The organism is Bacillus sp. EB106-07-01-XG149 (genome assembly GCF_058791555.1).
The window spans coordinates 1-48,430 of record NZ_JBYTDP010000015.1 but is presented as its reverse complement, the minus strand read 5'-3'; the positions used below and the strand labels follow the sequence as shown (position 1 = coordinate 48,430).

General features: G+C 36.2%; 51 protein-coding genes and 2 tRNA genes. 1 reads left to right on the top strand and 52 read right to left on the bottom strand.

The window, feature by feature from the left end:
- Positions 1–377: 377 nt before the first annotated feature.
- The 42 genes from lysS to metG all read right to left on the bottom strand — a co-directional run bounded on the left by lysS (position 378) and on the right by metG (position 40,832).
- Positions 378–1,877, bottom strand: a complete 1,500-nt coding sequence (gene lysS, locus AC3WTA_RS28195; protein WP_000369674.1) for a lysine--tRNA ligase — start codon at positions 1,875–1,877, stop codon at positions 378–380.
- 159 nt (positions 1,878–2,036) lie between these two features.
- On the bottom strand, positions 2,037–3,035 hold the full coding sequence (gene dusB, locus AC3WTA_RS28190) for a tRNA dihydrouridine synthase DusB (protein WP_000912237.1): 999 nt from the start codon (positions 3,033–3,035) through the stop codon (positions 2,037–2,039).
- Between the two features lie 23 nt (positions 3,036–3,058).
- Positions 3,059–3,262 carry a helix-turn-helix domain-containing protein gene (locus AC3WTA_RS28185; RefSeq protein WP_000387029.1) on the bottom strand — a complete coding sequence of 68 codons (204 nt, stop codon included), beginning with the start codon at positions 3,260–3,262 and terminating at the stop codon, positions 3,059–3,061.
- Positions 3,214–3,729: a 2-amino-4-hydroxy-6-hydroxymethyldihydropteridine diphosphokinase gene (gene folK, locus AC3WTA_RS28180; RefSeq protein WP_001059453.1), complete on the bottom strand. Its 516-nt coding sequence runs from the start codon at positions 3,727–3,729 to the stop codon at positions 3,214–3,216. Before folK ends, AC3WTA_RS28185 begins: the two co-directional genes overlap by 49 nt.
- Positions 3,726–4,088 (bottom strand): dihydroneopterin aldolase, encoded by a 363-nt coding sequence (gene folB, locus AC3WTA_RS28175; RefSeq protein WP_000358076.1) that lies wholly within the window; start codon positions 4,086–4,088, stop codon positions 3,726–3,728. The genes folK and folB overlap by 4 nt, the downstream gene beginning before the upstream one ends.
- A complete protein-coding gene (gene folP / locus AC3WTA_RS28170; RefSeq protein WP_002096157.1) occupies positions 4,089–4,949 on the bottom strand; it encodes a dihydropteroate synthase in 861 nt (286 codons plus the stop codon).
- Positions 4,939–5,796, bottom strand: coding sequence for an aminodeoxychorismate lyase (gene pabC / locus AC3WTA_RS28165; RefSeq protein WP_000909866.1), 858 nt, complete (start codon positions 5,794–5,796; stop codon positions 4,939–4,941). Before pabC ends, folP begins: the two co-directional genes overlap by 11 nt.
- A complete protein-coding gene (gene pabA, locus AC3WTA_RS28160) occupies positions 5,790–6,377 on the bottom strand; it encodes an aminodeoxychorismate/anthranilate synthase component II (protein ID WP_000602298.1) in 588 nt (195 codons plus the stop codon). Before pabA ends, pabC begins: the two co-directional genes overlap by 7 nt.
- Positions 6,378–6,382: 5 nt before the next feature.
- The gene (gene pabB / locus AC3WTA_RS28155; RefSeq protein WP_001189683.1) at positions 6,383–7,780 is read right to left on the bottom strand and encodes an aminodeoxychorismate synthase component I; all 1,398 of its coding nucleotides are present in this window, start codon (positions 7,778–7,780) and stop codon (positions 6,383–6,385) included.
- Positions 7,781–8,000: 220 nt separating this feature from the next.
- Positions 8,001–8,924, bottom strand: a complete 924-nt coding sequence (gene cysK / locus AC3WTA_RS28150; protein WP_001261726.1) for a cysteine synthase A — start codon at positions 8,922–8,924, stop codon at positions 8,001–8,003.
- A gap of 113 nt (positions 8,925–9,037) precedes the next feature.
- On the bottom strand, positions 9,038–9,913 hold the full coding sequence (hslO, locus tag AC3WTA_RS28145) for a redox-regulated molecular chaperone HslO (protein ID WP_033657699.1): 876 nt from the start codon (positions 9,911–9,913) through the stop codon (positions 9,038–9,040).
- Between the two features lie 6 nt (positions 9,914–9,919).
- Entirely contained in the window at positions 9,920–10,708 is a 789-nt protein-coding gene (locus tag AC3WTA_RS28140) for a type III pantothenate kinase (protein WP_000578367.1), read from the bottom strand.
- A gap of 224 nt (positions 10,709–10,932) precedes the next feature.
- A complete protein-coding gene (ftsH, locus tag AC3WTA_RS28135; protein WP_001079657.1) occupies positions 10,933–12,834 on the bottom strand; it encodes an ATP-dependent zinc metalloprotease FtsH in 1,902 nt (633 codons plus the stop codon).
- Between the two features lie 85 nt (positions 12,835–12,919).
- Positions 12,920–13,462 (bottom strand): hypoxanthine phosphoribosyltransferase, encoded by a 543-nt coding sequence (gene hpt / locus AC3WTA_RS28130; RefSeq protein ID WP_000981845.1) that lies wholly within the window; start codon positions 13,460–13,462, stop codon positions 12,920–12,922.
- Entirely contained in the window at positions 13,459–14,889 is a 1,431-nt protein-coding gene (tilS, locus tag AC3WTA_RS28125; protein ID WP_000655444.1) for a tRNA lysidine(34) synthetase TilS, read from the bottom strand. Before tilS ends, hpt begins: the two co-directional genes overlap by 4 nt.
- Positions 14,890–15,122: 233 nt before the next feature.
- Positions 15,123–17,594 (bottom strand): stage II sporulation protein E, encoded by a 2,472-nt coding sequence (gene spoIIE / locus AC3WTA_RS28120; protein WP_001123525.1) that lies wholly within the window; start codon positions 17,592–17,594, stop codon positions 15,123–15,125.
- Between the two features lie 260 nt (positions 17,595–17,854).
- Positions 17,855–17,926, bottom strand: a tRNA-Glu gene (locus AC3WTA_RS28115).
- 13 nt (positions 17,927–17,939) lie between these two features.
- Positions 17,940–18,013: transfer RNA gene (locus AC3WTA_RS28110), tRNA-Met, on the bottom strand.
- Positions 18,014–18,173: 160 nt separating this feature from the next.
- On the bottom strand, positions 18,174–18,662 hold the full coding sequence (locus AC3WTA_RS28105) for a S1 domain-containing RNA-binding protein (protein ID WP_000021454.1): 489 nt from the start codon (positions 18,660–18,662) through the stop codon (positions 18,174–18,176).
- Positions 18,663–18,749: 87 nt separating this feature from the next.
- The gene (divIC, locus tag AC3WTA_RS28100; RefSeq protein ID WP_001208737.1) at positions 18,750–19,109 is read right to left on the bottom strand and encodes a cell division protein DivIC; all 360 of its coding nucleotides are present in this window, start codon (positions 19,107–19,109) and stop codon (positions 18,750–18,752) included.
- Entirely contained in the window at positions 19,106–19,759 is a 654-nt protein-coding gene (yabQ, locus tag AC3WTA_RS28095) for a spore cortex biosynthesis protein YabQ (RefSeq protein ID WP_000059766.1), read from the bottom strand. Before yabQ ends, divIC begins: the two co-directional genes overlap by 4 nt.
- Positions 19,756–20,064 (bottom strand): sporulation protein YabP, encoded by a 309-nt coding sequence (yabP, locus tag AC3WTA_RS28090; RefSeq protein WP_001059106.1) that lies wholly within the window; start codon positions 20,062–20,064, stop codon positions 19,756–19,758. Before yabP ends, yabQ begins: the two co-directional genes overlap by 4 nt.
- 58 nt (positions 20,065–20,122) lie before the next feature.
- Positions 20,123–20,398, bottom strand: a complete 276-nt coding sequence (locus AC3WTA_RS28085; protein ID WP_001234878.1) for an RNA-binding S4 domain-containing protein — start codon at positions 20,396–20,398, stop codon at positions 20,123–20,125.
- Between the two features lie 14 nt (positions 20,399–20,412).
- Complete coding sequence (yabN, locus tag AC3WTA_RS28080; protein WP_000014250.1) at positions 20,413–21,873, bottom strand: bifunctional methyltransferase/pyrophosphohydrolase YabN; 1,461 nt, start codon at positions 21,871–21,873, stop codon at positions 20,413–20,415.
- Between the two features lie 12 nt (positions 21,874–21,885).
- Complete coding sequence (locus AC3WTA_RS28075) at positions 21,886–23,487, bottom strand: putative polysaccharide biosynthesis protein (protein ID WP_000444149.1); 1,602 nt, start codon at positions 23,485–23,487, stop codon at positions 21,886–21,888.
- A gap of 232 nt (positions 23,488–23,719) precedes the next feature.
- Positions 23,720–24,256, bottom strand: coding sequence for a stage V sporulation protein T (spoVT, locus tag AC3WTA_RS28070; protein ID WP_000648312.1), 537 nt, complete (start codon positions 24,254–24,256; stop codon positions 23,720–23,722).
- Between the two features lie 136 nt (positions 24,257–24,392).
- Positions 24,393–27,923: a transcription-repair coupling factor gene (gene mfd, locus AC3WTA_RS28065; RefSeq protein WP_064475156.1), complete on the bottom strand. Its 3,531-nt coding sequence runs from the start codon at positions 27,921–27,923 to the stop codon at positions 24,393–24,395.
- Between the two features lie 105 nt (positions 27,924–28,028).
- Positions 28,029–28,253 carry an anti-sigma-F factor Fin family protein gene (locus tag AC3WTA_RS28060; RefSeq protein WP_000399441.1) on the bottom strand — a complete coding sequence of 75 codons (225 nt, stop codon included), beginning with the start codon at positions 28,251–28,253 and terminating at the stop codon, positions 28,029–28,031.
- Between the two features lie 70 nt (positions 28,254–28,323).
- Positions 28,324–28,884, bottom strand: a complete 561-nt coding sequence (gene pth / locus AC3WTA_RS28055) for an aminoacyl-tRNA hydrolase (RefSeq protein ID WP_078183735.1) — start codon at positions 28,882–28,884, stop codon at positions 28,324–28,326.
- A 72-nt stretch (positions 28,885–28,956) separates the two neighbouring features.
- On the bottom strand, positions 28,957–29,910 hold the full coding sequence (locus AC3WTA_RS28050; protein WP_000107420.1) for a ribose-phosphate diphosphokinase: 954 nt from the start codon (positions 29,908–29,910) through the stop codon (positions 28,957–28,959).
- An 18-nt stretch (positions 29,911–29,928) separates the two neighbouring features.
- Positions 29,929–31,308 carry a bifunctional UDP-N-acetylglucosamine diphosphorylase/glucosamine-1-phosphate N-acetyltransferase GlmU gene (gene glmU / locus AC3WTA_RS28045; RefSeq protein WP_000071047.1) on the bottom strand — a complete coding sequence of 460 codons (1,380 nt, stop codon included), beginning with the start codon at positions 31,306–31,308 and terminating at the stop codon, positions 29,929–29,931.
- Positions 31,309–31,630: 322 nt separating this feature from the next.
- Positions 31,631–31,924, bottom strand: coding sequence for a septation regulator SpoVG (spoVG, locus tag AC3WTA_RS28040; RefSeq protein ID WP_000454042.1), 294 nt, complete (start codon positions 31,922–31,924; stop codon positions 31,631–31,633).
- A 152-nt stretch (positions 31,925–32,076) separates the two neighbouring features.
- Positions 32,077–32,451, bottom strand: a complete 375-nt coding sequence (locus AC3WTA_RS28035) for a RidA family protein (protein ID WP_000869826.1) — start codon at positions 32,449–32,451, stop codon at positions 32,077–32,079.
- A 124-nt stretch (positions 32,452–32,575) separates the two neighbouring features.
- Positions 32,576–33,424, bottom strand: coding sequence for a pur operon repressor (purR, locus tag AC3WTA_RS28030; RefSeq protein ID WP_000702481.1), 849 nt, complete (start codon positions 33,422–33,424; stop codon positions 32,576–32,578).
- A gap of 54 nt (positions 33,425–33,478) precedes the next feature.
- Positions 33,479–34,348 (bottom strand): 4-(cytidine 5'-diphospho)-2-C-methyl-D-erythritol kinase, encoded by an 870-nt coding sequence (gene ispE, locus AC3WTA_RS28025; protein WP_000772096.1) that lies wholly within the window; start codon positions 34,346–34,348, stop codon positions 33,479–33,481.
- A 196-nt stretch (positions 34,349–34,544) separates the two neighbouring features.
- Positions 34,545–34,724, bottom strand: coding sequence for an acid-soluble spore protein SspF (gene sspF / locus AC3WTA_RS28020; RefSeq protein WP_001985066.1), 180 nt, complete (start codon positions 34,722–34,724; stop codon positions 34,545–34,547).
- A gap of 91 nt (positions 34,725–34,815) precedes the next feature.
- On the bottom strand, positions 34,816–35,076 hold the full coding sequence (veg, locus tag AC3WTA_RS28015) for a biofilm formation stimulator Veg (RefSeq protein WP_000044349.1): 261 nt from the start codon (positions 35,074–35,076) through the stop codon (positions 34,816–34,818).
- A 238-nt stretch (positions 35,077–35,314) separates the two neighbouring features.
- The gene (yabG, locus tag AC3WTA_RS28010; RefSeq protein WP_001173738.1) at positions 35,315–36,178 is read right to left on the bottom strand and encodes a sporulation peptidase YabG; all 864 of its coding nucleotides are present in this window, start codon (positions 36,176–36,178) and stop codon (positions 35,315–35,317) included.
- A gap of 110 nt (positions 36,179–36,288) precedes the next feature.
- Positions 36,289–37,167 carry a 16S rRNA (adenine(1518)-N(6)/adenine(1519)-N(6))-dimethyltransferase RsmA gene (gene rsmA / locus AC3WTA_RS28005; protein ID WP_000651555.1) on the bottom strand — a complete coding sequence of 293 codons (879 nt, stop codon included), beginning with the start codon at positions 37,165–37,167 and terminating at the stop codon, positions 36,289–36,291.
- On the bottom strand, positions 37,164–37,721 hold the full coding sequence (rnmV, locus tag AC3WTA_RS28000; RefSeq protein ID WP_000692830.1) for a ribonuclease M5: 558 nt from the start codon (positions 37,719–37,721) through the stop codon (positions 37,164–37,166). Before rnmV ends, rsmA begins: the two co-directional genes overlap by 4 nt.
- Before the next feature lie 195 nt (positions 37,722–37,916).
- On the bottom strand, positions 37,917–38,684 hold the full coding sequence (locus AC3WTA_RS27995) for a TatD family hydrolase (RefSeq protein WP_000895824.1): 768 nt from the start codon (positions 38,682–38,684) through the stop codon (positions 37,917–37,919).
- A gap of 165 nt (positions 38,685–38,849) precedes the next feature.
- Complete coding sequence (metG, locus tag AC3WTA_RS27990; RefSeq protein WP_000134146.1) at positions 38,850–40,832, bottom strand: methionine--tRNA ligase; 1,983 nt, start codon at positions 40,830–40,832, stop codon at positions 38,850–38,852.
- Between the two features lie 519 nt (positions 40,833–41,351).
- Between metG and abrB the strand changes: the two genes are divergently transcribed.
- Complete coding sequence (gene abrB / locus AC3WTA_RS27985; RefSeq protein WP_000843036.1) at positions 41,352–41,636, top strand: transition state genes transcriptional regulator AbrB; 285 nt, start codon at positions 41,352–41,354, stop codon at positions 41,634–41,636.
- Positions 41,637–41,656: 20 nt separating this feature from the next.
- On the opposite strand, the gene rsmI is transcribed toward abrB, so the two are convergent.
- From rsmI to AC3WTA_RS27935, 10 genes are all read right to left on the bottom strand, one after another.
- Positions 41,657–42,532, bottom strand: coding sequence for a 16S rRNA (cytidine(1402)-2'-O)-methyltransferase (gene rsmI, locus AC3WTA_RS27980; protein ID WP_000267811.1), 876 nt, complete (start codon positions 42,530–42,532; stop codon positions 41,657–41,659).
- Positions 42,501–42,791, bottom strand: a complete 291-nt coding sequence (locus AC3WTA_RS27975) for a GIY-YIG nuclease family protein (RefSeq protein WP_000414338.1) — start codon at positions 42,789–42,791, stop codon at positions 42,501–42,503. The genes rsmI and AC3WTA_RS27975 overlap by 32 nt, the downstream gene beginning before the upstream one ends.
- A complete protein-coding gene (locus AC3WTA_RS27970) occupies positions 42,778–43,518 on the bottom strand; it encodes a tRNA1(Val) (adenine(37)-N6)-methyltransferase (RefSeq protein WP_001055375.1) in 741 nt (246 codons plus the stop codon). Before AC3WTA_RS27970 ends, AC3WTA_RS27975 begins: the two co-directional genes overlap by 14 nt.
- A 121-nt stretch (positions 43,519–43,639) precedes the next feature.
- On the bottom strand, positions 43,640–43,993 hold the full coding sequence (gene yabA, locus AC3WTA_RS27965; protein ID WP_000412057.1) for a DNA replication initiation control protein YabA: 354 nt from the start codon (positions 43,991–43,993) through the stop codon (positions 43,640–43,642).
- A gap of 14 nt (positions 43,994–44,007) precedes the next feature.
- Positions 44,008–44,835: a PSP1 domain-containing protein gene (locus AC3WTA_RS27960; RefSeq protein WP_000272429.1), complete on the bottom strand. Its 828-nt coding sequence runs from the start codon at positions 44,833–44,835 to the stop codon at positions 44,008–44,010.
- Positions 44,836–44,840: 5 nt separating this feature from the next.
- Positions 44,841–45,824: a DNA polymerase III subunit delta' gene (gene holB / locus AC3WTA_RS27955; protein WP_000169570.1), complete on the bottom strand. Its 984-nt coding sequence runs from the start codon at positions 45,822–45,824 to the stop codon at positions 44,841–44,843.
- A 35-nt stretch (positions 45,825–45,859) separates the two neighbouring features.
- Positions 45,860–46,486 (bottom strand): dTMP kinase, encoded by a 627-nt coding sequence (gene tmk / locus AC3WTA_RS27950; RefSeq protein ID WP_000677224.1) that lies wholly within the window; start codon positions 46,484–46,486, stop codon positions 45,860–45,862.
- A gap of 1 nt (position 46,487) precedes the next feature.
- Positions 46,488–47,909 carry an aminotransferase class I/II-fold pyridoxal phosphate-dependent enzyme gene (locus AC3WTA_RS27945; RefSeq protein WP_000812663.1) on the bottom strand — a complete coding sequence of 474 codons (1,422 nt, stop codon included), beginning with the start codon at positions 47,907–47,909 and terminating at the stop codon, positions 46,488–46,490.
- Positions 47,910–47,981: 72 nt separating this feature from the next.
- Complete coding sequence (locus AC3WTA_RS27940) at positions 47,982–48,161, bottom strand: sigma factor G inhibitor Gin (RefSeq protein WP_000647291.1); 180 nt, start codon at positions 48,159–48,161, stop codon at positions 47,982–47,984.
- A 79-nt stretch (positions 48,162–48,240) separates the two neighbouring features.
- A partial coding sequence (locus tag AC3WTA_RS27935) for a hypothetical protein (protein WP_492333149.1) occupies positions 48,241–48,430 on the bottom strand: 190 nt, incomplete at its 5' end.

Here is a 48,430-nt window from a genome sequence, read left to right as displayed (position 1 = left end):
TAAAGTTAGTTTGTCTAGCATCTAAAAATAAAAATTGACGTTTCACGTTGTTTGTTTCGTTCAGTTTTCAAAGAACTCGTCCGTCGCTCAGAAGCGACTTTATTAATATAACATTTCGTTATATTTTCGTCAACAACTTTTTTTCAATAAGTTGTTTTTCGTTTGTTTTACTTATTACCTTTCGTGGCAACGAATATAAATATACCAGTTTGATTATTAAAACGCAATAGTTTTTCTAATAAAATTTTTAACTTAGTAAAAAAGTATAAAAACAGCACATTTCTTCTATATAAATATAATTTCTCGCACCATCAAGAACTACTATCCCCACGTAGCTCATACTCAAATAAAAAAAGCTTTGGAGAAATCTCCAAAGCTTAGTCTTGTTTATGACGCATAGCAGGGAATAATAATACATCACGAATAGATGGTGCATTCGTTAACAACATAACAAGACGATCAATACCAATTCCTAGTCCACCTGTAGGAGGCATACCGTACTCAAGAGCTTCAATATAATCATCATCCATCATGTGAGCTTCATCATTACCTTGTTCGCGCTCTTTTAATTGCGCTTCAAAACGTTCTTTTTGATCAATCGGATCATTTAGCTCAGTAAATGCATTTGCATGTTCACGTGCAACGATAAATAATTCGAAACGATCTGTGAATCGTGGATCTTCGTCATTCTTTTTCGCAAGTGGCGAAATTTCTACCGGATGACCGTAAATAAATGTTGGTTGGATTAATTTATCTTCTACTTTTTGTTCGAAGAATTCGTTTATAATATGACCAACTTCCATCGTATCCTTAATACCTACATTATGTTCTTTTGCAAGTTCACGCGCTTCTTCTACACTCATTGGATTCCAGAAATCTGCTCCTGAATGTTCCTTGATTGCATCTACCATATGAAGACGTGTCCATTCTGGTTCTAGATTAATTTCATAATCACCATATTGGATTGTTGTTGTACCTAGTACTCGCTTCGCAATATGAGCAACCATATTTTCTGTTAGTTTCATAATATCTTTATAATCAGCATACGCTTCATATAATTCAATCATTGTAAATTCTGGATTATGACGAGTTGATACACCCTCATTACGGAATACACGACCGATTTCATAAACTTTTTCTAATCCACCCACAATAAGGCGTTTTAAATGAAGTTCAATTGCGATACGCATGTATAATTCCATATCTAACGCATTATGGTGCGTAATGAAAGGACGCGCAGAAGCTCCACCTGCAATTGCATGCATCATAGGTGTTTCCACTTCAAGATAACCATTGTCATCTAAGTATCTTCTCATTTCACGAATGATTTTACTGCGAGTAACGAATGTTTCACGGCTTTCCATACTTGTGATTAAGTCTAAGTAACGTTGACGGTAGCGTTGTTCAACATCTTTTAATCCATGATATTTATCCGGTAATGGACGAAGAGATTTCGTTAATAGTGTAAAGCCCGTTGCTTTCACTGAAAGTTCTCCAACGTTCGTTTTGAACACTTTACCTTCAATACCTACTAAATCACCTAAATCTGCTGTTTTAAATAATTCGTACTCTTCATCTCCAACAGCATCTTTACGAACATAAATTTGAACTTGTCCATGTAAATCTTGAATATGTGCAAATCCAGCTTTTCCTTTACCGCGTTTTGTCATAATACGACCAGCGATAGAAACAGAGATTTCTTTCTCTTCTAATTCTTCTTTAGAGAACTCTCCATATAAGCTTAATAAGTCATTTGTTGCATTTGTACGTTCAAATCGTTTACCGAACGGATCGATTCCTTGCTCACGTAAGTTATGTAACTTTTCACGACGAACAAGCAATTGGTCGTTTAATTCTTCGTGGTTCATGTTATCCATGGTATTGATATCACTCCAGCTCTATTAATTTTTACAATATATACAGTATAGCATTTTCTACTCAACTAGAAAAACTGCCAGCAACTAGCTGGCAGTTCTTCTTTCTTTCACGTAATTATAGGAAGTGTATAGAAGAATGTCAATCTTCCCTATCTATTATTAACCAACGTGAATTGTTTGTTGTTTCGCTTCTACTTCTTCTACAAATGCACCTAATACATTCGCAAGGTCCTCACGCGTATTACAAGCATTGATACCATTACGTACAGTTGCATTACCACGAACACCCTTTAAATACCAAGCTGCATGCTTTCTCATCTCTCTTACAGCGACATTTTCGTTCTTTAAATCGATAAGACGATCCAGATGCAACATACATACGTCAATTTTCTCACGCACTGTCGGTTCCGGCATTAATTCACCTGTTTCCAAATACTTTACCGTACGATAAATCATCCACGGGTCCCCAAGGGCAGCGCGACCAATCATAACACCGTCTACACCAATTTCATCAAGCATACGCTTTGCATCTTGTGGCGTTTCGACATCACCATTTCCGATAACCGGGATATTTACAGCTTGCTTTACTTGTTTAATAATATCCCAATCCGCTTTCCCTTCATACATTTGTACTCGTGTACGTCCATGAACTGCTACTGCTTGTCCGCCAGCACGCTCAACAGCTTTTGCATTCTCAATTGCAAAAATATGATCTGCATCCCAACCAATACGCATCTTAACTGTAACCGGCTTTTCAACAGCATCTACAACTGCCGCTACCATTTCATATATTTTATTTGGGTCTAAAAGCCACTTTGCTCCCGCGTCACACTTAATGATTTTCGGTACTGGGCAACCCATATTAATATCAATAATGTCTGCTGTCGTATATTTATCTACGTATTTCGCAGCATCTACAAGAGTTTCTTTCTCTCCACCAAAAATTTGTAAACTTAATGGCTTTTCTCTTTCGTCAATATATAACATATCTAATGTTCTTTTGTTATTAAGTAATATCGCTTTATCACTTACCATTTCAGCACAAACTAAACCTGCACCAAATTCTTTTACTGTCAAACGGAATGCAGAGTTACACACTCCCGCCATCGGTGCTAATACAACCGGGTTTTTCATCTCAATATTTGCAATCTTTAACACTCGACTTACTCCTTCCTTCATAGTCACTTCGGCATTAATTCCTCCACTGAAACCTTTAATGCCTTAGCAACTTCCACTACAAAATCTTGGGAAGGCGATCGATTCCCTCTCTCAACTTCACCTAAAACAGATACAGATACCCCTAACTCTTTCGCAAAACCTTCTTGTGTATAACCTTTTAGCTTTCGAAAAGCACGAATGCGTCTTCCCCATTTTTCTGCTTCCATACCGTTACTCCCTCTCGCCTTTTCATTTCTTCTACTTGTGAACGTGAAATGTTTTGTTTTATATCTTGATTAATCTCTAACAACGGAACGATAACAAAAGCTCTTTCGAACATCCGCGGATGCGGAACAATAAGATTCTCTGCTTCAATATTTTCTTGATTATATAGTAAAATGTCAAGGTCGATGGTCCTCGGACCCCATCTGATTTCCCTTTTTCTTCCTAAATCATTCTCTACTCTTTGTGTAATTTTCAATAGTTCTTGCGGTGATAAATTGGTAGAAATTTTTATAACTAAATTTAAAAAGCAACTTTGGTCAGTATAGCCAACTGGCTCTGTTTCATATACAGATGAAATATCGTTAACTTGGATATACGGGTTTTTGTTTAAAAACTGAATCGCTTCAGTTAAATACGTATAACGTTCTCCGATATTTGAACCTAATGCAATGTAAGCTATATTATTCATGGACGTTCTCTCGTAATTTCCACTGCTACAGCACGATAATGCCCAGGTATCGGCGGATCTGGTTTAATTACTTTAATTGTACAACGGAAAATACTCTCATATTGTTTCAATATATCTGCAGCAATATTTTCAGCGATACTCTCTACAAGCTTATACGTTCTATCTTCAACAACTTTTCTACATAACTCGAAAAGCTCTCCATAATTGACAGAATGCTCTAAGTCATCACTTTCTCCTGCCTGTTTCAAATCCAACTCCACCGTTAAGTCCACTTTAAATCTCTGACCCAATTTATTTTCCTCTGGGAATACACCATGATAACCGTAAAACTCCATATCATGAACATAAATTTTATCCAATTACTTTACCCCCTTACCAATCATCGCATCCATCATCTTAGCCATACGTGCCATTTCCTTCACATCATGAACACGAACAAACTCACAGCCCTTTTCAATGCCAAGACAAACGGTAGCTCCCGTTCCCTCAAGACGTTCCTCTACCGGTAAATCTAACACATGTCCAATAAAGGACTTTCTTGAAGTACCTAAGAGAACTGGATAACCCAATACGTTTAACTGTTCTAAATTACGCATCGCTTCTAAATTTTGTTCAGGTGTTTTAGCAAAACCGATGCCTGGGTCTAAAATGATATTCTCATCTCGCACACCAGCATCTTTAGCAATTTTAATACTGTCATATAAATCAGCAATCATATCAGCCATTAAATTGCGGTAATTCATGTTATCTCGATTATGCATCAAGATAATAGGTACATCGTAATGAGCTGCAACTTCAGCGATTTTCGGTTCCGCCTTCGCTCCCCAAACGTCATTAATAATATGAGCGCCCGCTTCGATTGCTTGTTTTGCAACTTCAGCTTTATACGTGTCGATAGAAATAGGCAATTTCACTTCTTTTGCAACCGCCTGAATCATCGGAACAACTCGCTTGATTTCTTCTTCCACTGATACTTTAGCAAAACCCGGGCGAGTAGATTCACCGCCGATATCAATAATATGAGCACCTTCATCTCGCATTTCTTTCGCATGGCGCACCGCAGCCTCTATCTCGTTGTAACTCCCACCATCGGAAAACGAATCTGGTGTTACATTTAAAATCCCCATAATTAAAGTTTTTTCATTTAAGTTCAATGTATATTCGCCGCAGCGCAAATCATAATCCCACTTCAAACTACACATCTCCTCTTCACAATTCATTTCTGCTCCACAATTTCTCTCTCTGCATTTCGTAAAGATTCATAAACCTTTTTGTAACCATACCTACTTTACCCGGGAAATCTCGTCCCTCTATATGATAAAGTGGAACAATTTCTTGAATCGAGTTCGTTACGAAAACTTCATCAGCTGAAAGTAATTCATCTTTTGTAAAGAAACCTTCCTTTACTTCGATGCCCAGCTCTTCAGCAACCTTTATAATAAACGCACGAGTGATACCATTTAAAATCCCTGTTTTTAACGAAGGTGTATACAAAATATCACCTTTCACGAAAAAGAGATTCGAAACAATACCCTCTGCAACATAACCTGTTTCAGTAAGGAAAATACCTTCCTTATTCACAACATTTCCAATTTCACGTTTTCCTAAAATGTTATTTAAATAATGATGAGACTTTAAGCGAGACGCACCCTCTGGTGTATTTCGCACTTGCTTTAAAACAACCCCTTCTTTTTCAACTACATCTCCCGGGGCTGCCAAAGGTTTTATAAAAACAATAACAGACGGCTCTTCATACATTTCCGTTTGCAATCCAATTTCATCTATACCCGCTGATACATTAAAACGTACATATGCATGCTCTAATTCATTCTTAACGAGTAAATTCTTCAAAATAAGCAGTACTTCATCTTTCGTCATTGTCCATTTAATTTGCAATGTATGCAGTGCATCTATTAAACGATCATAATGATCATCCAATAAGAAAGGATGACCATTATAAATACGAAACGTCTCAAAAACCCCAAGACCATATACATAACCATGGTCATAAGGAGAAATTCTCGCTTCACTTGCTTCTACATACTCACCATTTACGTAAATTAACATGATGTCACACTTGGACTGTATTTACGGATGAAATTCTGCAACAACTCTTTCCCGTGGGAAGTCATAATTGATTCCGGATGGAACTGTACACCTTCAATCGGTAATGTTGTATGACGGAGCGCCATAATTTCCCCTTCTTCTGTCCAAGATGTTACCTCTAAGCAATCAGGTAACGTCTCTTTCTTAACGATAAGGGAATGATAACGTGTCGCAGTAAACGGATTAGGGATATCCGAAAAAATCGTCTTTCCGTCATGATGCATAAGCGACGTTTTCCCATGCATTAAGCGCTCCGCACGTATAACCTCTCCACCAAACACTTGTGCAATGGATTGATGTCCAAGACAAACCCCAAAAATCGGAATCTTTCCAGCAAAGTATTGAATAACCTCCATACTAATACCTGCTTCATTAGGACTACACGGACCTGGCGAAATCATTAAAAAGTCTGGCTTCATATTCTCAATATCTGAAATAGTCACTTCATCGTTACGTTTAACAACAAGCTCTTGTCCAAGTTCTCCAAGAAACTGCACTAAATTAAATGTAAAAGAATCATAATTATCAATCATTAATATCATTTCTCTCACCTAACCGTTTCTTCGCTACGTTCTTTTGCACGCCATAAAGCAATCGCCTTTTTTAACGACTCTTTATATTCATTTTCCGGATTCGAATCAATTACAATCCCCGCTCCTGCTTGTACATGCGCTTTTCCATCTTTAGCAAGCAGTGTTCTAATTACAATATTCAATTCTGTATCTCCAGAATAACCGATCCACCCGATTGAACCTGTATAAATCCCTCGGCGAACAGGTTCTAATTCTTCAATAATTTCCATCGTACGTATTTTCGGGGCACCAGTAATTGTTCCCCCAGGGAATACAGCCTTCACTAAATCAAAAGCATCTTTATCTTCTTCCACCTCACCACGCACATTAGAAACAATATGCATAACATGTGAGTATTTCTCAATTACCATAAATTCATCTACTTCTACAGTGCCATATTTACAAACACGCCCTAAATCATTTCGTTCTAAATCCACAAGCATGACGTGCTCTGCTCTTTCTTTTTCGTTCTCAATTAATTCTTTTGCTAATTCTTCATCCTCTTGCTCATTCGCCCCTCTAGATCTCGTTCCAGCAATCGGTCTTGTACTTACTTCGGTTCCCTCTTTCTTAATTAGTAACTCTGGCGATCCACTAACAATTTGAAAATCCCCGAGCTCCAAGTAACCCATATATGGAGATGGATTAATCTCACGAAGACTTGTATAGATTTCTAGTGGGTGTGTTTGTAACGTTCTTTCTTGCCTTGTCGACAAGTTTACTTGGAACACATCACCAGCCCCAATATATTCTTGAATACATTCAACCGCCTTCATAAAGCTTTCTTCTGTAAAAGCAACTGTTTCACTTTTCTCTTCAGGGCATGCAAAAGGTATATTCACTTCTGGCGCTTCTGTCGCCCAAAGAATCTTCCATTCATTTAATCGCTCTTTTGCCTCTTCATGCTTATCTACATAATGTGTAATAATCCATAATACTTTTTCTTTTTGATCATACACAAACACATCATCAAATAATAAAAAGAATATATCAGGTATATTAATGTCATCCTCCGCATGGGAAGGGAGTTTTTCAATATAACGGATGCAATCATAACTAAAGTAACCAATTGCACCACCTTGAAATGGAGGGTATTCCGGATTATAGTCCGTTTTCCATCGCTCCATATATTCCTGCATTAAATCTAATGGGTTTCCTTGTTTTATTGTTTCCTTACCACTTTCGCTTATATGTAACGTTTCACCCTTCCCTCGGATTACCGCTACTGGGTTCAACCCCACAATGTTATAACGACCGCCACGTCCACTCTCTAACAAAATATGTTGCGGTTTATCCTTAGAAAGAAATTTATACTGCTTAAAGAAATCTAACTGATATGGAATAGAAAGCGCTAAAGATTTTCTTCGTTGCATATCAACACCCCGTCTTCTTTTATCCCACCCTCTTAGATTAACCACCTCAAACTACATTCGTTATATATATAAAGTGGTTATACTCGAAGGCTAGTGAAAATAAATTAATTATACTACCTCTTATTTTACATGAAGTTTTCTAGTCATTCACTCTTTTCCTATTTCCAATCCAAAAAGAAAAAGCATCCTTTTTCAAGGATGCTTTTTCAATCACATATAATTAAGACTCAAATTGATACAGCGGTGTACTTAAATAACGTTCACCGTTACTTGGGATAATAACAAGTACCTTTTTCCCTTTACCTAACTTTTTCGCAATTTCTGTTGCTGCATAAATAACTGCTCCAGAAGAGATACCCACTAAAATACCTTCCTCTTTAGCCACTCTTCTTGCATATTCAAATGCTTGCTCTGCTTTTACTTGAACAATTTCATCATATACCTCTACATCCAATGTCTCTGGGATGAATCCCGCCCCAATTCCTTGGATTTTATGTGGACCCGGTTTCCCACCAGATAGTACTGGTGAATCCGCAGGTTCTACTGCATAAATTTTAATATCTTTATACGCTTCCTTCAGTACTTCACCAGCACCAGTAATCGTTCCACCTGTACCAATACCTGCAATAAACGCATCTAATTGGTCACCCATTTGTTCAACAATTTCTGGCCCTGTTGTTAAACGATGAATTTCTGGATTCGATTGGTTTTTGAACTGTTGTGGTATAAAGTATCCATGCTCTTTTGCTAATTCAGTCGCTTGACGAATCGCTCCACCCATTCCTTCAGGCCCTGGAGTCAATACTAATTCTGCACCGTAAGCACGTAACAAATTACGACGCTCAATACTCATTGTTTCTGGCATTACTAAAATTGCCTTATATCCTTTAGCGGCCGCTACCATCGCTAAACCAATTCCTGTGTTACCACTTGTCGGCTCAATGATTGTATCGCCTTCTTTTAATAATCCTTTTTTTTCAGCATCTTCAATCATAGCTAATGCAATACGATCTTTAACACTGCTCCCTGGATTCATAAATTCTAATTTTAAGTATATATCTGCGCTGTTTGATTCTACGATGCGGTTCAACTTAACGATCGGCGTTTTCCCGATTAATTCTGAAACTGATTGTGCCACTCGCATTCCTGTCACTCCTAACACCGAGTATTTTTATTGGTTTTATCTATATTTAGATTTTGTCAGAAAATTCCCTTTTTGTCAATCTATTTAGAGGACGGATTCCCTCACTTCCCTTATTACAAACTCTCAATTAAATTTGTAATATCTTCTTTAGAGAACTTGTATCGCTCATTACAGAAATGACAATGAACTTCTGTCTCTTCTTCTTCTTCACGAATTTGCTCTAACTCTGTTTTACCCAAACTAATTAACACACTCTCAATACGTTCGCGTGAGCATGTGCAATTAAATTGAACATCCATCACTTCTAATACTTTTACTTTATCTTCTTCAAGAACTGCATACAGTAACTCTTCTGGAGAAAGCCCTTGTTCGATTAACGTTGATACAGGAGGAATCTTCTGCAAACGATCTTCAATGAATGAAATTGTTTCTTCCTGTGCACCTGGCATAATTTGAAGGATAAATCCACCTGCCGCTAATACGCTGTCATCTCCATTTACAAGAACGCCGACTCCTACAGAAGAAGGTGTTTGCTCAGAAACTGCAAAATAATACGTGAAGTCTTCCCCTAATTCTCCTGAAACAATTGGAGATTGACCAATAAACGGCTCACGCATACCAATATCTTTAATTACTGTTACAAATCCTTCAGTACCTACCGCTTGATATACACGTAATTTCCCTTGTTCCGTTCCTTCAAAATCAACATGTGGATTCGTTACATAACCACGTACATCCCCATTCGCATGAGCATCTACTAAGATGGGACCAATCGGACCATTACCTTCTACCTTAATCGTTAACTTTTGGTCACCTTTTAACATCGCGCCCATCATTGTACCTGCAGTTAAAGAACGACCAAGTGCCGCTGAAGCTGTTCTCCATGTATCATGACGTCTTTGCGCCTCACTTACTGTGTTTGTAGTACGTACACTATATGCACGCACTTCCCCATCAAACGCTAACGCTTTTACTAAATAATCTTTCATACTCATTTATTCACCTTTCTCATGCTGTAAATTTGCATTACGCTCGTATAACATATACAAACCCTTTAATGTTAAAAATGGATCTACAACGTCAATTACATTCGATTCTTCTGAAATTAATTTCGCCAATCCACCTGTTGCGATAACTTTCGGTTCTTGTTTAGCTTCCTCTTTCATACGCTTAACAATACCTTCCACTTGTCCAACATAACCATAAAGAATACCAGATTGCATCGCACTTACCGTATTCTTTCCAACAACACTGCTTGGTTTTGTAATTTCAATACGAGGAAGTTTTGCCGCTCTACTATATAAAGCCTCTGCTGAAATCATAATTCCCGGCGTAATAACTCCACCCATATAATGCTTTTCTTCGTTAATATAACAATATGTAGTAGCCGTACCGAAATCGACAATAATAAGCGGACTTCCATATAAGTGGATTCCTGCTACTGCATTTACAATTCGGTCCGCGCCTACTTCACGTGGATTTTCATATTTAATATTTAGCCCCGTTTTTATTCCAGGACCTACTACAAGCGGTTTAATTTTAAAATACTTTTCACACATGCGCTCTAAAGCAAACATAATTGGTGGTACGACTGAAGACACGATAATACCTTTCACATCTTCAAACGAAAGACCTTCATGCTCAAGCAACTGCTTTACAAGCATTCCATATTCATCTTCTGTCTTATGACGATCTGTTTCCATGCGCCAATGTTGACGAAGTTCCCCCTCTTCAAACACGCCTAGCACAGCATTTGTGTTCCCTACATCCAATACAAAAATCATATTCTCACCACTTATCTTATTTAATCTATATTTGTGCAATATGTATAAAACTTATAAAAACATCATATCACACATACTTATATAATCAGCTTTTCTATCCTCATCATTTTACAAAAAGATTACACTCTATTTCAATTTTTAATACCAGATTTACTTAAATTTTTTTCTACTTCATTTCGTTCCACAAATAAAAAAAGGAGTGACCATCGTCACTCCTTCATCTCTTACTTATCTTCTGATTCTTCATCGTCCTTCTTCATATTGATGTTTACTTTCACATCATCTGAAGATGTTGGACGCTCTGGCAATCTGCCGTAATCATATAAATGATTGATTTGCTCTGCATCTAACGTTTCTACTTCAAGTAACGTTTTCGCAATAATATCTAGCTTATCACGTTTTTCAGTAAGAATTTGTTTCGCGCGAGCATAACATTCTTTTATAATAGTTTGCATTTCCACATCGATTTCATGTGCAATTGCATCACTGTAGTTTTGTTCTGAATGGAAGTCTCTTCCTAAGAACACTTGACCACCTTGTGAGCTACCGAATTGCATCGGTCCAAGCTTATCACTCATACCGAATTCCGTAACCATACGTCTTGCAATACCAGTCGCACGTTGGAAGTCGTTGTGAGCACCTGTACTTGCTTCACCAAACACAATCTCTTCAGCTACTCGACCACCAAGTAAACCAGTGATTTTATCAAGTAACTCTGGTTTTGTCATGAAGTAACGATCTTCTTTCGGAAGCATTACTGCATATCCACCAGCTTGACCACGAGGGACAATTGTTACTTTATGAACGATATCTGCTTCATCAAGGACAACACCAATTACAGTATGGCCAGCTTCATGGAATGCAACGATATTACGTTCTTTTTCAGAGATAACACGACTTTTCTTAGCTGGACCTGCAATAACACGATCCGTTGCTTCATCAATATCACTCATATCAATTTTCTTCTTATCTTGACGCGCAGCCACTAAAGCAGCTTCGTTTAATAAGTTTTCAAGATCCGCACCAGAGAACCCCGGTGTACGAGTTGCAATTGCTCTTAAGTTGATATGATCATCAAGCGGTTTATTACGAGCATGTACTTTCAGCACAGCTTCACGGCCATTTACATCTGGACGATCTACTGTAATTTGACGGTCAAAACGACCTGGACGTAATAACGCTGGATCAAGAATATCAGGACGGTTTGTTGCAGCGATGATAATAATACCTTCGTTTGCACCGAATCCATCCATTTCAACAAGTAATTGGTTCAACGTTTGCTCACGCTCATCATGGCCACCACCAAGACCTGCGCCACGTTGACGTCCTACTGCATCAATTTCATCAATGAAAATGATACAAGGAGCATTTTTCTTTGCATTTTCGAATAAATCACGTACACGTGATGCACCGACACCGACGAACATCTCTACGAAATCAGAACCACTGATAGAGAAGAATGGAACGCCTGCCTCACCTGCAACGGCACGTGCTAGTAAAGTTTTACCTGTACCTGGAGGTCCTACTAATAGAACACCCTTCGGAATACGGGCACCAACTTCAGCGAACTTACGAGGATCTTTCAAGAATTCAACTACCTCAACAAGCTCTTGTTTCTCTTCATCCGCTCCAGCAACATCTCTGAAACGAACTTTTTTCTTTTCGTCATTATATAACTTCGCCTTACTTTTCCCGAAGTTCATAACACGGCTACCGCCGCCCTGAGCCTGGTTTAATAAGAAGAAGAATAAAATGAAGATAATGACAAACGGAATGATAGAAGTAAAGAACGTTACCCAAGCACTTGTTTCTTCTGCTGGTTGATACTTAACTTCAGCACCTTGCGCTTTGTCATTAATTTTCTTTTGTAATTCCTCAGTATTTGGTGCATAAGTAACAAATTGTTCTCCTTGGCTAGAGTTGTTAAATTGTCCTTTTACCTCAAATACACCATTTTTCGGTTGAAGTTGCACATTACGCACTTCACCTTTTTCTAGTTTAGTAATGAATTTATCGTAGCTAACTGATGTCGTTTTTTGTGTCGAACCATTAAAATAGCTCACGATTCCAATTACTACTAGGAATATCAGTAAATAAAAGATGGTATTACGGAAGATACGATTCATTCCTAACCTCCTCTCACGGCATAAACACTATAGTAAATCGTAACATAGAAAAACTTTCCTATACAATTGTGACGCCTGTATTTAATTAATTTGAGTAAACACTTGGTTTTAATACTCCTACATAAGGAAGATTACGGTACTGCTCTTTATAATCTAATCCATACCCTACAACAAATTCATGTGGAACAGTAAACCCAACATAATCCGCTTTCAAATCTACCTTACGGCCTGTCGGCTTATCTAATAACGTAACAATTTTTACAGACTTCGCTTTACGATATTTGAATAGGTCTACTAAGTAACTTAGCGTAAGACCGCTATCAATAATATCTTCAACGATTAAAATATCGCGACCCTCTACAGAAGTATCAAGGTCTTTTAAAATTTTCACTTCGCCTGTTGAAACAGTAGAGTGACCGTAACTAGATACAGCCATAAAATCCATTTCAAGATATGTATCTGTTCTCTTTAATAAATCTGCCATGAATGGCATTGCGCCCTTTAATACACCAATCGCAAGAGGTATTGTATTTTTATAATCCTCTGCAATAACCGCACCTAATTCGCGCACCTTTTCTTGTATTTGTTCTTCAGAAATTAATACTTTTTCGATATCTTGATTCATCATTTCATTATCCTCCCGGAAGACTCCTTGCTTTTGTAGTGAATAATCATATATTTATCCTTCTTTGCCGTCTCTTTCGAGATAGCAAACGCAGATCGCTTCAACAAGGGTACCCAAATAATATTCCCACTTGCATCACAAACGACCGGCCATTCTTCTCTTTTTTCTCTTGGTACTTTTGCTTCAATAAAAATAGTTTTTATCTTTTTTGTGCCATTCATACCTTGTATTGACATGCGATCTCCATTTTCTCTAGAACGAATACGAAGTGGATATGATATATCATTATACTTAGCAACAAATACTGTTTCATTCATGTTACTTGGTATATCTTCGCTCACCTCTGTTACAAGCTTATCCCCGTTCGATAGCGTAATTGTCCCGGGCACTGATAAATCTTGTAAAAAAGGAGAAACAATTTCTTGTTTAAATCCAAAGCTGCACTCCTCGTATGCACGAACAATTTTTAAATCACCTGGGAAATCAAGTGAACCCGAAGGTTGTGTCCGCTTAAAAAACTCGATCACTTTGTCAATATGTATAGAGGAAAGAGAAGATGGAATCTTATATTCATAAAGATAGTTTAATATTAGTTGAATCCCTCTTCTTTGTAAAGGCATAGACATGGATTCAAAGGCAGGAATTGATAAGCTAATTTGTTTATCACTTTTTTTTGTAATTACTTTATTCATTTTCTCAAAAGCTAATTCCTGCAAATACGCCTCATCCTCTTGCATCTGCATGCTAAATTTTTGGAATTTCTCATGCACTTGTGAATTTTCTTCTTTCAAATGAGGAAGAACATATTTACGTAATCGATTCCTTGTATATACTTCCTTTTTATTACTTGGATCTATACGGGGAATTATTTTTAGCTTATTACAGTAATCAACAATCTCTTCCTTCGTTACTCCAAGTAACGGCCTAATTAAATATCCATTATGAAAAGGACGCTTCACTGCAATTCCTGCATATCCTTTCGGAGTACTCCCTCGTACAAGGCGCATTAAAATCGTCTCTACTTGATCATCACCATGATGTCCAAGAGCTACATATCTCGCATCATATTTCTTCATTATTCTTTCCAAAAATGCATATCTGCATTCTCTAGCAGCAACCTGTGCATTCATTCCATGTTGCTGTTGATATTGCGACACATTAATCCTTATCGTTTCGCAAATAACTCCCAGCCCTTTACAAAGGTCCTGCACAAACTGTAGGTCCTCATGAGATTCATCACCTCTAAACATATGGTCCACATGTGCCACTACAATTTCGAACTGTTTTGCTGCTCTTTTTTCTAACAAATAATATAGAAGAGCCAAAGAGTCAGGACCACCAGAAACCCCTACAACAATTGTTGAACGTTCCTTTAATACATCATGCTGCTTTACAAAGTCATCTACCTTTTCAACAAATGTATCTTTCAACTTCGTAATCACCTTTCATTAAACAAGAACAGCAACGTTAGTTACCTTGTTTATAATGGTACAACTTTTACAAACATTGTGCAAAAAAAAGATATACAAAAATTACATTTTTATCTTACATCATCCGTACATATTCACAAAAATAATAACATTATCTTTTAAAGTAAAAAAACCTAGGCATCCACCTAGGTTTTTAGAAAGCAACAGTGATAAAGAAACATCACACTTAAAATTTATTGTGCCTGCATTCCTACAATTGGAATCGTAGCCCACTTCGGCATATTTTTCTTCACTTTCGCCACAACGATAGTCATATCGTCATTTATATAACCATCACAAGAGCGAATCACCTCTTCCATAATGATATCAGCAATTTCTTGCGGATCTTCGGTTTGTAATTCTTTAATTTTTCGTTTCATCCATAGTTCATGATTTTCTACATGTTGCGCTCCCTCGAAAATCCCATCGCTCATCATAATAAGGATATCGCCCGTTTTTAATTGTTCACCTACTACATCAACTTCAACATCCTCAATAATCCCCATCGGCAAATTACTTGCCTCAATTTTCAAAATATTATTCGCGCGTTTAACAAAACTCGGCGTCGATCCAATCTTTAAAAATTTCGCACTCGCATCCCGCAAATCCACCATAGCTAAATCTAACGTCGTAAACATCTCTTCTGTTGTTCTTAAAGAAAGAATAGAATTGATAGATTTAATTGCTATTTCCTCATCAATGCCTGATTGAAGTATTTTTTGTAATAATTTTACCGTTTCTTTACTCTCCATATGAGCTCTTTGCCCATTTCCCATACCATCACTAATTGCAAGTGCATATTTACCAACACTTAAATCCATCATCGCATAAGAGTCACCAGAAACAAACCCACCGCCTTTTGCAGCTGTGGCCAACCCAGTATCAAGAGAATACGTTTTTGCCGAACCAAATGATATTAAGCTGTGGCCGTTCGGATAAGAAGATTTTTCTTCATGTTTAACAACAATATTTTCCTTTAGAATGTCAGAAAGCATCGGCGCAACTAACTTTTCACATTCTCCATGTTCATTAGATGCAACTGGAATCAACATTTCAATATCAATACTTCCTCTATCTAAACAATATATATCAACATGCTCTACTTCTACGCCAAAATCACGAAACGCTTGCATAATCTGTTCTTCCTGCACTTGATGATTTTCTCGTTCTCTTTGGATCTCCTTAGCAAAATCCTCCATAACTTTTGATACACCTAATAGTTGCTCCGCTACTATTCTACGGTTTTCTTTCATTTGTTTTCGTAATTTTTGTCCTTCATAGAAGTGATCTAATTCACCCGCTACTAAATCCGTCACTTTCTTCCCTCTCACACAATGCTTGTCCCATTCACGAACTAACTTCCGATTATGCTGCAACGTCCCCTCTTCCGTTTCACTCATTATTTGTTTCATATAATCGTACGTTTTGTCGAAATTAACTACCCAGCATTGGTCCTTTTTAAAGCATGTTTGACATGTTTTTGCAGTAATTGTACTTAAGAACAAATCCGCCTCTGTCTCTTTATCGTCCTCCTCCACATATCCATATACAGAAAAGCTATTAGATAAAGCAGCAAATACATTGGCAAATTGATTAATTTTATTCGCTGTAACATCACGCATCCTTCTTAAATACTGTTGTTGATCTTGCGAATGTTCCTGTGTGCCTGGCATGAATTTAGCAATACGATCCATAACAAGTTTCGGTGTTAATAAGAAGAACACAATCGCCACACCAGATTCAATTAAAGTTGTCACAATGTTTGTTTGCTTATCTACATATAGCGTAATCAAGCTTGTCCCAATTAATAAACCTAAACTAACACCTAAACGCTTCCCTTCTTTTAACAAACCACCAAGCAACCCAGAAAAAGCAAGTAGACTAAGTTGAGACAAACTGGAGACATTCGCTAAACTTAATATTAATCCAGTGACGACCCCCACTGTAGATCCTGTAGCAGCCCCCGCGATAAATGCAAACACAAGCACTAAATACCTAGTAAAAATATGTTGAATAGAAGCGTCATATACAAACCAATCTGTTGTACCTGTTAAAACAGATGCTAGTAATATAATTAAACAAACGATTTCTTCTGTCTCTAGCGCTTGTTGCTTACCTTTTCGTTCCACTAAAAGCGGAACACTTTGTAAAAATATCATAGTTAATACGAAGCTAAGCCCTGCCTCAATCGTACTAACGAGTAAATCGTACATGGTGACAGTTTGTTGCGCGAAATATACGACAACTAAATGTGCGGTTAATGCGGAGATAAATACTTGGAATGGAACAAGTCCAACAGTTTTACGTGTAAACCGACTAAAGAAGATATTATAAATGAAGAATGTAAAAATAGATGCAAAGGTAAAGAATAAATTATCTATCGAAACTGAAAGGGCGCCCCCCATAAGAGCCAAGAACGCGAGCGGCATTTTATCCCGCTTCATAACATAAACAGCAGCAAAAAACGGCAGTGCAAACGGTAAAATGTTTGTTAATATATATGCTCGTCCCAAAAGAAAACCAATAACAACAATAATAAATCCCCATCTAAAGAAAACCTGTTCAAACTTCATTCGCAACTTACTCGTCCACTTTACTGCTCCAAGCTGACTCTCATTTATTGCCAATGCACTTGTATTCATAGTATTCCTTCCTGCTTTAGGCATATTTTTAACACCACCTGCATAGTTTAATTACTGTCATTATAAAAGATGATTATTGGGATTTTTGTCAAAACAACAGTTTTCACTTTTATAATCGTTCGACTTTTTATTCGAAATAACTCTACATATATACACGGTATGTAATTTATTCCCGCTACTTTAATTGAACATTCAGAAAATATAGGGTGATTTTGTAGAAGTGTTGTATGTCTTAATTTATTTAATAAAAAAAGATCATGCAAATTTGCATGATCTTTTTAGGATGACCCGTACGGGATTCGAACCCGTGTTACCGCCGTGAAAGGGCGGTGTCTTAACCACTTGACCAACGGGCCGTTAAATTAAATATAGCGGCGGAGGGGATCGAACCCCCGACCTCACGGGTATGAACCGTACGCTCTAGCCAGCTGAGCTACACCGCCATGTCGTCTTATTTAACGGACAATTAGTATCTTACCTCAGATATATTTTAAAGTCAACACATCTTGAAAACTTTTTTAAAAATATATTTTCACATATAAAAAAGCACCCCGAGCAATCGCCCTGGGTACCTCTCTATATGCTAAGAATTAAACGTTCTTATTATCCGCGACGTGCGCCACGGCCACCACGTTTAGATTCTGTGTTACGCTTTAAAGAAGTTAAACGATCTTCACTGTCCTTTAAGAAACGTGCCATCTTTTGCTCGAATGTTTCTTTTGGAGCTCGTTCGTTACCGCCGCCACGGTTATCTCTGTTGAAAGAACGATTACGTTGTGGACGTCCAGAACGTTGTTGATCGCCACCGCCACCGCGTTGGTATTCACCACGTGGACGATCTCCTTCTGTTTTTTCGCGCTCTTTCGCTTTTTTAATAGATAGACCGATCTTACCATCTTTTTCAACGTTAATAACTTTTACTTCTACTTGGTCGCCCACTTTTAAGTGATCGTTAATATCTTTCACATAATTATCAGCAACTTCACTAATATGAACAAGACCCGTTAAGCCTTCTGGCAGCTCCACAAAAGCCCCAAAATTTGTAATACCTGTTACTTTACCCTGTAACTTGCTGCCTACCTCGATTGACATAAAAAAAATGCTCCTCCTTAGTGGTTAAAAAGTCAAATTTTACTTTATTATATATAATCCTAAAATATAGTGTCAATAAGACATACTCTACTTAGAAACAGGAAAAATTATCTCCCCTTTTCCAGAGAAGAAATAATCCCTTCTAGCAATCTTTAATACGTACTCTTCATCATTTAACTTTTGAACTTCGTCTTTTAGACTTTTTTCTTTATTCGTTAATGAATCCAGTTCTTTTTTCATGTCCTTAACTTTTGCTTCTTTTGCTCTAATGGAACTGTTTTGTTGATAAAACGTTACACTAATACTCGCAATAATTGTAAAAGCAAAGACAAGAAAAACCGCTAAACGGCGATAAAGTCGCTTCCTGTTCTCATCCGTTTGTATTATATGCTCTTTAACAGGATTTGGACTCTGTTTTTCGATTGTTCTTTGTCTCAGTTCCCTCATTTCCGAGGTCCCCCTAACTTCTTTTTTATACGCTCCCATAATTGGAAGATGTGTCCCTTCAATTTTGCTATATATTGCAGGAACCCTACATGTTTCATTATAAAAAGTTTAACACGATTAGGGAGAAGTTTCCATATGAGTGAAGCAATAAATCGAACAGGCCAGAAAAAAACTTTCCATATGAAAAGTAATATCCAAATCACCATTTTCCATAACACATGTCCAATTGAAAGCAGTATACGAAATAAGAATAATATAAATGCAATAAATAGCTGCGCTATAATAATAACAGGTTTTATCATGAGTAGCTTTATAATTTGAACAAAAAAGTGTGTTGTTCGCATAAAAATATAGATGAGAAAATTTAACAGTCTCATGTATATTGCTTTCAATAAGCTTTGATATGCCGCAAAACCACATAATAATGCCAAAAATACATATATACGTAGTTCAGCTTCATTTACAAGAAGCAATACATAAAAAACGAATAATGCTTGGACAATCCAAAATAGTATATCATGTATAAATACAAGCCAACGTTTACGTTCTTGCCGCTTTAAAAATCGTTGGTATGTATCTAAAGACGCTCCAATCCAAGCACCCATTCCGATCATTGAGAGCATCGTATACAACTGAATTGTTAGGCTCATTTAAACAACTTACTAAAGAATCCTTTAGTTTTCTCCCCTTGATTCTCATCAATATACAGCATCTCATGAACTTTCCCTTTAATCGATACAACACCTTTTTCTACATCTAAATTTTTCATTTGCAAATTTTGACCACGAATTGTTAAAAAACCCATTACGGTCTCAAGTAAAAACTCCTCGCTATCAAAACTCTCTACCTGCTTTACACCGGTAATATCAATTACACGCCTGCCACGCATAATAATATCATGCTCTACCGAAACATTTTGTTGATTAGAAGACGTAGGTGAGTAACCATTATTCACGTAAATCCCCCCATAGATTTATACTAGCTAATAGTAATGTATGAAGGGATAATTGATTTTAGAACAAGCCTTCTTCAGCCTTTACTTTTTCTTCACGAACTAAACTATACATATTTGTTGCATCTTCTTTTTTAGTCGTTTCTTTCAATTCGTTTATTTTTACAGTTACTATTTTTTGACCAAAACGAATTGTTAATTCATCAGCTACTTTCACATCTGAACTCGCTTTTGCCACTTGACCATTAATTGATATTCTTCCTTGATCAGCTACTTCTTTCGCTAATGTTCTTCTTTTAATTAAACGTGATACTTTTAAAAACTTATCTAGACGCATATCAAATCCCCCTATTAACGCTCTGTTTGTTTTGCCTCTTCCCATAAAACATCTAACTGCTCTAATGATAAATCTTGTATCTCTTTATTCATTTCAGCTACCTTTTCTTCCATGTATAAGAAACGACCGACGAATTTCTCATTCGTTGAACGTAACGCTTCTTCCGGATCTATTTTATAATGACGAGCTATATTCACAAACGCAAATAGTAAATCGCCAAATTCACCTAACATTTTCGCCTCATCCATATTTGTAACTTCTTGCTGGAACTCTTGCCATTCTTCTAAGGCTTTCTCTATCATCGGTTGTACATCAACCCAATCGAAACCAACTTTGCCAGCTTTTTTCTGGATTTCATAGGCGCGTAGTAATTGTGGCAAACTTTTTGGAACCCCATTTAAAACAGATTCTTTCACGAATCCTTTTTCTTGTTTTTTAATTTCTTCCCAATTGGCAATTACTTCATCAGCATTATTTACATCCGTATTCCCAAATACATGCGGATGGCGGCGAACCATTTTCTCAGATAAAGTTCGAATAATATCATCTATAGAGAACCAACCTTCGTCCTCCCCAATTTGAGCATGCAACATAACTTGTAATAATATATCACCCAGTTCTTCTACTAAGTGATCATCATCCTCTTCATCAATCGCTTCCAACACTTCATAAGCTTCCTCAATTAAATACTTCTTTAAAGATTGATGTGTTTGCTTTTTATCCCACGGACAACCATTCGGTCCACGAAGGTCTGCAATAATTTCTCTAAGCACATCAAACTGTTGATACAAGGACGCACGTTCTTTAACTGGTGGTACATATACACTCGTTAAATTGTTCAACTCTGTTTCATGATCTAACATGTACAACGGCACCTTTTTAACTTGTTCAAATGAAGTCCCTGCAGCTGTTACAATATACACTTCATAATCATCTGATAGCATCTCCATTAATGTTAATTTCACATCAGATGCAACAAATGCGTCATATACTTGGCAAAAGATTAAATGTTGACGTAATTCTAATTGTCCTCTTTCAAATGATGTGGCGTCAATTAATTGGAATCCTTCAATCGGATCAATCTTTAAACTCGCAAACATAGGATCAAGGAAACTTTGTCCACCTTCAATGCGCACTTCAACATTCGCTACTTCGCCTTTTTCCAACAATAGCTGAACTGTTCTTTCCGCTACAAGCGGATGCCCTGGCACGGCATAGATGATTTCTGTGCCTTCAGCTTGTTCTAGCAATGTATTCGCGATTGTTTCATATACAATTTCAAATGTATCATGCGCTTCATATACATCGTCAAAGGCTGTATATTGTATACCTTCTTTCTCCAACTCTTCTATAACGGGATGTTCCTTCGTTCTAACAAACATGTGATCTGCTTCTTTTATTTTTCGATATACACCCATCGTTAACTGATCTAACTCACCAGCACCTAATCCTAAAATAGTAATGATTCCACTCACAACCTGCCACCTCTATCCACTCTTCTTCAATGAACCTTCTTTTTTCTCTTTTTTCATAACGGTTCCTATTTCCGCTTTTGTAAATACACGTAATTTTAAAATTAAAAACACATATGTTAATCCACCGATAGCTACACCTAACAATGCCTCAAGTGTTGCAATTCCTCTATGCCTTGTATCAATTACTAATCCAGACAGTTGCATCACACGTATAAATATTATTAATACAAATCCCATACCGATACCACTAATAACTACACCTAACATATTCCGCTTATCGATAAGCGATTCGGATACAGCTTGCATAAGTAATGCACTATTTAGCACAGAAATTACAATTAACGCAACTAGTGTTGCAATTGCAGCTCCCTTCACACCAAAATACGGCATTAATGTATAATTTAAAGCTAACTTTAAACAACCCCCAAATATAACGAATATTGCTGGTTTTAATGTTTGTCCTAACCCCTGCAAAATAGACGCAGTTGTAATCGACAATGAACTAAATAAAATAGATAAAGATAAAATGGATAAAACATCTGACCCATCACTATTTTCAAACAACATAATATTCGTAGGCTGAATAATACAAGTTAATCCAATGGCAGCTGCAAATCCAATAACAAATGTTATTTTCATTGCTAACTTTACCTTTTCTCGAATAAAGGAAAGATCTCCTCTTTCCTTCGCCGCTGTAATAATTGGAATAAGCGACAATGAGAAAGAAGTTGTCACGACAGTACCTAATTGCATAAGCGGGATACTTCTGTCATAAACACCTTTTAATACCTTTGCACTTTCAGCTTGCTCTCCTGCCCCAATAAGTAAGGAATAGAAGGAAATAGAATCAGCCATTTGTATAAAAATAAGTACTAAGTTACTAACACAAATCGCCAATCCCTGCCAAAACAGAATTTTAATGATCCTCTTTTTTCCCTTAATTCTCTTTACACTCTTGAAAAATATAGAACGAAAGTCATGACGCATATAAAGTACAAGTACGATAATCCCAATCAGTCCACCTGCGATTGAACCTAACATAGCGCCTGCACCGACTGTATATAAATCAAATCCGCGAGCAATTAGGAATAGAGATAAAAATACAATAATAGAAACACGAATCGTTTGTTCTATCACTTGCGAAACAGCTGTTGGCATCATATTATTGAATCCCTGAAAATATCCTCTTGCTACAGATAAAAACGGCATCAATATGAATGAAAATGAAATAACACGTAATAACTTATCTAAGTGTATATCGCCCATGGCTGTTGCAATTGCTTCGGCACCAAAAAACAATGTAAAAAAGCCTACGAAACCAATTCCTAATAAAAACCAAAAAGATACACAGATAATTTCTTCTGCTTCTTGTTGTTTCCCTCGCTCTAATCGTTCCGCAACCATTTTTGAAATTATAATGGGGAACCCATAAGTAGCTAAAATTAAACAAAATCCATAAAACGGATAAATTTGTTGGTAAATATAAAAACCAATATCACCCGCTATATTTTGATATGGAATACGGTAAAAAGCGCTTAATACCTTTGTAACAAAACTTGCGATTGTTAATATAATAGCCCCACGCCAAAAGGCTTGATACTTCTTCGATTCCATACAAGAAAACTCCTTTTTCTATTCTCACCCCTCGTATTATATCATAAAGAAAAGGACAAGCTTCCTTGCCTACACGAGTAATAATACGTTCGCGCAACGATAGAAATGTTCAACGAAAAAAGGTAGCAAAGCGCTACCTTCATTCAATATACATATATCTCCAAATATTTGATTTCTCAAGAAGAAATATCATAATTAGGAAAGATTGCTACTTCTCAAATTCGATATAGCCTTACTGCTCCATTTGTTTCGCTAAAAAGCTTGCAGCTGTATTTACTGACTTATGCTCTACTTCACTTATAATAGCCTCTTTAGAGAAGATAACAACAGCTCCAATTGGATCCCCATTCGCAACAATCGGGCCAATTGTATAGGAACTCACTTTTTCTGTTACTCCATCAATAATTGAAATTTCGCTTTCATCTGTCATAATTACAGACTTACGCTCTTCCATTGTCTTCTCAATTAAATCGCCAACACTTTTATTTAAGTATTCTTTTTTAGATACACCTGCTACTGCGATAATAGAATCACGATCGCATACAAGCACATTATGTCCTAAGCTATCGTATAAAGCTTCCGTATATTCCTTTGCAAAATTACCTAGTTCACTAATTGGAGAATATTTTTTCAAAATCACTTCTCCATCGCGATCAACAAATATTTCTAGTGGGTCTCCTTCTCGAATACGTAAAGTTCTACGAATTTCCTTCGGGATTACTACCCTACCTAAATCATCAATTCGACGTACGATTCCAGTTGCTTTCATTCTAATGCTGCCTCACTTTCTACTGATGATCAAAGTGGTGAATTTACCTGTTCATGTAAAAATCACCAACTGTTAGACATAGTATTTTACACATTAGTTCTTCTATGCACGCCGAATTGTATTTTTTTATCTTATATTAGGCATTTATGACTTCTTTTTTTACATCTGGTAGGCCTTTTAATAAATTTTCAGCAATTGTTAACCACTTCGATGTCTCTAAACCATTTGTTTTCATTACGATTTTCAATTGCGATCCTTCCATTCCTAGACCAATCATACGTCCAAAACTATTTCCAAGCATGAATAATTTTCCGCCATCAATATTTTGACTTGCTTGTTCTGAGAACAGAATTGTCACTTCAAATTTATTTTGCTTAATTAACTCAATTTGTTCTTTCATTGCCAATACTTTAATATTTGCAATTTGCAATAAGTAACCAACTTCTTGCGGGTAATCACCAAATCTATCTATCATCTCTTCCTGCAACTCTTCAATATCCTCAATTGCAGAAACACCTCTAAACTGTTTATACATCATAATCTTTTGTTTACTATCTGAAATATAAGCATCTGGTAAATATGCATCTACTTCTAAATCAATTTCAACATTAACTGTATTTTCAACCCCATCTGTTCCTCTACGCTGTTCAATTGCATCTTTTAACATTTGAGAATATAGATCAAATCCGACAGAATCAATAAATCCATGCTGTTCGGCTCCTAACAAGTTACCTGCACCACGAATGGATAAGTCTCTCATCGCAATTTTGAAACCTGACCCAAGCTCTGTGAACTCTTTAATGGCTTGCAGACGCCTCTCTGCAACTTCTGATAACACTTTATCTCGTTTGTATGCAAAGTATGCATATGCAACACGATTAGAACGTCCAACACGACCACGAAGCTGATACAGCTGCGATAGTCCCATACGATCTGCATCAAATACAATTAACGTATTTACATTCGGAATATCTACACCCGTCTCAATAATTGTTGTACTTACAAGAACATCATGCTGCCCTTCTAAAAACGATAGCATAACAGACTCTAATTCACCTTCGTTCATTTTCCCATGCGCATAAGTTACACGCGCGTCTGGAACTAACATCGAAATTTCATCTGCTTTTCTTTCGATATCCTCCACACGATTATATAGGAAGTAAATTTGCCCACCTCTTGCAAGCTCTCGTTCTATCGCTTCTCGCATTAACGCTGGATTATACTCTACTACATACGTTTGGACTGGGAAACGATTTTCTGGTGGTGTCTCAATAACAGATAAGTCACGCACACCAAGCATAGACATATGGAGTGTACGCGGAATCGGAGTTGCCGTTAATGTTAACACGTCAACATTTGCTTTTAATTGTTTAATTTTTTCTTTATGCGTTACACCAAACCTTTGTTCTTCATCAATAATAAGAAGACCTAAATCTTTATAAGTAACATCTTTAGATAAAATACGATGCGTTCCGATTACGATATCTACCGTACCATCTTTTAAGCCTTTAATTGTTTCATTTTGCTGTTTTCTCGTACGGAATCTACTTAATAATCCTATATTGATTGGATAATCTTGAAAACGCTCTCGAATTGTTTCATAGTGTTGTTGTGCAAGGATCGTTGTCGGCACTAAAATTGCAACTTGTTTTTCATCCATAATTGCCTTAAATGCCGCACGGATAGCTACTTCCGTCTTTCCATATCCTACATCACCACAAAGAAGCCTATCCATCGGACGTCCACGTTCCATATCTTTCTTAATCTCTTCAATAGAACGTAATTGATCCTCTGTCTCTTGATATGGGAAAGAAGATTCAAATTCTTGTTGTTCTGCCGTATCTGGTGTATATGCATAACCCTTTGAGGCTTCGCGCTCAGCATATAGTTTAATTAGGTCATCCGCAATGTCTTGTACAGATTTTTCAACTTTCGTTTTGACCTTTTTCCAATCATTTCCGCCCAATTTATAAACTTTTGGATCCTTACCTTCAGATCCTACATATTTCTGCACTTGGTCAATTTGTTCAATTGGAACGTATAACTTATCATTACCTTGATATTTAATATTCAAGTAATCTTTATGAACACCATTAATCTCTAGTGTCTCGATACCTAAGAATTTACCTATACCATGATTTACATGAACTACATAATCTCCAACTTTTAATTCCGAATAACTTTTAATACGTTCAGCATTAGATAACTTCTGCTTACGTTGTGATTTTTTAACTTTCTTATGAAAAAGCTCTTTTTCAGTAATAACAACAAGCTTTTGCATCGGCATTTCAAATCCTGCGTGTAAATCACCTACAGCAATTTGTAACCTTCCAGGCAATAATATATCTGTGCCCTCTACGATATCTGCCTCAATATCATAATCACTTAAAATATGTTGTAGTTTTTTTACACGTTCATCATCTGTGCCGAGCACAACAGTCGTAAAATGCCCTTCGTTCCATCTATCAATTTCAGTTTTCAACAACTGCATCTGCCCATGGAAATCTTGCATTGTTTTACATGTCACATTCACAATGTTTTGTGGATGTGTATGTGCTATATGGCGTAAGAATAACGTTAAATACACAAAACTTCTTTTTTTATGATGAAGAAATTCCTCAAACGAGTGTGAGAAAGATAAATCTTGAATAATTATTCCCTCACCAAGAAGTGATATATACCATTCCGCCTCTTCTGTTTCAAGATGTGATGCTGTTTCTTGAATACGGGAAATCTCATCTAAAACCACAATACCATCTTCTGGTAAATAATCTATCAGACTAGCAGGTTCTTTATAGAAAATAGATAAATATTTAAACATCTGTTCTATACTTTGCCCGTTTTTTAACATCTCAATTTCATGACTTACCGTTTCAAGCACTGTAGTCTTCAATTTATCATCGGAAAGTTTTTGCATCGTCTTAGTCAAGCCTTCCTCAAGATGCTCAATTCCCGACTTCAATTCTTCCTGTGAAAATAAAAACTCTGTTGCTGGACCAAATCTAACACTTTCTTTTTTATCTTGAGAGCGCTGTTCATCCACATCAAATAATCGAATAGAATCAACTTCTGTATCGAAAAATTCAATACGAAATGGTAACTCTTCAGTTAATGGGTAAATATCTAATATTCCCCCGCGCAAACTGAATTCCCCAGGAGCTTCTACCATCGACTTACGCTCATAACCAATATGATGTAAAGTATGCAAGAATGTATCTAAATCAATCTCTTGCCCTAGATTGATTTCGATTTGCCTTTGCTTCCACAACTCTTTCATTGGTAAAAATCTACGTAGTCCTGCAACTGGCGCTACAATAATCCCGTTTTCTCCTGCCGCTAAACGATTCAATACTTCAATACGTTGCGCCTTCAATTCTGGGCTTGCAACACCAATTTCTGATGCTATCAATTCATTTACTGGGTATAACCACACATCTTTTTCACCAAGTAACGCCACTAAATCTTCATGCACTTTTTGTGCTTGATATAAATTATGCGTCACAATAAGTTGTGATTTTTTTGTTTTTTTATATAAGGCCGCCATTAATAACGAACGAGAAGAGGTTGCCATACCTGATACAAGTTGTTCTTTTAAACCATCTTCTAGTCCATTAATAACCGATTGGATCTCTTCATTTTTATAAAATTGCTCTAATAAACCTATCATTTTCAAAACCCCTCTCAACATAAAGAGCAAGCCACTATATTTTATGCAAATATTTTGGAAAAAGAAAACAGAAAAATGCTTTGGACATGCCAAAGCGACAACATTTTATTGCAGAAATTTTTCATATTCATAATACTCAGGATAAGATGCGAGCGTTTCTTGACACGATTCACAAATCGTTTTTATATATATATTTCCATTCTCATGAAAATGAATCATCTCTACTACTTCTTGCTCTGTTAGTTGAAATAAAACGTCGCTATACACTTTTTCTGCAGTAACGGAGCCTACATTACTCCCGCAATGTCTGCAATAATAATAACCTTCCATACTAGCCTCCTAAAAATCCAATTACTACTAGTATGGGTAAAAACAAGACAAAATATTCCCAATCATACCCTTAACTATTGAAGGTATTCATGATTTGAAGAAAAGGTTTATTTAACCATTCTTCACATGCATCCGCTGCTTTTTCAATAGAATGACTCACATCAGGAATTTCTTCCGATGTAAAACGTCCTAATACGTAATCTACTACCTTCATGCCATTTTTCGGACGATCAATTCCCATGCGGATACGTTGAAACTCTTGTGTTCCTAAATGTGAAATTGTTGATTTCACACCATTATGTCCACCAGCACTACCTTTCATACGAAGGCGTAATTTACCTACAGGGATGTCTAAATCATCGTACAGAACAACGAAGTCTTCAACATCAATTTTATAGTAATCCATGAGTGGTCGAATACTTTCCCCAGATAAATTCATATATGTAAGTGGCTTTAATAAGATTACTTTTTCTCCATTAACAAATCCTGCACCAAATATTCCTTTAAATTTTTGTTCATTCAAAGAAATATTCCAACGCTTTGCAAGTTCATCAATCGCCATAAATCCAATATTATGCCTTGTTAATTCATATTCTCTACCCGGGTTCCCAAGTCCTACTATCAATTTCATTCTTGTACCACTACTTTCTTTTTTCGATACGAAAAGACGTAACCAATCTTGGTTACGTCTCATTCTATCCAATTAATTGAATAATACACTTACAGATTCTTCTTCGTACACACGAATGATTGCTTCTCCGATTAGTGGAGCAACTGAAAGTTCATGTACTTTGTCGATTTTCTTCTCTTCTGGTAATACGATAGAGTTCGTTACAACTAACTCTTTAATATTTGAGTTTTGGATACGCTCAATTGCTGGACCAGATAATACTGGGTGTGTACAGCAAGCATATACTTCAGAAGCACCGTTCTCAACAAGAGCGTTTGCTGCTAATGTAATTGTACCAGCTGTATCAATGATGTCATCAATTAAAATTGCTGTTTTACCTTCAATATTACCGATAATGTTCATTACCTCTGATACGTTCGGACGAGGGCGACGCTTATCAATAATAGCGATTGGTGCTTTTAGACGATCTGCCATTTTTCTAGCACGAGTTACCCCACCGTGGTCAGGTGACACGATTACGATATCTTTAAGACCTTTTGTTTCAAAGTAATCTGAAAGGATCGGTACACCCATTAGGTGGTCGATTGGGATATCAAAGAACCCTTGAATTTGTGGAGCATGTAAATCTAGAGTGATTACACGAGTTGCACCTGCTGTTTCAAGCAAGTTTGCTACAAGTTTCGATGTAATTGGTTCACGAGAACGCGCTTTACGGTCTTGACGCGCATAACCATAGTAAGGAATAACAATATTAATTGTTTTTGCAGATGCTCGCTTTAATGCATCGATCATAATAAGTAATTCCATGATATGTTCGTTTACTGGGAAGCTTGTAGATTGAATAATGAATACATCGCAACCACGGATACTTTCTTCAATGTTAATTTGAACTTCTCCATCACTAAAACGATCAACAGAACATTTTCCTAGTCCTACTCCAATGTGCTTTGCAATTTGCTCAGCAAGTTCCTTATTAGAGTTTAAAGAGAATACTTTCAAATTAGAATTTAGATATTGAGTCGACATCTAGATTAACCCTCCACATTATGATTTTTTCTTATTCAGCAATTGATCAACATAGTCTTCTTTGTTAACTTGACGTGCACGTGCTACAGATAATGCTTTTGATGGAACATTCTCTGTAATTGTAGAGCCTGCTGCCACATAAGCACCATCTTCAACTGTTACAGGAGCAACAAGGTTTGAATTACATCCAATAAATACCCCGTTACCAATCACAGTTTTGAATTTATTCTTACCGTCATAGTTCACCGTAATTGAACCACAACCAAGATTCACGTCTTCTCCAACTTGTGCATCCCCGATATAACTTAAGTGTGAAGCTTTACTTCTATTACCAAAAACAGTTTTTTTGATTTCCACGAAGTTTCCAACGCGTACTTCATCTCCAATAACTGAATCTGGGCGAATATGTGCAAATGGACCAACCGATACTTCTGTACCAAGTTTACTATCATGTACAGTAGATTGACGAATTGTCGTACGATCTCCAATTTCACTATCGCGAATTACTGTATGCGGTCCAATTTCACAATCAGAACCAATTACAGTATTCCCCTCAATAATTGTTCCTGGATGAAGAACTGTATCACTACCGATAATCGCATCAGCAGAAATATACGTGTTACTTGGATCAATAATTGTAACACCATTTACCATGTTCTTTCGGTTGATACGGTTTTTCATAATAATTTCCGCTTGCGATAGAGCGACTCTGTCGTTAACACCTAACGTTTCATCGAAGTGCTCTGTTTGATAAGCTGATACGATATGACCTTCATTTTTTAAAATCTCAATAACATCTGGCAGGTAATATTCACCTTGTACGTTATCATTTGAAACTTTAGAAAGTGAGGCGAATAAAGCTTTATTATCAAAACAATACGTACCTGTATTGATTTCTTTAATAGCTAATTCTTTATCATTTGCATCCTTATGCTCAACAATCTTTTCAACATGACCATTCTCATTACGAACGATACGACCATATCCAGCAGGTTCTTCTATGTAAGCTGTTAGCACCGTTGCCATTGCCCCTGCCTCTTTATGTTGCTGAAGCAATGATTCCATCGTTTCAGCAGTTATTAGCGGCGTATCACCACAAATAACTAAAGTTGTTCCTTCTTCGTTTGCAAGTACACTTGCAGCTTGATCTACAGCATGTGCTGTACCAAGTTGTTCTGCTTGTAATGCAAACTCACTTACGTTTCCTAGCTGTTCTTGTACCATTTCAGCACCATGTCCTACGACTGTTACAAGTTTCTGCAATCCTAATTGCGTTACTTGATCGACAACATGTTGTACCATAGGTTTTCCACATACAGGATGAAGCACTTTGTATAGCTTAGACTTCATACGTGTGCCTTTGCCCGCAGCTAGAATCACTGCAAATCTGTTTGACATATAGACCCTCCATCGCAACCTATTTATCCATTAACGATATTATCCTAAATCATCATATATTTCAAGAAACACATTTTAACTATTAAATTTTACCATAATTCTTATACGATGTTTTACTCTTTAGTATCTTTTTTAAGAAATAAGCTATACTATTTAAAATGATTTTGAAAAAATTAGAAGTTTTCCTCTTCACTTTAAAGAATTCAGAATTTTCCGTGCGAAAAATAGATAAAACCACAAAAAAACAAACCCCTGTAAATGCTTACAGGAGTTTGTTGCAAAATTATAGGGATTTCTTTAAAAAGCCCTTTTCATTCGAATTTTACGAAGCACCCGCTTCTTCAAACTCAACCTCTTCTAACTCGCCTAAACGATGATACTCTGTTAAAACCGCATCTTGAATTTTAGAGCGTGTATTAGAATTAATTGGATGTGCAATGTCACGGAATTCTCCATCTGGAGTACGTTTACTTGGCATTGCTACAAATAATCCATTATTACCATCAATTACACGAATATCATGAACAACAAATTCATGGTCTAGAGTAATAGAGGCAATTGCTCTCATGCGGCCTTCTGTGTTTACGCGGCGTAATCTTACGTCAGTCACTTCCATCTTGTGTTCACCACCCTTTTCTAAATAAGCGATATATTTGTATAAATTCCACAAAATTTCTATTTTCCCTTTAATTTTTTAAAAATTTTTAAGATAAAAATTTTTAATTTAATTGAATATAGAGATTAGTGGAGGTTATCGCTTACAAAAGATTACTTAACTAGGGCAATTACTTCGATTTCAATTGAAACATCTTTCGGTAATTTTGCTACTTGTACACAAGAACGAGCTGGCTTATGAGTAGAGAAATAAGAGCCGTATACTTCATTAACAGCATTAAAATCATCCATATCTTTTAAGAATACTGTTGTTTTTACTACTGTATCAAATGAAGCACCTGCTTCTTCTAATACAGCTTGTAAATTTTGAAATACTTGCTCTGTTTGTACTGTCACGTCTCCTGCTACAAGCTCTCCACTTGCAGTTAACGGAATTTGTCCTGAACTGTAAAACATATTATTTACAATAATCCCTTGTGAATATGGTCCAATTGCTTGTGGTGCATTGCTTGTTTGAACAACTTTCATATTTTTTCACCCTTTTATTATTTATTTTTACTCTTTAAAAATAGTGCACGAAAAGCAGTTTGTCCATCTATTTTATAATTTATAAACAGAATAAAAAAAAGATAAAGCGATCTGCTTTACCTTTTTACTCAGCCTCTACAAGCCCTTCATCAAATGGTGCCAGTGAATAATTTCCCTTTTCCACTTGAATCGCTTTTTCTTTCACATCAACTTCTGATAGACGAATTAATGATACAAAATTATTAATTAGTCGTTCTTCAATATCCGTGGATTCTACTAATACACCAATACCAACAACATTAGCCTTAAACTCTTCTAACATACTCATCATACCTTGAATTGTCCCGCCAGCTTTCATGAAGTCATCAATAATTAAAACATTTGATCCCTCTGGAAGGCTACGCTTTGCTAACGTCATTGTTTGAATTCGCTTAGAAGAACCTGATACGTAGTTAATACTAACAGTTGGGCCTTCTGTTACCTTATTATCTTTCCTTGCAATTACTACCGGTACATCTAAGTAATTTGCCACCGCATAAGCAAGTGGAATCCCCTTCGTTGCCACCGTCATAACCGCATCAATTGGTTGCCTAGCAAAAACAGAAGCAAACAAACGACCTGCGCCATTAATATGGCGAGGATTACTTAAAAGATCTGTCATATATAAGTAACCACCAGGCAAAATACGATCTGGATTTTCAAATAAGCTACAAAGCTCACCAATAATTAGATCTGCCTCTTCCTCACTTATATATGGTATATATTTCACTCCTCCTGCTGCTCCTGGTACCGTTTGCAATGTGCCGACCCCTTGTTGTTCAAACGTTTGCTTAATAATAACTAAATCTTCACTAATGGAAGACTTAGCTGATTGATACCTTTCAGCAAAAAAAGTGAGAGAAACTAGCTGACGAGGGTTTTGTAACAAGTAATACGTCATATCGACTAATCTTGTACTTCGTCTAATTTTCATACTCTCACCTCAAATCACGAATATTCTAAACAAATCATAACGTATTATACGTCTTTATTCAAGCGTTTCTCGCTCTCCTAATAAACGTACTGCGTATACTTGTTCACAAAATCCTTTTAATCCATTATATATACGATGCATTCGCGAATCATGATGCACAAGACCAAATACAGTTGGGCCACTTCCACTCATTAATACAGCATCCGCCCCAAATCGCTTCATCTGTGCCTTAATACGTGCAACTTCAGGATGCATCGCAAACGTTACATCTTCTAAAACATTACCAACAGTATCACAAATCCCTTTGTAGTCCCCAGCATTTATGACGTTAACCATTTTATCTACATTTGGATGTGTAACTCGATTTAACTTTAAATTTCCATACACATCAGCAGTAGATACACCAATATGGGGTTTTGCTAAAATAACCCAACAAGAAGGCGGAGTTTTTATGTGCTCAATTTGCTCTCCTCTTCCAGTGGCAATTGCTGTCCCACCATATACACAAAACGATACATCTGATCCTATTTTTGCGCCAAGCTCTGCTAACTGATCAATTGTAAGCCCTAAATTCCATAATTTATTAAGGCCACGTAATGTCGCTGCTGCATCACTACTTCCACCTGCTAATCCAGCTGCTACTGGAATCGTTTTTTCAATAGTAATAGATACGCCTTTTTTCACATTAAACTTCTCTTTTAATAATTTCGCTGCTTGATAAGCTAAATTTCTTTGGTCGTCTGGGACATACCGATTATGGGATAAAATTTCAATACGGTCTTCTGCTAATTCCATTAGTTCTAAACGATCCGCTAAATCAATTGTTGTCATAATCATTTTCACTTCATGATATCCGTCTTGTCTTTTTCCCAGTACATCTAACGACAGATTAATCTTTGCTGGTGCTTTCACTAGTAGCTTCAATCTATTCACCCACTCTATGTACTCAATCTTTTATCGTTTATTTTACCATAAATTTATAGTAAGACGATGACACTTCCCTAATTATAACGAAAAGCATTCAGAATGAAACTACTTATGTAAAATGATGGCACCTTTTCGAGTACAAAAAGCCGAGGAATCACTCCTCGGCTACCGTAGCATAGAAAGTATCTTACAACTACTGGTTTTGTTTCATTAATTGCTGTTCTGCAATTTCTATAGCACGTTTCACCATGTTACCAGCATCTTTCGCACGAATTCCGCCCCAGCCTTCTTTCTGAACAACATCATAAAAGCCTAGCTCTTTTGCAAGCTCTTCTTTAAATTGATTTGACATGACACCTCTTCGTCTACTCAATGCAGAGTCCCTCCTTATTTTGCTACGGTATAATTAGTATGCAAAATAATATAGCTTTTCATTTGTGGGAATATATGTAACGATACATGAATTATAAAATCACTTCATTATGAGGTTCACCATAAAACGTTAACTCTACTGTCTCTGTTAAAACATCCGCATAGCTATATGATACACGTTGTAACGCATCTTCTTGCTGATCCAATTGTACAACAAAAACAGAACGGTACGTTTCTGCAAGTACACCTGATTGCTCTACTGTTTTTCTTCTCCCACTATTTGCCTTTAACATCAGTCTCTGTCCAAGATGGTGATCTAATTCGCTTTTAATTTCATCTAAACGTTTTGACATATACTTCGTTACACCTCGCTGTAATTTAGATTGAACACTTAAAACACGATATATCTATCCCAATTATTAACCGCAACTCACAGACAATATCATTATAAAAGCATCATGCGTTCAAATAGATAGAAGAAATACTATATTGTAAAAGTATCATTATGTAGTCTGCGCGTTCTTGTCTCTTTTTATCCAAGCTGATTTAAATCCTTTCCATACAAAAAAGCAAGATACATATGTACCTTGCTTATTCTTCATAATGTTGAAAGGGTAATCCAGTTCGTAAAATTCCCCTCGTCTCAATACCGCCAAGTCCCTTTTCGCCGGTAATCGTATTACGTACAACATCCCATACATTTACTCTTTCCATAAATGACGTAAAACTAATTTTTCCAACCACATATACAGGATCTAGTGCGTGAATATTAATTCTAGATGGTGAACTAGCAAAATTAGCACCTGCTCGAATTAATGCTTCAAAGTGTGATTGGCATGCCCCAGCAAAAATAACGAGTTGATCCAATGATGGATATTTTTTTCTCACTTCTCGAACAGCCTGTACAAAATGCCTTGAATGCCTATATGCTGCTAAATCTCCCTTTACCCCTTTTGATTTTGTATATGCATCGTGTCCTGTAATAACTAAAATGTCCGGACGAAAATGATCTATTAAATCTACTACCTTTTCATGCATCTCTGTTTCTTTACAATGAATACCTTGTACAGGAACACCAATTTTATTATATAAGTCTAAGCACTTGCGCAAATATAACGGGTCTCCATCTATATGCAATACACGTCCTGGCATTTGAAAATAATTTACCTCACTTGTATATCCACCCGTTGAAGTGTGTTCATGCCTTTGTTTCATTAATACATAATCTTGTTGAAACAAACGATACGTACGCTCCATCGTTTCTTTCTCACGCTTCGCTCTTTTTTTATGTTCTCGTTGGTCTATACTAATTAAATCTTCAAGTGGCGCATCTGCCACCAGTCTAATTTCCTCTCCAAATAATATAGCTATCTCGCCTTTTATTTCTATAATACGAAAAAGGATATCCCTATTATGAGAATATCGTTCCACTAATTCTCCAACATGTAAAGCCATTCTCCTACCTCCAAACTCGTTAGGCCATCTTACCTGTTTTTAAAGTATGAATGTAGGAGAGGAAAGGTGACAAAAGGGACAGTTCAAGTTGAACTGTCCCTTTTCTATTCTTATGACAATTTATGAAGAACTAATGCATTACTTAATGTTGCAAACTCCTCGATAGATAGCGTTTCGCCTCTTCGTTTTGGATCAATTCCTACTTCTGTTAAAATTCGATCCAACAGCTCTTTATCTTTCGGGAAACCATTTAAATTATTTGATAAATTATTCATTAAAGTTTTACGACGCTGTGCAAAACTTGCTCTTACTACTTCAAAGAAGAATGTCTCATCTGTTACTTCTACAACTGGTTTCGGGCGCTTTAGGAGACGAATAATCGCAGAATCAACATTCGGTTGTGGCACAAACACTGTACGTGGTACAGTCATAACTGTTTCTACCTCTGTATAATACTGAATAGCAATGGATAAAGAACCATACTCTTTCGTTCCAGGTTTAGCAGCTAAACGATCTCCAACTTCTTTTTGCATCATAACAACAAATCCACGAACTGGTAATTTCTCTTCCAGCAATTTAAATAAAATTGGCGTTGTAATATAGTACGGTAAGTTCGCTACTACCATTACATCTTGCCCTTCCTCAAATTGCTCACTGAACACCTCATGTACATCTGCCTTTAGTACGTCTTTATTTATAACTGTAACGTTGCTATATGGAGCTAACGTCTCATCTAAAATCGGTAATAATCTCTGATCAATTTCAAAAGCTACTACTTTTTTAGCACGCTTTGCTAATTGTTCTGTTAACGCACCGATACCTGGTCCAATTTCAATTGCACCACTTTCTGAACCAATTTCAGCGTGATCGACAATACGATTTAATACGTTCGTATCAATTAAAAAATTTTGTCCTAAACTTTTTTTGAATGAAAATCCATACTTTTCAACAATGTCTTTCGTACGATTTGGCGTTGCGATATCCTTCATTTTCTTTCCTCCTGTATGACTTGCTTATAAGCTTCTGCAAACGATTCTTTTGAAACTTGAAACATTTGTAAACGTTTATGTAACTGTTTTGCGTTTGTATAACCAATCTTTAATAGCTTACCCATTCTTTCTCTGCGACTCTTTGCCATTTCTCCGCCCACTAAGCCTGCATCGACTAAATCGCTCCAACTAATTTCACTTGTGTAAGCTTCCATTTCTTCATGTATATTCTCTAAAGCACGGCGAATTGATTCATTAGAAGCATGTTCAATCCCGACACCCTTTTTCCTTTTGGCAAGTGCTTCTTCCTTCGGTAAAAAGGCATGTTTACATCCAGGCACCTTATCAGAAATAATTTTTCGAATACGCTCTCCAGGATAATCCGGATCTGTGAAAATAATAACGCCCCGTTTTTGCAGCGCTAATTTAACTTGCTCAATAACATGATCACCGATTGCTGAACCGTTCGTTTCAATTGTATCCGCATCAACAGCACGCTTAATCGCAACTGTATCATCTTTACCTTCTACAACGATAATCTCTTTAATTTTCATGCTTGCCTCCACACTCGTTTCGTCTCTACTTAGTAAAACAAAAAAATGACGACTTTTCCATTATTATTTTCCCCATTCTTACATTTTAAAAAATAGAATGTCCAAAACTTTGTTCTCTCTCCTTATTGTAACACTTCCTCATTCGCCCTTATTTTTTCACAAAAATAAAAAAAGAATGGGTTCTCCCACTCCTTTTTATTCAACACCAAATAAAGCCTTTGCATTTTTTGTTGTTATCTCTGCTACTTCCTCATAAGAAATTCCTTTTAAATTCGCAATTTCTTCTGCTACAAGTTTTACATAACTCGGTTCATTTCGTTTTCCTCGAAATGGATGTGGTGTTAAATATGGACAATCCGTCTCTATTAACAATTTCTCTAATGGAATCTCCGTGGCAACTTCTTTCGGTTTCTTAGCATTTTTAAATGTAACTGGGCCGCCTAACGAAATTAAAAAGTTCATATCAACACATCGCTCTGCTACTTCTACGCTGCCGCTAAAGCAATGCATAATGCCTCCCACTTCAGCTGCATTCTCTTCTTCTAGAATATCAACAATATCTTGAGTTGCATCGCGGTTATGTATAATAATCGGCAATTTCACCTTTTTGGCTAATGCAATTTGTTTACGGAATACTTCCTTCTGTATTTCTTTTGGAGACTTATCCCAGTGATAATCTAAGCCCATTTCTCCAAGTGCAACGACTTTAGGATGGGAAGCAAGTTCTTCTAACCACGCTAAATGTTCTTCTGTCATGTCGATTGCATCAACTGGATGCCATCCTACCGCAGCGTAAATAAAATCATAAGTTTCAGCTAACTCCATTGCCTTTTTGATCGTTATTTCATCAAAACCAACAACAACTGTATAGGTAACTCCTGCTTCTTTCATTCGTGCAATAACTTCTTGCAAATCCTCTTCAAATTGCTCTGCATTCAAATGTGAATGTGTATCAAACAACATAATACATAACTCCTTTTATATTGAAATCAAGTTTATTCTAAAAAATAAGCTCTTTACTAACTTAACGATAACAATACTATAATTTTAATGCAAAAATAGAGAGTGTAAAAAGAAAAAAGACGCTTCACACATGTTACACGTGAAACATCTCTTTTCTTGTCTTAATTACTTGATTTTTGTACCGTTTGGTAGATTTTGGTCGATTGATGCTAATGACAATACGCCATTCTCTTCACCCGCTAAAATCATACCTTGTGATAATTCACCGCGTAATTTTACAGGTTTTAAGTTTGTTACACAAATAACCTTTTTACCTTTTAGGTCTTCCGGCGAATAGAATTTTGCAATTCCTGAAACAACTTGACGCTTTTCTGTACCTAAATCCAGCTGAATTTTTAACAACTTATCTGCTTTTTTCACAGGTTCAGCTGATAGTACTTCAGCTACGCGTAATTCTACTTTAAAGAAATCATCAATTGTGATTTCTTCTGCTTTCGGTTCTTCTTCTTTTTTCTCTTCTACTTTAGGAGCAGAGCTTTTCATTTGTTCTTTAATGTAGCCTACTTCTACTTCCATTTCTAAACGAGGGAAAATTGGGTTTCCTTTTTCTACTTTTGTTCCAGCTGGAATGCAGCCAATTGTAGATAGGCTTTCCCAAGATTTATGTGCCTCTTCAGTAAGTCCAAGTTGAGCAAACATCTTACTTGGCGCTACTGTTAAGAACGGCATAAGCATAATACCTGTTTGACGAAGTACTTCTGCTAAGTGAGCCATTACAGAAGCTAACTTTTCAAGATCCTTCTTATCTTTCGCTAATACCCATGGTTGTGTTTCGTCAATATATTTATTTGCACGGCTAACCAATTGCCAAATTGAGCTTAGCGCTACAGAGAATTCCATATTCTCCATTGCCTCTTCTACTTTTTTCAATGTATCTTTTGCAAACGTTACTAACGTTTCATCAAATTCCGTTACATTTGCTTTAAATGCAGGGATTTCTCCGTTAAAGTACTTATCAATCATAGCTACTGTACGATTTAATAAGTTACCTAAGTCATTTGCTAAATCAAAATTAATACGCTCTACAAATCCTTCTGGTGTGAATACGCCATCAGATCCGAATGGAACTTCACGAAGTAAGTAATAACGTAATGCATCTAATCCGTAACGATCAATTAATGTAACTGGATCTACTACGTTTCCTTTTGATTTACTCATCTTTCCATCCTTCATTAAAATCCAACCATGAGCAAAGATTTTTTTCGGAAGAGGTAAATCTAATGCCATTAAAATGATTGGCCAATAAATTGTATGGAAACGAACGATTTCTTTTCCAACTAAATGCACATCAGCCGGCCAGAATTTCTTATACATCTCTTCATTTTCTGTTCCATAACCTAATGCTGTAATGTAGTTAGACAATGCGTCAACCCATACGTAAATAACATGTTTCGGGTTACCTGGAACACGAACTCCCCAGTCAAATGAAGTACGAGAAACAGCTAAATCTTCTAAGCCTGGTTTAATGAAGTTATTAATCATCTCATTCTTACGAGACTCTGGCTGAATGAAATGTGGATTATCTTCATAGAATTTTAATAGTCTGTCGACATATTTACCCATTCTAAAGAAATACGATTCTTCACGAACAAGTTCTACATCATGACCACTATCTGGGCTTTTTCCTCCAACTACTTTGTCACCTTCCATAATTGGATCTACTAATTGATGCTCTGTATAGAATGTCTCATCTTGTACAGAATACCAACCTTCATATTCATCAAGATAAATATCACCTTGATCTACTAGTTGCTTGAAGATTTTTTCAACAACATCTTTATGACGATCTTCAGTTGTACGAATAAAATCATCATAAGAGATATCCATTTTCTCCCAAAGCTCTTTAATTCCTGCAACAATGTTATCCACATATGCTTGTGGTGTAACATTTAATTCTTCTGCTTTCTTTTGGATCTTCTGTCCATGCTCATCAGTTCCTGTTAAATAATGAACATTGTATCCTTGCATACGCTTATATCGTGCCATCGCATCTCCTGCTACTGTTGTATAAGCATGTCCAATGTGTAATTTTCCACTTGGATAATAAATTGGGGTAGTAATATAAAAGGACTTATTTTCCTCTGTCATTGTTTTGGACCTCCCGGATAACCTCATATGTATTTATAAATAGTATATCAAAAACTTATATATAAAGTGAAACTTTAATCTGTGGGGGTTTTGTTCACTCCCGCGGATTATTAGCCCGCACCAATCAGGCTTTTACGAGCAATCCGACTCCAACTTAAATTCTTTGCTCCAGCCAAATTTTAAATTTAGAATCTTACTGCTTGTTAATGCGGGATAAAAACGAGTTAATACTTAATATCTTTATCATCTATTGCTCATATTTCAAGAAAATATACAGTCCTTACTTACAATCTATAATTTTTTCTGAAAATAAAGTGAAATAATAGTAGAAATTACTCTCATTCTATTATATATAAGAAGTAAGAAATCTATAAATCTTTTTAAAAAATATAGAATTAAAGAATTGACGGAAATGTAAATGATTGGTATCATATGTCCATAGGGTATTTTGTCGAAAAATGACGAATCTAGAAAATAGACTCGAAACTTATAAACTATTTCTTTAGGAGGAAAAGAATTATGAAATCTACTGGTATCGTTCGTAAAGTTGATGAATTAGGTCGTGTAGTAATTCCAATCGAATTACGCCGTACTTTAGGTATTGCAGAAAAGGATGCTCTTGAAATCTACGTTGATGACGAGAAAATCATCTTAAAAAAATATAAGCCAAACATGACTTGCCAAGTAACTGGTGAAGTATCTGATGGTAACCTATCTTTAGCTGAAGGTAAAATTATCTTAAGCAAAGAAGGCGCTGAGCAAATCTTAAACGAACTTCAAGATTATATCGAAACAGCAAAATAAGCTTCTCAATTATGAGAAGCTTATTTTTTATCGACATGATAGATTTGATATACATCGCGTTTCGACAAATCTCGATCTTTAGCGACTGTTTTTATTGCCTCTTTTGAATTCATACCTTTTTCGTTTATATAATGTTCAATATGATCATATACCGAAATAGATTCCCACCATTTTTCTTCTGGGGCAGGTTCTTCCGTTGAACCAGCTACTAAAATACAAAACTCGCCACGAACTTCATTTTGTTTCGTCCACTCAATTGCTTCCTCAACTGTTCCACGAATAAATTCCTCGAATTTTTTCGTTAACTCTCGACATAATACAATTTCTCTATTTCCCAACACTTCTTGCATCGAGATTAAAGTATCATCTAAACGATGGGGCGCTTCATAAAACATCATTGTAGTTTGTACATAACGAAGCTTCTCTAACTCCATTTTTCTTTCTTTTTTATTTCTTTGTAAAAATCCATAGAAATAAAATTGTTTTGTTTCAAGACCTGATGCAATTAATGCTGTAAGGGCTGCATTTGCCCCAGGAAGCGGGATAACATGATACTGTTCTGCTACAGCCTCTACAACAATATCGTAACCTGGATCAGAAATACACGGCATACCAGCATCACTAACAAGTGCTACAGTCTTTCCTTCGTCTAACTTCCCTAATATTTTCTTCCCACTTACTTCCTTATTGTGCTCATGGTAACTCATAACAGGGGTTTCAATTTCGAAATAATTACAAAGTTTTTTCGTTTGTCTCGTATCTTCAGCAGCAATTAAATCAGCTTCTTTTAAAATTCGGATTGCACGAAATGTCATATCTTCTAAATTTCCAATAGGAGTTGGTACTAAATATAAAACTCCCTTTTCATTTTGTTGAAAGCTTTTTTGTTGCCACATAGTGTTCTCCTTTTTGCATATATTCTTCTTTTTGTTTTCTATTTAACTGCTTAAAATAATACTCTGCTTGCATAGCTGTACGCTTATCTTCATGAAATTCTATGTATTTTAAAACAACAGGAAGTCTAGCACGCGTATACCTAGCCCCTTTTCCACTATTATGGGTCTGAATCCGCTTCTCTATATGATTTGTATATCCAGCATAATAACTTCCGTCAGAGCACTCTACTACATAAAAACAATCCTTATTCTTCTCCATATAAAATTGAACGAATCTCCTTTGTATATTCATTATTTTCTTCATATACAAAAAGAGGGGGCAATATTTTCAAATCTGCGTTTCCATCCTTAATTCCTTCAATTAACAATGTATTCGCTTCTTTCCCTGCCTTAGGATAAACAAATCGTACACGCTTTGGTTCAATTTTGTATTTACGCATTAATGTAACAATATCTAGTAAACGACCTGGACGATGTACAAATGCTACTTTCCCACCTTGCTTTACTAACTGACTACTTGCAGATACAACATCCTCTAATGTACACATAATTTCATGACGAGCTATCGCTAAATGTTCATTCATATTTTTCTCAGAAGTTGCAGGTGTTTGAAAATAAGGGGGATTACATGTGACAACATCATATTGATGACGTCCAAGTTTCTCCGGCATATCTTTCAAATCCCCATGTATTAAGTGAATTCTTTCTTCTAGCTTATTGTATTGAACGCTTCTGATTCCCATATCATATAAACGTTCTTGAATTTCTACACCTGTAATGCTTCCCTTTGTTCTTGTACTTAATAAAAGGGGGACAACTGCGTTACCTGTACACAGATCAAGTACATTACCTTTTTGAATTGGCACCCAAGCAAAGTCTGCAAGTAAAACAGCATCTAACGAGAAATTGAATACTGATGGGCTTTGTACAATCTTCATATCTTGCGCTAATAAGTAATCTAAACGTTCATCTTCATATAAATTCATATGTTACTCCTTTTCTTACACTTAACCTACCCTATTTCATCTTCTACTAATAAAAAAACATATTTCATTGTACTCTCATGTATAAAAAATTACCTTTCCAATTATCATTGGAAAGGTAATTTCACTTTTTATTTAAAAATGACAGGCAGAATAAACAATCTCCCTCTTTACGTACACTTCCATAATGCAGATTACAAATATGAAAACCTTCTTGATATAGCCTTGCTAAATTATCGTAGCCTTCGCCAATATCAGTTGTCTTTGGCTTCACTTCTTTACGTTTTTGAGTTTTTTGTTTTTCTTTAATCTGCACTTCTTCAAAGCGATGTCGCAAATTTTCATTTTCCATTTTTATATGTTGGTTCTCTTCCAACAACTCTGCAAGATGTTGTTTTAATTCTCCCAACTGTTTGTATAAATGTCCAATTTGCTCTTCCATACTAGAAACCGATGCAAAAATATCTTTTTTCTCCACAAGCACCCACCTCATTAATCTGTGGTTTGACTCGAAACGACCCCTTTATTCACTAACTCATCTAACGTATATTCTACTATCCGTTCCTTGTCTACTAGTTCCACTTGAATTAATCTTTCTAAAATATTTAATCCGATAACACGGCCAGTACCATGCGGGGTTTGTATACGTTGATCTAAATCAGGAAGTTGTTCCTTTGCTGCCTCATATTCATCATTCTCATATTTTAAGCAACACATTAAGCGACCACATAAACCAGAGATTTTTGCAGGATTTAATGATAAATTTTGATCCTTTGCCATCTTAATGGATACAGGTTCAAAATCTCCTAAAAAAGTAGAACAACAAAGCATACGACCACATGGACCAATACCACCAAGCATCTTCGCTTCATCACGAACACCAATTTGTCTTAGTTCAATTCTTGTCCTAAAAATTGCCGCTAAGTCCTTCACTAGTTCGCGGAAATCAATCCGACCATCCGCAGTAAAGTAGAAAATAATCTTATTGCGATCGAACGTATACTCTACATCTACAAGTTTCATATCAAGATTATGCTCTACTACCTTTTGCTGACAAACTTGGTATGCTTCTTTCGCAGCATGTTTGTTCTCTTCAACAATGGTACGATCATTTTCATTTGCAATACGAATAACCTTTTTTAGCGGTAATACAACGTCGTTTTCATCAACTTGCTTTTTGGTAATAACTACTTTTCCGTACTCAATACCTCTTACTGTTTCTACAATTACAAACTCATTTTCAGAGATATCGAACTGATTCGGATCGAAGTAATACACCTTTCCGGCCTTCTTAAAGCGAACACCTACTACATCATACAAAACGGTCATCCCTCCTGCAACCGCAACACTAACTGTTCGAACACAAGCTGCGCATTTACATTAGCGTTGATTCTATTTTTTGCCTCTAATATATTAAAGAGAGCTGATACAATGCGCTTCTGAGCATAGGAGAAAGATTCAAACATCTCTTTCTGCTCATGAAAAACAAGACGATCTTCTTCTCCAAGTTGAACATATAATAAATCCTTATAAATAAGGAGCAACATATCTAAACCTTGCTGTAATTGTTCTTTCTCTCCAAAGTGTTTTCCCCATTTTTCTTGTACAAAAAAAATAGAGGCTTTATCCTTTTCGAGCGCTTCACATAATTTTATCACTAAAGCTCGTGCTTGTGCAAACCATTCATCACTACATAAAGCTAAAGCTTCATCAAAACTATTCGTGAGTTGCGCAGCAAGTGTCGATAAAGATGCCGTAATACCTTCATCCTGTAATCTTCTAATTAAAGATTCCGTAGGTAACGGTCTAAATGTAACAACTTGACAGCGAGATAAAATCGTATTTAAAATTTGATGACTTTGTTCAGTAAGTAAAATAGCTGTTGTATCACTACTTGGTTCTTCTAAAAATTTTAAAAGTGTATTCGCTGCATTTGCTGTCATACGATCTGCGTGCTCAATAATATATACTTTTTTATTTGCTTCTAATCCTGTTTTTGAAAACTCTTCTTGTAAATCATGAATTTGCTGCTTCTTAATAGATAATCCGTCTGGTTTTACAATATGTAAGTTAGGGTGGTTACCTGAATCAATTCGCTTACAATTTGTACATACGTGACAAGGCTCTACCCCGTTCCGCTGAGAACAGAGGAAACTCTTTGCCATTTGAATTGCCGTTGCAAACTTTCCAGTCCCTTTCCCTCCCTCTAACAAGTAAGCGTGGGATATACGCTCTTTTGCAATGCTATTCATCAACATTTTTACACCGATGGGTTGTATAGCAGAAAGCTGCTCCCACGTCTTCGTCATAATGCATACCTCACTTATTTCATTCTTTCCTTCTATTATAACAATTTATCTTCTATAATCTGAACAACTTCTTCTATAAGTTTTTCCATTGGTTGATCAGCATTTACCAATACAATACGATCTGAGAAATGTTCTACAACTTGTAAATATCCTTCACGGACACGTTTATGGAAAGAGATATCTTCCATATCTAATCGATTCACTTCACGTCCTGCATCTTTTTCAATGCGAGCTAAACCAATCTCTGGTTCAATGTCTAGGTAAATCGTTAAACTAGGCATACAGTCCTCTGTTGCGAAACGATTTATTTCAAATACCTTATCCATACCTAACCCTCTTGCATATCCTTGATACGCTAAAGAGCTATCTATAAAACGATCACATAATACAAGGTAGTCCTCGTTAAGTGCCGGCATAACCTTTTCCACCAAATGTTGTCTACGTGCAGCGGCATACAGAAGCGCCTCTGTACGTGCTTCCATCATCGTATATTCTTGTTTATGTAAAATTGTTCTAATATCCTCTGAAATTGCAATACCACCTGGTTCTCTCGTCGCCATTACCTTTTGTTCTTTTTGTTCAAAGTACGGCAATAAACTTTTAATTAACGTTGTTTTACCCGAACCTTCTGGACCTTCAATTGTTACAAATAATCCCTTCATTCTAAAACCTACTTTCTATATCATACACTTTCATATATTTCGTGCTACCTTGAAAACGAGCGCCTGATTGCTCTAAATACATAATTTGCTCTTTATGTTCTGAAGTAATTCTTTCCCCATACATAATCAATGGAATTCCAGGTGGGTACGGAATTACCATTTCTGCCGCTATCATCCCAACTGCTTCTTCTACAGATACTACTTTTGTTTCATATCCTTCCAGTTGTTTATATGTATACGGTAAAGGAGAAAATTCTCCTTTATAAGTATAACGAATAGATTCCTTCTTGTCTTTCACCTCATAATATTGCAATGCCCCTCGGATCATCTCTATAGCCTTCATATACTCCTTATTTACTTGCAAGGGTAAAATAAATAGAACATTATATGGATCCGCCATTTCTGTATATATACCGACTTTTTCAAATACAGACTGTAATTCGTATCCTGATAACTGACAACGTGTCTGTACAGTAACCTTTAACTCATCTTGTAATGGATACTGTAAAATAGCTATTTGTGGAATAGAACACAATTCGTCTTTAAATCCCCGTAAAAACTCGACAATTTCATCATGTCCCTTTTCTTTTATACGTGCTATTGTAAAGCGTGCAATATCAAGAGAAGTCATAATTGGATACGATGGACTACTAGATTGTAGCATACTTAAATAGGTAGAAACTTTTTCTTCTTTCACTAGGCGACTATTTATATGTAAATAGGATCCCATTGTCATCGCGGGTAATGTTTTATGTGCAGAATGAACTACAATATCTGCCCCATATGCTAATGCTGACTTTGGAAATGCCCCTCCTAAACAAAAATGAGCTCCATGTGCTTCATCTACTAAAACGGGGATTTTATGTGCATGTGCATAAGCGATGCTTGCCTCTAGATCCATCCCCATACCATAATAATTAGGATGCGTTAAAATGAGTGCTTTAGCATTTGGATATTTTTCAATTGCTTCCTTAATAATTTCAACATGAATGCCCACCGGTACATTATAAGCTTCATCAATCCATGGATCTAAAAAAATTGGATTTGCGCCCGCTAATTTTAAACCATTAATAATTGATTTATGACAATTTCTTTGTACAAGAACAATATCATGTTCCCCGCAACAAGACAAAATCATTGCTAGGTTCCCTACTGTTGAACCATTAATTAAAAAATAACTTTTTTTCACTCCATATACATCAGCTAATAACTGTTGTGCCTCATCTATACATTCAAACGGACTATGTAAATCATCTAACCCTGACAACTCAGTTACATCGATAGATAGTATATCTTTAAACTCCCCTATAGCTTCCTGAGGGAAGTTTAAACCGTTTTTATGACCTGGAACATGAAAGGATAACGGCTTTCTATCTTTAAACTCTGTTAATGCCTCATATAAAGGTATGCGATTTTGCTTCATCTATATCTCTTCCTTATTATTTCATTCTTTATCTATTATACAGAACAAAAAAAATAATAGGCATATGCCTATTTAAAAATATGATACTTCTAATTTCCGAAGCTGTTTTAAATAATATATATACTTCGGATCATTTGTCTCCGTATTCACCATATCTTTTTCACATTCATAACAGATTAAATTATTATAAACATATATCCCTTCTTTTCTTTCTGTCTCACAAACAATACAAACCTCATTTTGTGCTTTCATAACCTTCCCTCCCTATTTCAATGGACATATTTTATACTTCTATTCCTTAACAATTTACAGAAAAATATACATCCATCTCTTATATAATATGATTAACCCTTGGGCAACGTGTTTGTATTACCATTACTTCTTTTTTTTTCGTACTGTTTGAAAACACAAAAAAAACACAAGTCAAAAGACTTGTGTTTTTAATTGCTTGGCGACGTCCTACTCTCACAGGGACAAGGTCCCAACTACCATCGGCGCTAGAGAGCTTAACTTCCGTGTTC

Excerpts from the sequence above, each read along its gene's own strand:
- lysS (WP_000369674.1), bottom strand. The coding sequence starts at position 1,877 with ATGGATAACATGAACCACGAAGAATTAAACGACCAATTGCTTGTTCGT.
- AC3WTA_RS28185 (WP_000387029.1), bottom strand. The coding sequence starts at position 3,262 with ATGGAAGCAGAAAAATGGGGAAGACGCATTCGTGCTTTTCGAAAGCTA.
- folK (WP_001059453.1), bottom strand. The coding sequence starts at position 3,729 with ATGAATAATATAGCTTACATTGCATTAGGTTCAAATATCGGAGAACGT.
- folP (WP_002096157.1), bottom strand. The coding sequence starts at position 4,949 with ATGAATTGTGAAGAGGAGATGTGTAGTTTGAAGTGGGATTATGATTTG.
- pabC (WP_000909866.1), bottom strand. The coding sequence starts at position 5,796 with ATGTTAATTTACGTAAATGGTGAGTATGTAGAAGCAAGTGAAGCGAGA.
- pabA (WP_000602298.1), bottom strand. The coding sequence starts at position 6,377 with ATGATATTAATGATTGATAATTATGATTCTTTTACATTTAATTTAGTG.
- pabB (WP_001189683.1), bottom strand. The coding sequence starts at position 7,780 with ATGCAACGAAGAAAATCTTTAGCGCTTTCTATTCCATATCAGTTAGAT.
- cysK (WP_001261726.1), bottom strand. The coding sequence starts at position 8,924 with ATGCGAGTGGCACAATCAGTTTCAGAATTAATCGGGAAAACGCCGATC.
- hslO (WP_033657699.1), bottom strand. The coding sequence starts at position 9,913 with ATGAAAGATTATTTAGTAAAAGCGTTAGCGTTTGATGGGGAAGTGCGT.
- AC3WTA_RS28140 (WP_000578367.1), bottom strand. The coding sequence starts at position 10,708 with ATGATTTTTGTATTGGATGTAGGGAACACAAATGCTGTGCTAGGCGTG.
- ftsH (WP_001079657.1), bottom strand. The coding sequence starts at position 12,834 with ATGAATCGTATCTTCCGTAATACCATCTTTTATTTACTGATATTCCTA.
- hpt (WP_000981845.1), bottom strand. The coding sequence starts at position 13,462 with ATGATGAATCAAGATATCGAAAAAGTATTAATTTCTGAAGAACAAATA.
- spoIIE (WP_001123525.1), bottom strand. The coding sequence starts at position 17,594 with ATGCCTAAAGCAGGAAGGAATACTATGAATACAAGTGCATTGGCAATA.
- AC3WTA_RS28105 (WP_000021454.1), bottom strand. The coding sequence starts at position 18,662 with ATGTCAATCGAGGTAGGCAGCAAGTTACAGGGTAAAGTAACAGGTATT.
- divIC (WP_001208737.1), bottom strand. The coding sequence starts at position 19,109 with ATGAGGGAACTGAGACAAAGAACAATCGAAAAACAGAGTCCAAATCCT.
- yabQ (WP_000059766.1), bottom strand. The coding sequence starts at position 19,759 with ATGAGCCTAACAATTCAGTTGTATACGATGCTCTCAATGATCGGAATG.
- AC3WTA_RS28085 (WP_001234878.1), bottom strand. The coding sequence starts at position 20,398 with ATGCGTCTAGATAAGTTTTTAAAAGTATCACGTTTAATTAAAAGAAGA.
- AC3WTA_RS28075 (WP_000444149.1), bottom strand. The coding sequence starts at position 23,487 with ATGGAATCGAAGAAGTATCAAGCCTTTTGGCGTGGGGCTATTATATTA.
- spoVT (WP_000648312.1), bottom strand. The coding sequence starts at position 24,256 with ATGAAAGCAACTGGAATCGTACGTCGAATTGATGATTTAGGTAGGGTA.
- mfd (WP_064475156.1), bottom strand. The coding sequence starts at position 27,923 with ATGATAGGTTTATTAGAGCAATTTTATAAAAATGAAGAGATCCAATCG.
- AC3WTA_RS28060 (WP_000399441.1), bottom strand. The coding sequence starts at position 28,253 with ATGGAAGGTTATTATTATTGCAGACATTGCGGGAGTAATGTAGGCTCC.
- pth (WP_078183735.1), bottom strand. The coding sequence starts at position 28,884 with ATGAAATTGATAGTAGGACTTGGGAACCCGGGTAGAGAATATGAATTA.
- AC3WTA_RS28050 (WP_000107420.1), bottom strand. The coding sequence starts at position 29,910 with ATGTCGACTCAATATCTAAATTCTAATTTGAAAGTATTCTCTTTAAAC.
- glmU (WP_000071047.1), bottom strand. The coding sequence starts at position 31,308 with ATGTCAAACAGATTTGCAGTGATTCTAGCTGCGGGCAAAGGCACACGT.
- spoVG (WP_000454042.1), bottom strand. The coding sequence starts at position 31,924 with ATGGAAGTGACTGACGTAAGATTACGCCGCGTAAACACAGAAGGCCGC.
- AC3WTA_RS28035 (WP_000869826.1), bottom strand. The coding sequence starts at position 32,451 with ATGAAAGTTGTTCAAACAAGCAATGCACCACAAGCAATTGGACCATAT.
- purR (WP_000702481.1), bottom strand. The coding sequence starts at position 33,424 with ATGAAAATTAGACGAAGTACAAGATTAGTCGATATGACGTATTACTTG.
- veg (WP_000044349.1), bottom strand. The coding sequence starts at position 35,076 with ATGTCAAAACGTTTAGATGAAATTAAAAGCGAATTAGATCACCATCTT.
- yabG (WP_001173738.1), bottom strand. The coding sequence starts at position 36,178 with ATGGCTTTACATGTTGGAGAATTAGTGGAACGATATTCTCATAATAGG.
- rsmA (WP_000651555.1), bottom strand. The coding sequence starts at position 37,167 with ATGAAGGATATCGCAACGCCAAATCGTACGAAAGACATTGTTGAAAAG.
- rnmV (WP_000692830.1), bottom strand. The coding sequence starts at position 37,721 with ATGAAAATTAAAGAGATTATCGTTGTAGAAGGTAAAGATGATACAGTT.
- AC3WTA_RS27995 (WP_000895824.1), bottom strand. The coding sequence starts at position 38,684 with ATGTTGTTTGATACACATTCACATTTGAATGCAGAGCAATTTGAAGAG.
- metG (WP_000134146.1), bottom strand. The coding sequence starts at position 40,832 with ATGACAGAGGAAAATAAGTCCTTTTATATTACTACCCCAATTTATTAT.
- abrB (WP_000843036.1), top strand. The coding sequence starts at position 41,352 with ATGAAATCTACTGGTATCGTTCGTAAAGTTGATGAATTAGGTCGTGTA.
- rsmI (WP_000267811.1), bottom strand. The coding sequence starts at position 42,532 with ATGTGGCAACAAAAAAGCTTTCAACAAAATGAAAAGGGAGTTTTATAT.
- AC3WTA_RS27975 (WP_000414338.1), bottom strand. The coding sequence starts at position 42,791 with ATGGAGAAGAATAAGGATTGTTTTTATGTAGTAGAGTGCTCTGACGGA.
- AC3WTA_RS27970 (WP_001055375.1), bottom strand. The coding sequence starts at position 43,518 with ATGAATTTATATGAAGATGAACGTTTAGATTACTTATTAGCGCAAGAT.
- holB (WP_000169570.1), bottom strand. The coding sequence starts at position 45,824 with ATGACGAAGACGTGGGAGCAGCTTTCTGCTATACAACCCATCGGTGTA.
- tmk (WP_000677224.1), bottom strand. The coding sequence starts at position 46,486 with ATGAAGGGATTATTTGTAACAATTGAAGGTCCAGAAGGTTCGGGTAAA.
- AC3WTA_RS27945 (WP_000812663.1), bottom strand. The coding sequence starts at position 47,909 with ATGAAGCAAAATCGCATACCTTTATATGAGGCATTAACAGAGTTTAAA.
- AC3WTA_RS27940 (WP_000647291.1), bottom strand. The coding sequence starts at position 48,161 with ATGAAAGCACAAAATGAGGTTTGTATTGTTTGTGAGACAGAAAGAAAA.